This is a genomic window from Streptomyces sp. NPDC058373, assembly GCF_042723275.1.
Classification (GTDB): domain Bacteria; phylum Actinomycetota; class Actinomycetes; order Streptomycetales; family Streptomycetaceae; genus Streptomyces.
The window spans coordinates 111,830-166,282 of sequence record NZ_JBHXJE010000002.1; the positions used below are offsets into that span (position 1 = coordinate 111,830).

52 protein-coding genes and 7 pseudogenes (2 of these 59 only partly in view) are annotated in these 54,453 nt (G+C 74.3%); 23 read left to right on the plus strand and 36 right to left on the minus strand.

Translation table 11 applies throughout. The features are described from left to right. Window positions 1-12, plus strand: the final stretch of a protein-coding gene (locus ACFWMZ_RS01900) for an ATP-binding protein (protein ID WP_383199127.1). It extends 525 nt beyond the left edge of the window; the window shows 12 of its 537 coding nt (coding positions 526-537); the start codon falls outside the window, past its left edge; the stop codon is at window positions 10-12. Between the two features lie 77 nt (window positions 13-89). On the opposite strand, the gene ACFWMZ_RS01905 is transcribed toward ACFWMZ_RS01900, so the two are convergent. Beyond that, window positions 90-1,328, minus strand: a complete 1,239-nt coding sequence (locus ACFWMZ_RS01905) for an ROK family protein (RefSeq protein WP_383170877.1) — start codon at window positions 1,326-1,328, stop codon at window positions 90-92. Window positions 1,329-1,380: 52 nt separating this feature from the next. Further along, complete coding sequence (locus tag ACFWMZ_RS01910) at window positions 1,381-2,040, minus strand: alpha-ketoglutarate-dependent dioxygenase AlkB family protein (RefSeq protein WP_383170874.1); 660 nt, start codon at window positions 2,038-2,040, stop codon at window positions 1,381-1,383. Window positions 2,041-2,172: 132 nt separating this feature from the next. On the opposite strand from ACFWMZ_RS01910, the gene ACFWMZ_RS01915 reads away from it, so the two are divergent. Then, a complete protein-coding gene (locus tag ACFWMZ_RS01915) occupies window positions 2,173-3,417 on the plus strand; it encodes an MFS transporter (protein ID WP_383199129.1) in 1,245 nt (414 codons plus the stop codon). 664 nt (window positions 3,418-4,081) lie between these two features. Here the strand turns inward: ACFWMZ_RS01915 and ACFWMZ_RS01920 are convergent. Further along, window positions 4,082-5,305, minus strand: a complete 1,224-nt coding sequence (locus ACFWMZ_RS01920) for a geranylgeranyl reductase family protein (RefSeq protein WP_383199130.1) — start codon at window positions 5,303-5,305, stop codon at window positions 4,082-4,084. Window positions 5,306-5,465: 160 nt separating this feature from the next. On the opposite strand from ACFWMZ_RS01920, the gene ACFWMZ_RS01925 reads away from it, so the two are divergent. After that, a complete protein-coding gene (locus ACFWMZ_RS01925) occupies window positions 5,466-6,833 on the plus strand; it encodes a dipeptidase (RefSeq protein ID WP_383170866.1) in 1,368 nt (455 codons plus the stop codon). A 324-nt stretch (window positions 6,834-7,157) separates the two neighbouring features. On the opposite strand, the pseudogene ACFWMZ_RS01930 reads toward ACFWMZ_RS01925, so the two are convergent. From ACFWMZ_RS01930 to ACFWMZ_RS01940, 3 genes and pseudogenes are all read right to left on the minus strand, one after another. Beyond that, window positions 7,158-7,406, minus strand: a pseudogene (locus ACFWMZ_RS01930) (short-chain dehydrogenase); the annotation flags it as partial. A gap of 536 nt (window positions 7,407-7,942) precedes the next feature. Continuing rightward, complete coding sequence (locus tag ACFWMZ_RS01935; RefSeq protein WP_383170863.1) at window positions 7,943-8,965, minus strand: NUDIX domain-containing protein; 1,023 nt, start codon at window positions 8,963-8,965, stop codon at window positions 7,943-7,945. A gap of 202 nt (window positions 8,966-9,167) precedes the next feature. After that, entirely contained in the window at window positions 9,168-10,139 is a 972-nt protein-coding gene (locus tag ACFWMZ_RS01940) for an ROK family protein (RefSeq protein ID WP_383199241.1), read from the minus strand. A 258-nt stretch (window positions 10,140-10,397) separates the two neighbouring features. Between ACFWMZ_RS01940 and ACFWMZ_RS01945 the strand changes: the two genes are divergently transcribed. Next, window positions 10,398-11,438, plus strand: coding sequence for a LacI family DNA-binding transcriptional regulator (locus ACFWMZ_RS01945; protein ID WP_383199132.1), 1,041 nt, complete (start codon window positions 10,398-10,400; stop codon window positions 11,436-11,438). A gap of 105 nt (window positions 11,439-11,543) precedes the next feature. Here ACFWMZ_RS01945 and ACFWMZ_RS01950 read toward each other — a convergent pair. From ACFWMZ_RS01950 to ACFWMZ_RS01975, 6 genes and pseudogenes are all read right to left on the minus strand, one after another. Then, window positions 11,544-12,173: pseudogene (locus ACFWMZ_RS01950) on the minus strand (DUF664 domain-containing protein); the annotation flags it as partial. Continuing rightward, on the minus strand, window positions 12,059-13,360 hold the full coding sequence (locus ACFWMZ_RS01955) for a DUF6986 family protein (protein ID WP_383170859.1): 1,302 nt from the start codon (window positions 13,358-13,360) through the stop codon (window positions 12,059-12,061). The pseudogene ACFWMZ_RS01950 and the gene ACFWMZ_RS01955, both read right to left, overlap by 115 nt. A 209-nt stretch (window positions 13,361-13,569) precedes the next feature. Next, complete coding sequence (locus ACFWMZ_RS01960) at window positions 13,570-14,532, minus strand: electron transfer flavoprotein subunit alpha/FixB family protein (protein ID WP_383170856.1); 963 nt, start codon at window positions 14,530-14,532, stop codon at window positions 13,570-13,572. 93 nt (window positions 14,533-14,625) lie between these two features. Further along, window positions 14,626-15,411, minus strand: a complete 786-nt coding sequence (locus ACFWMZ_RS01965) for an electron transfer flavoprotein subunit beta/FixA family protein (RefSeq protein WP_383170854.1) — start codon at window positions 15,409-15,411, stop codon at window positions 14,626-14,628. A 201-nt stretch (window positions 15,412-15,612) separates the two neighbouring features. Continuing rightward, window positions 15,613-16,238: pseudogene (locus tag ACFWMZ_RS01970) on the minus strand (flavin reductase family protein). Between the two features lie 84 nt (window positions 16,239-16,322). After that, entirely contained in the window at window positions 16,323-16,685 is a 363-nt protein-coding gene (locus tag ACFWMZ_RS01975; protein WP_383170848.1) for a TlpA family protein disulfide reductase, read from the minus strand. A gap of 452 nt (window positions 16,686-17,137) precedes the next feature. Between ACFWMZ_RS01975 and ACFWMZ_RS01980 the strand changes: the two genes are divergently transcribed. Continuing rightward, on the plus strand, window positions 17,138-17,869 hold the full coding sequence (locus ACFWMZ_RS01980; RefSeq protein WP_383170845.1) for a lysophospholipid acyltransferase family protein: 732 nt from the start codon (window positions 17,138-17,140) through the stop codon (window positions 17,867-17,869). Between the two features lie 76 nt (window positions 17,870-17,945). Here ACFWMZ_RS01980 and ACFWMZ_RS01985 read toward each other — a convergent pair whose 3' ends face one another. The 4 genes from ACFWMZ_RS01985 to ACFWMZ_RS02000 all read right to left on the minus strand — a co-directional run bounded on the left by ACFWMZ_RS01985 (window position 17,946) and on the right by ACFWMZ_RS02000 (window position 21,629). Further along, window positions 17,946-18,191: a hypothetical protein gene (locus ACFWMZ_RS01985; protein ID WP_383199134.1), complete on the minus strand. Its 246-nt coding sequence runs from the start codon at window positions 18,189-18,191 to the stop codon at window positions 17,946-17,948. 149 nt (window positions 18,192-18,340) lie between these two features. Then, window positions 18,341-19,411 carry a threonine aldolase family protein gene (locus tag ACFWMZ_RS01990; protein ID WP_383171129.1) on the minus strand — a complete coding sequence of 357 codons (1,071 nt, stop codon included), beginning with the start codon at window positions 19,409-19,411 and terminating at the stop codon, window positions 18,341-18,343. Then, window positions 19,408-20,175 (minus strand): SDR family NAD(P)-dependent oxidoreductase, encoded by a 768-nt coding sequence (locus ACFWMZ_RS01995; RefSeq protein WP_383199136.1) that lies wholly within the window; start codon window positions 20,173-20,175, stop codon window positions 19,408-19,410. Before ACFWMZ_RS01995 ends, ACFWMZ_RS01990 begins: the two co-directional genes overlap by 4 nt. Before the next feature lie 5 nt (window positions 20,176-20,180). Next, the gene (locus ACFWMZ_RS02000) at window positions 20,181-21,629 is read right to left on the minus strand and encodes a DUF6421 family protein (RefSeq protein WP_383199138.1); all 1,449 of its coding nucleotides are present in this window, start codon (window positions 21,627-21,629) and stop codon (window positions 20,181-20,183) included. 384 nt (window positions 21,630-22,013) lie between these two features. Between ACFWMZ_RS02000 and ACFWMZ_RS02005 the strand changes: the two genes are divergently transcribed. Both ACFWMZ_RS02005 and ACFWMZ_RS02010 read left to right on the plus strand, forming a co-directional pair. Further along, a complete protein-coding gene (locus ACFWMZ_RS02005) occupies window positions 22,014-22,136 on the plus strand; it encodes a hypothetical protein (protein WP_383199139.1) in 123 nt (40 codons plus the stop codon). Window positions 22,137-22,277: 141 nt separating this feature from the next. After that, window positions 22,278-22,961: a glycerophosphodiester phosphodiesterase gene (locus ACFWMZ_RS02010; protein WP_383170832.1), complete on the plus strand. Its 684-nt coding sequence runs from the start codon at window positions 22,278-22,280 to the stop codon at window positions 22,959-22,961. 22 nt (window positions 22,962-22,983) lie between these two features. Here ACFWMZ_RS02010 and ACFWMZ_RS02015 read toward each other — a convergent pair whose 3' ends face one another. Continuing rightward, complete coding sequence (locus tag ACFWMZ_RS02015; protein ID WP_383170830.1) at window positions 22,984-23,535, minus strand: GNAT family N-acetyltransferase; 552 nt, start codon at window positions 23,533-23,535, stop codon at window positions 22,984-22,986. 143 nt (window positions 23,536-23,678) lie between these two features. Between ACFWMZ_RS02015 and ACFWMZ_RS02020 the strand changes: the two genes are divergently transcribed. Then, window positions 23,679-24,071, plus strand: coding sequence for a VOC family protein (locus tag ACFWMZ_RS02020; RefSeq protein ID WP_383199141.1), 393 nt, complete (start codon window positions 23,679-23,681; stop codon window positions 24,069-24,071). A gap of 25 nt (window positions 24,072-24,096) precedes the next feature. Here ACFWMZ_RS02020 and ACFWMZ_RS02025 read toward each other — a convergent pair whose 3' ends face one another. Then, window positions 24,097-24,633 carry a MarR family winged helix-turn-helix transcriptional regulator gene (locus ACFWMZ_RS02025; RefSeq protein ID WP_383170824.1) on the minus strand — a complete coding sequence of 179 codons (537 nt, stop codon included), beginning with the start codon at window positions 24,631-24,633 and terminating at the stop codon, window positions 24,097-24,099. After that, window positions 24,630-26,324, minus strand: coding sequence for an FUSC family protein (locus ACFWMZ_RS02030; protein WP_383170821.1), 1,695 nt, complete (start codon window positions 26,322-26,324; stop codon window positions 24,630-24,632). Before ACFWMZ_RS02030 ends, ACFWMZ_RS02025 begins: the two co-directional genes overlap by 4 nt. A 297-nt stretch (window positions 26,325-26,621) precedes the next feature. Between ACFWMZ_RS02030 and ACFWMZ_RS02035 the strand changes: the two genes are divergently transcribed. From ACFWMZ_RS02035 to ACFWMZ_RS02045, 3 genes are all read left to right on the plus strand, one after another. Next, a complete protein-coding gene (locus ACFWMZ_RS02035; protein WP_383170818.1) occupies window positions 26,622-27,185 on the plus strand; it encodes a DUF5134 domain-containing protein in 564 nt (187 codons plus the stop codon). Between the two features lie 127 nt (window positions 27,186-27,312). Further along, window positions 27,313-28,248 (plus strand): M56 family metallopeptidase, encoded by a 936-nt coding sequence (locus ACFWMZ_RS02040; RefSeq protein WP_383170815.1) that lies wholly within the window; start codon window positions 27,313-27,315, stop codon window positions 28,246-28,248. 151 nt (window positions 28,249-28,399) lie between these two features. After that, window positions 28,400-29,188 (plus strand): phosphatase PAP2 family protein, encoded by a 789-nt coding sequence (locus ACFWMZ_RS02045; RefSeq protein WP_383199243.1) that lies wholly within the window; start codon window positions 28,400-28,402, stop codon window positions 29,186-29,188. 125 nt (window positions 29,189-29,313) lie between these two features. On the opposite strand, the gene ACFWMZ_RS02050 is transcribed toward ACFWMZ_RS02045, so the two are convergent. The 5 genes and pseudogenes from ACFWMZ_RS02050 to ACFWMZ_RS02070 form a co-directional block, all read right to left on the minus strand. Continuing rightward, window positions 29,314-29,823, minus strand: coding sequence for a GNAT family N-acetyltransferase (locus tag ACFWMZ_RS02050; protein ID WP_383170813.1), 510 nt, complete (start codon window positions 29,821-29,823; stop codon window positions 29,314-29,316). 196 nt (window positions 29,824-30,019) lie between these two features. Beyond that, window positions 30,020-30,265 carry a DUF2630 family protein gene (locus ACFWMZ_RS02055; protein ID WP_383170810.1) on the minus strand — a complete coding sequence of 82 codons (246 nt, stop codon included), beginning with the start codon at window positions 30,263-30,265 and terminating at the stop codon, window positions 30,020-30,022. Window positions 30,266-30,507: 242 nt separating this feature from the next. Then, a pseudogene (locus ACFWMZ_RS02060) lies at window positions 30,508-30,687 on the minus strand (TipAS antibiotic-recognition domain-containing protein); the annotation flags it as partial. Continuing rightward, complete coding sequence (locus tag ACFWMZ_RS02065; protein ID WP_383199143.1) at window positions 30,606-30,881, minus strand: hypothetical protein; 276 nt, start codon at window positions 30,879-30,881, stop codon at window positions 30,606-30,608. The pseudogene ACFWMZ_RS02060 and the gene ACFWMZ_RS02065, both read right to left, overlap by 82 nt. Window positions 30,882-31,111: 230 nt before the next feature. Next, a complete protein-coding gene (locus tag ACFWMZ_RS02070) occupies window positions 31,112-32,554 on the minus strand; it encodes an LVIVD repeat-containing protein (protein WP_383199245.1) in 1,443 nt (480 codons plus the stop codon). A 242-nt stretch (window positions 32,555-32,796) separates the two neighbouring features. On the opposite strand from ACFWMZ_RS02070, the gene ACFWMZ_RS02075 reads away from it, so the two are divergent. Further along, window positions 32,797-33,465 (plus strand): DUF305 domain-containing protein, encoded by a 669-nt coding sequence (locus tag ACFWMZ_RS02075; RefSeq protein ID WP_383199145.1) that lies wholly within the window; start codon window positions 32,797-32,799, stop codon window positions 33,463-33,465. A 168-nt stretch (window positions 33,466-33,633) separates the two neighbouring features. Beyond that, complete coding sequence (locus ACFWMZ_RS02080; protein ID WP_383199147.1) at window positions 33,634-35,031, plus strand: nucleobase:cation symporter-2 family protein; 1,398 nt, start codon at window positions 33,634-33,636, stop codon at window positions 35,029-35,031. On the opposite strand, the gene ACFWMZ_RS02085 is transcribed toward ACFWMZ_RS02080, so the two are convergent. Further along, window positions 34,960-35,301, minus strand: coding sequence for an ArsR/SmtB family transcription factor (locus ACFWMZ_RS02085; protein WP_383170799.1), 342 nt, complete (start codon window positions 35,299-35,301; stop codon window positions 34,960-34,962). The two genes, ACFWMZ_RS02080 and ACFWMZ_RS02085, sit on opposite strands and share 72 nt — an antisense overlap. A 158-nt stretch (window positions 35,302-35,459) precedes the next feature. On the opposite strand from ACFWMZ_RS02085, the gene ACFWMZ_RS02090 reads away from it, so the two are divergent. Then, window positions 35,460-36,536, plus strand: coding sequence for an NADH:flavin oxidoreductase/NADH oxidase (locus tag ACFWMZ_RS02090; protein WP_383199149.1), 1,077 nt, complete (start codon window positions 35,460-35,462; stop codon window positions 36,534-36,536). A gap of 34 nt (window positions 36,537-36,570) precedes the next feature. Here ACFWMZ_RS02090 and ACFWMZ_RS02095 read toward each other — a convergent pair whose 3' ends face one another. Continuing rightward, window positions 36,571-37,899: a hypothetical protein gene (locus tag ACFWMZ_RS02095; protein ID WP_383199151.1), complete on the minus strand. Its 1,329-nt coding sequence runs from the start codon at window positions 37,897-37,899 to the stop codon at window positions 36,571-36,573. 282 nt (window positions 37,900-38,181) lie between these two features. Between ACFWMZ_RS02095 and ACFWMZ_RS02100 the strand changes: the two genes are divergently transcribed. Beyond that, window positions 38,182-39,267 (plus strand): WD40/YVTN/BNR-like repeat-containing protein, encoded by a 1,086-nt coding sequence (locus tag ACFWMZ_RS02100; RefSeq protein WP_383199153.1) that lies wholly within the window; start codon window positions 38,182-38,184, stop codon window positions 39,265-39,267. Between the two features lie 7 nt (window positions 39,268-39,274). Here ACFWMZ_RS02100 and ACFWMZ_RS02105 read toward each other — a convergent pair. Together ACFWMZ_RS02105 and ACFWMZ_RS02110 are read right to left on the minus strand one after the other, a co-directional pair. Continuing rightward, window positions 39,275-39,463: pseudogene (locus ACFWMZ_RS02105) on the minus strand (LuxR C-terminal-related transcriptional regulator); the annotation flags it as partial. A gap of 249 nt (window positions 39,464-39,712) precedes the next feature. Next, window positions 39,713-40,390, minus strand: coding sequence for a uracil-DNA glycosylase (locus ACFWMZ_RS02110; RefSeq protein ID WP_383170788.1), 678 nt, complete (start codon window positions 40,388-40,390; stop codon window positions 39,713-39,715). A 132-nt stretch (window positions 40,391-40,522) separates the two neighbouring features. On the opposite strand from ACFWMZ_RS02110, the gene ACFWMZ_RS02115 reads away from it, so the two are divergent. Then, complete coding sequence (locus ACFWMZ_RS02115) at window positions 40,523-41,566, plus strand: N-acetylglucosamine kinase (RefSeq protein ID WP_383170786.1); 1,044 nt, start codon at window positions 40,523-40,525, stop codon at window positions 41,564-41,566. Between the two features lie 228 nt (window positions 41,567-41,794). Next, window positions 41,795-42,718, plus strand: a complete 924-nt coding sequence (locus ACFWMZ_RS02120; protein WP_383170783.1) for a sirohydrochlorin chelatase — start codon at window positions 41,795-41,797, stop codon at window positions 42,716-42,718. A 64-nt stretch (window positions 42,719-42,782) separates the two neighbouring features. On the opposite strand, the gene ACFWMZ_RS02125 is transcribed toward ACFWMZ_RS02120, so the two are convergent. Next, the gene (locus ACFWMZ_RS02125; RefSeq protein ID WP_383199155.1) at window positions 42,783-43,817 is read right to left on the minus strand and encodes a lactonase family protein; all 1,035 of its coding nucleotides are present in this window, start codon (window positions 43,815-43,817) and stop codon (window positions 42,783-42,785) included. 390 nt (window positions 43,818-44,207) lie between these two features. Between ACFWMZ_RS02125 and ACFWMZ_RS02130 the strand changes: the two are divergent. Next, window positions 44,208-44,540, plus strand: a pseudogene (locus ACFWMZ_RS02130) (DUF1345 domain-containing protein); the annotation flags it as partial. Window positions 44,541-44,588: 48 nt separating this feature from the next. Here the strand turns inward: ACFWMZ_RS02130 and ACFWMZ_RS02135 are convergent. Continuing rightward, a complete protein-coding gene (locus tag ACFWMZ_RS02135; RefSeq protein WP_383171121.1) occupies window positions 44,589-46,079 on the minus strand; it encodes an FUSC family protein in 1,491 nt (496 codons plus the stop codon). A gap of 315 nt (window positions 46,080-46,394) precedes the next feature. Between ACFWMZ_RS02135 and ACFWMZ_RS02140 the strand changes: the two genes are divergently transcribed. Next, window positions 46,395-46,874, plus strand: a complete 480-nt coding sequence (locus tag ACFWMZ_RS02140) for an Lrp/AsnC family transcriptional regulator (RefSeq protein ID WP_383170778.1) — start codon at window positions 46,395-46,397, stop codon at window positions 46,872-46,874. A gap of 41 nt (window positions 46,875-46,915) precedes the next feature. Further along, the gene (locus ACFWMZ_RS02145) at window positions 46,916-47,614 is read left to right on the plus strand and encodes an HAD family hydrolase (protein WP_383170775.1); all 699 of its coding nucleotides are present in this window, start codon (window positions 46,916-46,918) and stop codon (window positions 47,612-47,614) included. A 54-nt stretch (window positions 47,615-47,668) separates the two neighbouring features. On the opposite strand, the gene ACFWMZ_RS02150 is transcribed toward ACFWMZ_RS02145, so the two are convergent. Beyond that, window positions 47,669-48,229, minus strand: a complete 561-nt coding sequence (locus ACFWMZ_RS02150) for a sugar O-acetyltransferase (protein WP_383171118.1) — start codon at window positions 48,227-48,229, stop codon at window positions 47,669-47,671. A 325-nt stretch (window positions 48,230-48,554) separates the two neighbouring features. On the opposite strand from ACFWMZ_RS02150, the gene msrA reads away from it, so the two are divergent. After that, window positions 48,555-49,070, plus strand: coding sequence for a peptide-methionine (S)-S-oxide reductase MsrA (gene msrA / locus ACFWMZ_RS02155; protein WP_383170772.1), 516 nt, complete (start codon window positions 48,555-48,557; stop codon window positions 49,068-49,070). A 112-nt stretch (window positions 49,071-49,182) separates the two neighbouring features. Here msrA and ACFWMZ_RS02160 read toward each other — a convergent pair whose 3' ends face one another. Genes ACFWMZ_RS02160 through ACFWMZ_RS02170 form a run of 3 tightly spaced genes read right to left on the minus strand, consistent with a single transcriptional unit; the run spans window position 49,183 to window position 51,435 of the window. Then, a complete protein-coding gene (locus ACFWMZ_RS02160; protein ID WP_383199157.1) occupies window positions 49,183-50,043 on the minus strand; it encodes a biotin-dependent carboxyltransferase family protein in 861 nt (286 codons plus the stop codon). Next, the gene (locus tag ACFWMZ_RS02165; protein WP_383170766.1) at window positions 50,040-50,654 is read right to left on the minus strand and encodes an allophanate hydrolase subunit 1; all 615 of its coding nucleotides are present in this window, start codon (window positions 50,652-50,654) and stop codon (window positions 50,040-50,042) included. Before ACFWMZ_RS02165 ends, ACFWMZ_RS02160 begins: the two co-directional genes overlap by 4 nt. A gap of 1 nt (window position 50,655) precedes the next feature. Beyond that, window positions 50,656-51,435 (minus strand): LamB/YcsF family protein, encoded by a 780-nt coding sequence (locus ACFWMZ_RS02170; RefSeq protein ID WP_383170764.1) that lies wholly within the window; start codon window positions 51,433-51,435, stop codon window positions 50,656-50,658. 174 nt (window positions 51,436-51,609) lie between these two features. On the opposite strand from ACFWMZ_RS02170, the pseudogene ACFWMZ_RS02175 reads away from it, so the two are divergent. Further along, window positions 51,610-51,864 (plus strand): annotated as a pseudogene (locus ACFWMZ_RS02175) (GntR family transcriptional regulator); the annotation flags it as partial. 435 nt (window positions 51,865-52,299) lie between these two features. Further along, window positions 52,300-52,767, plus strand: coding sequence for a hypothetical protein (locus tag ACFWMZ_RS02180; protein WP_383170761.1), 468 nt, complete (start codon window positions 52,300-52,302; stop codon window positions 52,765-52,767). Window positions 52,768-52,846: 79 nt separating this feature from the next. On the opposite strand, the gene ACFWMZ_RS02185 is transcribed toward ACFWMZ_RS02180, so the two are convergent. Further along, complete coding sequence (locus ACFWMZ_RS02185) at window positions 52,847-53,743, minus strand: sucrase ferredoxin (RefSeq protein WP_383170759.1); 897 nt, start codon at window positions 53,741-53,743, stop codon at window positions 52,847-52,849. Then, on the minus strand, window positions 53,736-54,453 hold the 3' portion of the coding sequence (locus ACFWMZ_RS02190; RefSeq protein ID WP_383170756.1) for a cupin domain-containing protein. It continues 506 nt past the right edge of the window; only the last 718 of its 1,224 coding nucleotides appear in the window; the start codon falls outside the window, past its right edge; its stop codon occupies window positions 53,736-53,738. The genes ACFWMZ_RS02185 and ACFWMZ_RS02190 overlap by 8 nt, the downstream gene beginning before the upstream one ends.

A 54,453-nucleotide genomic window follows, 5' to 3' on the forward strand; every position in this document is an offset into this window, starting at 1 on the left:
TTCGCCGGCTGACCTCGCGGTGAACGGACGGCCCCGCCGACCCCTTCCCCGAGGGGCCCGCGGGGCCGTTCCTCCGCGCGGACCGGGGCTCAGACAGCGGCCAGGGCAGCCAGCGGGTCGTCGAGCACCGGCTGCCAGGCCAGCTCGGCAGCGCCGACGAGGCTGTTGTGGTCGAGGGTGCAGGAGAGGATCGGCACGCTGCCGCTCCGCCCCCACAGGCTGCGGTCGGCGACGACGGCCCGCAGCCGCTCGGGGTCGGCCTCCAGCAGGGTGCGGTGCAGCCCGCCGAGGATCACCCGGTCCGGGTTGAGGATGTTGACCAGGCCCGCGAGGCCGAAGCCGAGGCGGTCGACCAGCACGGTGACGGCCTCGCGTACGGCGGGGTCGTCGGGGCGCGCCGCGATCAGGTCGCGCGCCTGCTGGAGCAGCGACCCTTCGGGGCCCGGGCGGTGCCCGGCCGCGGCGAGAAAGGCCAACGGGTCGGTCTCGACGTCGAGGCAGCCCCGGCCGCCGCAGTGGCAGGGGCGGCCGTCCGGGTCGACGGTGAGGTGGCCGACCTCCAGGGCGAGGCCGGAACTGCCGCTGTGCAGCCGACCGTCGAGCACCAGCGCGCCGCCCACGCCCCGGTGCCCGGTGGCGACGCAGAGCAGGTCGCGGGCGCCGCGCCCGGCGCCGTGTCGGTGCTCGGCGAGGGCGGCCAGGTTGACGTCGTTGGCGGCGAAGGCGGGACCCGCCACTCCGGCGTCGGCCACGCACCGGCGGAAGATCTCACGGACCGGGGCGCCGGGGGGCCAGGCCAGGTGGAGCGGGTTGAGGGCAGTGCCGTCCGGTTCGGCGACGGCCGAGGGCACGGCGAGCCCCGCGCCCACGCAGCGGCGCCCGGTGGCGGCGAGCAGTCCCGCTCCGGCGTCCACGACGGCGCCGATCACCTCGGCCGGGTCGGCGCCGACGGTCTCGCACCCGGGGGTGGTGGCGACGATCTGCCCGCCGAGGCCGACCAGCGCCGCCCGGAACCCGTCGGAGTGGACCTGCGCGGCGAGGACGACCGGCCCCTCCGGGTCGACCGACAGCCGGTGCGAGGGACGCCCCTGGGAGCCTTCGGCGGTGGGGCGGGCGTCCACGCGGATGAGGCCGAGGGTGGCGAGTTCGGCGGCGACGACGCCGGCGGTGGCGCGGGTGACGCCGAGTTCCGCGGTGAGGACGGCCCGGGTGGGGGCACGGCCGGTACGGACGAGTTCCAAGGCGGGGCCGAGCGCGCCGCGCCCTCTTTCGAGCCGGGTCCGTGGGGGTGTGCCGCCGACCGTGCGGGGCGCCGACTTGCCGTTCATGACGGCGAGTCTCCCACGTCCCGGCACGGCTCCCGCGCCCGCCGCCGGGGTTTCAGCCGGGCAGGCCGGTGACCCTCAGGGTGACGTTGAGCCGTCCCGTCGCGGGGCCGACGGAGGGCTCGGCGGTCCCCGGGTACACCTTGGGCACCCCGTGGTACGCGAACCGGGACGGCCCGCCGAACACCAGCAGGTCCCCCGTCTCCAGCCGGACGTCCTGCCACGGCCGGCCGCGCCCCTCGGTGTTCCCGAGCCGGAACAGGCAGGCGTCGCCGACGCTGAGCGAGACGACGGGCGCGTCGTCCCGCTCGTCCTTGTCCTGGTGCATGCCCATGGTGGCGCCCGGACCGTAGAAGTTGATCAGCGCCACGTCCGGCCGGTACGCCTCGCCCGCCGCCTCGTCCTGGTACGCGTCGGCGACGGCCCGCCGCCCCAGCTCCACCAGCCACCCGGGCAGCGGCGCGACCGGCGCACCGTTCACGTCACCGGCCGTACGCGTGTACCGGTACGGGGCCCAGTGCCAGCCCAGGCAGACGCTCCGCACCGACATCACGCCGCCGCGCGGCAGCTTCGTGTGCCGCATCGGCACGGGCCCCGCCGCCCACCCGCGGCACGCCTCGACCAGTTCCCGCTGCCGCTCCTCGGGCAGCCACTCCGGCACGTGCACCGCGCCCGGGGCGAGCGTGGTGCGGGGCCGGGGGATGAGCGCGGACATACCCAGAATGCTCGCACACCGGCACGCCCCCGCGCCGGGTCTCCCGCGCCCGTCCGGCGGGCCGCCGAGCCCTGGCGGACAACGCGGTCCGGCCGATTGTGCCGGAGCCCGCCGACCCCGTACGCTCACTTTGTGCCGCTCATAAACAAATCGGGGTCCTCAACCCCGCGCAGCGTCTCCTCCCCCGCTCCCCCCTCCCCTCTGTCGGTCCTCCGCCGGGCCCTCATGGTCTTCTTCGCCCTCGACGGCTTCGTCTTCGCCGGGTGGGTCGTCCGCATCCCCGCCATCAAGGAGCAGACCCAGGCCTCCGCCAGCGGCCTCGGACTGGCGCTGCTCGGCGTCTCCGCGGGCGCCGTGGTGACGATGACCCTGACCGGGCGGCTCTGCCGGCGCCACGGCAGCAGGCCCGTCACCGTCGCCGGGGCGCTGCTGCTCGCCGTCGGCGTGACGCTGCCGCCCCTCACCCACTCCGCGCTCGCCCTCGGCCTGGTCCTCCTCGTCTTCGGAGTCGCCTACGGCGGTATCAACGTGGCGATGAACAGCGCGGCCGTCGACGTGGTCGCGGCGCTCGGACGCCCCGTCATGCCCACCTTCCACGCCGCCTTCAGCCTCGGCGGGATGGTCGGCGCCGGACTCGGCGGAATAGTGGCCGGGTACCTGTCGCCCACCTGGCACCTGCTGCTGCTCGGCGTCGTCACCCTGCTGGTCACGGCCGCCGCCGCGCCCGTCCTGCTCCGGCACCCGATGCCGGCACCCGTGCGGGCCGAGCCCGCCGAGCCCGCCGAGGGCGCTGAGGGCGCTGAGGGCACCGCGTCGGCGCCGCTCGCCGGGCGGGCCCGCACGCTGGTCGCCGTCTTCGGGCTGATCGCCTTCTGCACCGCCTACGGCGAGGGGGCGCTCGCCGACTGGGGCGCCCTCCACCTCCAGCAGGACCTGGCCGCAAGGCCGGGCACGGCTGCCGCCGGGTACGCGGTGTTCGCTCTCGCCATGACCGTGGGGAGGCTCAGCGGGACCGCGCTGCTCGAACGGGTCGGGCGTACGGCGACGCTGGTCGGCGGGGGGATCGTCGCGGCGGCGGGCATGCTCGTCGGGGCTCTCGCCCCCTCGCTGTGGGCCGCGCTGGTCGGCTTCGCCGTGACCGGGCTGGGGCTCGCCAACCTCTTCCCCGTCGCCATCGAGCGGGCCGGGGCTCTCACCGGGCCCAGCGGGGTGGCCGCCGCCTCGACCCTGGGGTACGGGGGGATGCTGCTGGGGCCGCCGGCCATCGGGTTCATGGCCGACTGGATCTCGCTGCCCGCTGCCCTGGTCAGCGTGGCCCTCCTGGCCGGCTTGGCCGCCTTGGTCGGCTGGGGGGCGCGGGGGGCTGCCCGCGCCTGAGCCGACTTGGCTGAGCGCCGCTTTCCCGTACCGGTCACTGATGGCCTCAAGCGCCGGCCGGGCTGTCTTCTGGCTGCGCGCCGCTCGACCGTGCCGGTCACTGATGGCCTCAAACGCCGGCCGGGCTTGGTTTTCGCGGTCCGTCCGCCGGGTGGCGCGGGCGGGGCCGCACCGGGGCACCTCCTCGCAGACAGACGAGGCGAAAGCACGTCTTGAGTTCCGGCTACTCCCGTCGGTCTGCTGCCGGGGCACCCCGGCACGTCCCCACCCTCCCGCCTCATCGGCGACCAACCGCCGGTGGTGGGCGAGTCCGTCACCCAGCACCCTTTCGTCCCAAAGCCGCTGCCGGTGGCCACTCTCCCGACCGGCGGTCGCTGCCCCTCCCGACCACCGACCGCCCCTGTGGCGGATCGAATGATCGGGGACGGTCTCACCCACCACCCGTGGGTGGCCGCGTACGAAACCGTGGGGGTGGGGACGTACCACCGCACCCAAACCCAGCCTGGCCGGCGCTTGAGGCCATCTTGGACCGGCACAGTCGAGACGCGGCGCAGCCAAAAGACAGCCCGGCCGGCGCTTGAGGCCAATCGGTGACCGGCGCGGTCGAGACGCACCGCACCCAAACTCAGCCCGGCCGACGCTTGAGGCCAGCAAAAAGGCGCCCTCAGTCGCGCCCAGCGAGCACCCTCGCCGCCACAGGGTGATTCCGAATGAGCTCCCCCAGCGTCGTGGCCCCCCGCGTGATCTTGGCGAACGCGTTCCATGCCGGCCGCACCCCGGTGAGCGCCGCGTGCAGCACCCCGGGCCGTCGCGCGAAGAGCTGATGGAGCCGCCGCCCCACAGCCATCTCCACCCCGAGCCCCGCCTTGATGGCGAAGGCGTAGTTGAGAGCCTGCCGACGGGCGTCCACGGCGTCGTGCGCCTCGGCGATGCGCAACGCCCACTCCCCCGCGAGCCTCCCCGAGCGCAGCGCGTAGGAGATCCCTTCCCGGGTCCACGGCTCCAGGAGCCCGGCCGCGTCCCCGCAGACCACGACCCGTCCCCGCGACAGCGGCGAGTCGTCCGTACGGCAGCGCGTCAGGTGCCCCGAGGAGAGGGAGGGTTCGAACCCGGCCAGCCCGAGCCGGGCGATGAAGTCGGTGAGGTAGCGCTTGGTGGCGGCCCCCTCGCCGCGGGCGGAGATGACCCCGACGGTCAGGGTGTCGCCCTTGGGGAAGACCCAGCCGTAACTGCCGGGCATCGGTCCCCAGTCGATGAGTACCCGCCCCTGCCAGTCCTCGGCCACGGTCTCGGGCACCGGGATCTCCGCTTCCAGTCCGAGGTCGACCTGGTCCAGCTTGACCCCGACATGTGCGCCTATGCGGCTGGCACTGCCGTCCGCGCCGACCACGGCCCGCGCCAGCAGCGTCTCCTCCCCGCGCTCTCCGGAGAGCCCCGAGGTCTGGACGAAGACGGCGACCGTCCGTCGGTCCGGGACCGCCGGGCCGTGCTGCTCGACCCGGAGGACGGTCGCGCCGGTCCGCAGCTCGGCCCCCGCCTTCTGCGCGGCCTCGACCAGCCGCTGGTCGAACTCGGGGCGGTTGACGAGCCCGAAGAGCATCTGCCGGGAGCGGCGCGTACGGGCGAAGCGGCCGTCCAGGGAGAAGGTGACCGCGCGGACGCGGTCCTGCAGGGGGAGGTCGAAGCCGGGCGGAAGGTTGTCCCGCGAGGGGCCGATGATGCCGCCGCCGCAGGTCTTGTAGCGGGGCAGCTCCGCCTTCTCCAGCAGCAGGACGCGACGCCCCGCCACGGCCGCCGCGTAGGCCGCCGACGCTCCGGCGGGGCCTGCCCCGACCACGACGACGTCCCACACCTGCCGGTCGTCACCGGCTGAGTTCTCGCTGCTCACGATGGTCTACCGCTCCCGATCCAGCTTCCTGCCGCGCCTGTCCACGGGCATCCTACGACCGCCGCCGCCCCCCGACCTCTGTGGGAGGATCGGCCATGCATTCGAGGTGCGCCCATCCGCGCGCCACCCGTTCAACGTCGCACCCACCAGGAGCGTGCCCATGTCGTCCACTCCGATCGCCGAGACCGTCGCCGCGCTGATGCCGCGGGCGAAGGAGGAGCTCACCGAACTGGTGGCCTTCCGTTCGGTCGCGGACGAGGAGCAGTTCCCCCGGGCGGAGTGCGAGGCGGCGGCCGACTGGGTGGCCGCCGCACTGCGTTCCGAGGGGTTCGAGGACGTCGCTCTGCTCGACACGCCGGACGGCACCCGCTCGGTCTACGGCTACCTGCCCGGACCCGAGGGCGCGCGCACCGTCCTGCTCTACGCCCACTACGACGTGCAGCCGCCGCTGGACGAAGCCGCCTGGGTGACGCCGCCGTTCACCCTGACCGAGCGCGACGGGCGCTGGTACGGGCGTGGCGCCGCCGACTGCAAGGGCGGGTTCATCATGCATCTGCTGGCGCTGCGGGCCCTGAAGGCCGCCGGCGGCGTCCCGGTGCACATCAAGGTGGTCGCGGAGGGCTCCGAGGAGCAGGGCACCGGCGGTCTGGAACGGTACGCCGAGGCCCACCCCGACCTGCTGCGGGCCGACGCGGTCGTCATCGGCGACTCCGGCAACTTCCGGGTCGGCATGCCGACCGTCACCGCCACCCTGCGCGGCATGGCCATGGTGCGGCTGACCGTGGACACGCTGGCGGGGAACGTCCATTCGGGTCAGTTCGGCGGGGCCGCGCCGGACGCGCTGGCCGCGCTCATCCGCGTACTCGACTCGCTGCGGGCCGAGGACGGTTCCACCACGGTGGACGGGCTGTCGGGTGACGCGGTGTGGCCGGGCCTCCAGTACCCCGAGGAGGAGTTCCGCAAGGACGCGAAGGTGCTCGACGAGGTGCGGCTGACGGGCGATGGGACGATCGCCGACCGGATCTGGGCCCGTCCGTCGGTCACCGTCATCGGGATCGACTGCCCGCCGGTGGTGGGGGCTACGCCGTCGGTGCAGGCGAGTGCGCGGGCGCTGATCAGTCTGCGGGTTCCGCCGGGGGTGGACGCCGACGAGGCGGCGGAGCTGCTGACGGCGCATCTGGAGCGGCATGTGCCGTGGGGGGCGCGGGCCCGGGTCGAGCAGCTCGGGCAGGGGCAGCCCTTCCGGGCGGACACCGGGAGCCCCGCGTACCGGGCCATGGCTGAGGCCATGGCCGCGGCCTACCCCGGGGAGCAGATGCAGGAGGCCGGGCAGGGGGGCTCCATCCCGCTCTGCAACACCCTCGGGTCCCTCTACCCGGAGGCCGAGATCCTGCTCATCGGGCTGTCGGAGCCCGAGGCTCAGATTCATGCGCCGAACGAGTCGGTCGATCCTGCCGAGCTGGAGCGGCTGTCGGTGACCGAGGCGCTCTTCCTGCGGAATTACGCGCGGGGCGCTGGGGCTGTCTGACTTGGTGCTGGGTCTTGGTCGTGCCGGTCGGTGATCTGGCCTCAAGCGTCGGCCGGGCTCGGGGTTCGCGGTCCCTCCGGCGCGTGGGTGTGGTGGGGCCGCACCGGGGTACCTCCTCACAAACTGACAGCTCAAGGGTCAGTCGCATCAAGGCGGCCGAGGTCGTCAGTTTGCTGCGGGGGCACCCCGGCACGACCCCACCCCACGGTCTCGTACGCGACCACCCGCCGGTGGGTGGGGGGCCGTCCCCCATTGCTCGATCACCCGCAGTGACCACCGGCGGGGCATTGGTCAGCGCGCCGCCACCCGGTCGGCAGCCCGTCCGCCCTGTCTGGCATCGACGCGCTCGGCAAGCGCACGGACCTGCTCGGGCACCAAGTGGTCGGGCGGCACCGCGACGCCGGTCCCGCCCGCCGCCGTGACGAGTTCCGCGGTCTCCTCGACGGTTTCGGCCCTGTCGTACTCCGAGCGCTGTTCCCGGGTCGTACGCCCGGTCACGTAAACCGTCGCCCCCGCGACCAGCGCGAACTTCCCACGAAGACCCGGTACCGACGGGTCGGACATCAACCCCATGAAGTTCCTCCCTCCGCACGGCTCGGCCCACGCCCGTCATCGACGCCGACCACTGAGCCACGCTCGACGCAAAACCCGACACGTTGTGTCCTGTTCGACCACCGGCAGCCACTGCCCGACGAAACAGTGCCCGGCGACGGCCCCACCCACCACCGGCGGCTGGCCGCCGACGAGACGGGAGGGCGGGGACGGGCCGGGGTGCCCCCGCAGCAGACTGACGTGAGGAGCCAGAACTCACTACAGGCTCCAGCCTCGTCAGTCTGTGAGGAGGTACACCGGTGCGGCCCCGCCCACGCCACCCCGCGGACGAACCGCACCCACCTCAAGCCCGGCCGGCGTTTGAGGCCAATCAGTGACCGGCACGGCCAGAACGAACCGCACCCACCCCAAGCCCGGCCGGCGTGTGAGGCCAATCAGTGACCGCCACGGTCAAGCGGCGCCGAGCCAAAACTCAGCCCGGCCGGCGATTGAGGCCATCCGTGACCGCCACCCCAAGCAACCCGCAGCCAAAGGCGGCCCAGCCGAACCCCCACACCTCACCGCAGAGGCACGCCGCGCTCCAGGTAGAGCGGCCCCCCATCCCCCCGCGCCCCCACAGCCCACCGCAACCGCTCGAACCGCACGGGCGGCAACAGCCCCTCGGCCTCCTCCAGCGTGACGAACCGGCACCCGCGCAGCTCGGGCCCGGGCAGCAGCATCCCGGCGACCTCACGGCTGTGCAGCCGCCCCCCGTCGAAGAGCAACCGCAACCCCCCGAACCCGGGCGGCACAGGCGGCTCCCAGTCCATGACCAGCAGCCGCAGCGCCCCCTGCTGCAGAGACAGCCCCGTCTCCTCGGCCACCTCGCGCACCCCGGCCGCGGCAGGCGCCTCCCCGGGCTCGACGATCCCCCCGGGGAACTCCCAGCCGGGCTTGTAGGTGGGGTCGACGAGCAGGACGCGGTCGTGCTCGTCGAAGAGGAGGACCCCGGAGGCGACGGTCTCGGCCGTGGGCTCCGGGGTCTGCACGATGTCGCAGGCGCGCGCCCCGCCGTCGTGCAGCAGGTCGGCGATGCGGCGCGCGCTCTGCGGCGGCGTCAGTTCGCGGGTGTCGAGGACGTAGGCGTCCGCGGCGAGCCAGGCGGCGAGTACGGCGCCGTAGGCGGCGGGGTCGTGCGGGTGGCGGGCCGCGGTCCGCGTCCCGGTCGGCGTCGCGGCGGCCCGCGCCCGCAGGATCGTTTCCCCAGGGTCGACCAGTACGTGGCTCACCGCGATGCGGCGGGCCGCCAGCGACCCGAAGATCTCGTCCCGGTACTCCTGGCGCAGCAGGCTGCCGGGGACGATCACGTCGCCGCCGGTCTCTCCGTACAGCGCGGCGGCGGTGTCGACGACGAGCCGCCGCCACATCGGGAGCTCCTGGACGTCCGCCACCTCGGCGAGCCGCTTCGGCGGCAGCAGCCGGACGAGTTGTTCCCCGACGGTGTCGGGATCGAAGAGCACACTTCCCGGAAGCAGCTCCGTCAGTTCTTTCGCCACGGCGGTCTGGTCCGCCCCGAACGCACCGTTGACCCAGATGATCACGGTTCCCCCTCATCCGTAGACGCCAGTGGCTTGCCCGCCCCACAGTGCCACGGAAACCCACCGGGTTCAGAGAGGGCCGCCCGCCGCTGAATGCGCCGGTCGTGCGCCCCTGGGAGCGCCCGTGCGCCGGGGCTGCGCGGGTGGCGAGCACCCCTCGCGCCACCCTCACCCGCGCCCCGCACGCGTGACGGCGTACGCCCCGTCAGGCGGCTTCCCGGCCGCCGTCGGACGCCTGGCCCGGACCGCCCTCCCGGAGCACCGCGGCGGCCGCCCCGATGAGCCCGGCGTCCTGCCCCGTCCGGGCGGGCACCACCGTCAGGCCGCGGACGAAGGCGAGCGTGGCGTACTCGTCGAGCGCCTGGCGCAGCGGGTCGAAGAGGACCTCCCCGGCGGCCGCTACCCCGCCGCCGATCACGGCGATGCGGATCTCGGTCAGCGTGGCGGTGGCGGCTATCCCGGCGGCAAGCGCCCGGCCCGCCCTGGCGAACGAGGCCTGGGCCACCGGGTCGCCGGCGCGGGCGGCGGCGGCCACCGCGGCGGCCGAGGTGTCGCCGTCGGGCCGGGGGCGCCATCCGTCGGCCAGAGCGCGGGAGGCGATGTGGGGACCGCTGGCGATCCGCTCGACGCAGCCCCGGCCACCGCAGGGGCAGAGGTCTCCGTCGAAGTCGACGCTGATGTGGCCGATGTGGCCGGCGTTGCCGCTGGGGCCCGCGTAGAGGCGGCCGCCGAGCACGAGGCCGCCGCCGACGCCGGTGGAGACGACCATGCAGAGTGCGTCGTCGTAGCCGCGTGCCGCGCCCTGCCAGTGCTCGGCCGCCGCGACGGCGACGCCGTCACCGATCAGCCGTACCGGCCGCGCCCCCACCACTTCCCGGACCCGCTCGACCAGCGGGAAGTCGCGCCAGCCGGGGATGTTGACCGGGCTGACCGTGCCGGCGGCCGCGTCGACCGGGCCCGCGCTGCCGATGCCGAGCGCGCCGACCCGCTCCCAGGCGGGCTGCGCGGCGAGTTCCCCGAGCGCCGCGTGGACGGCGGCGACCACCCGCTCACCGTCCTCGTCCGCCGGGGTGGGCCGCTGTGACCGGAGGACGACGCGGCCCTCCCGGTCGACCAGGGCGGCGGCGATCTTGGTCCCGCCGATGTCGAGCGCGGCGGTCAGGTCGGTACGGGTCACGGTCGGAGCTCCTGTGAGGGCACCGGCCGTCGCGGGCGCCCCTGAGTACGTCTCTTGGTCCTGATCCATTGTCCCCCCGGTTTGACAACGTTGTCCACACTCTATGCTCGACGCCACGGCCCCGACAGGCCGGGCCAGACCGGCCGCCCGAACGGCCGGGCCGGGCGCAGGCCCCCGCCGCAGCCGGGGTCCGCGCCGCGGCGGCTGGCCACGCCAGGCACCGGACCCGCGTCCGGCCCGAGGACAGGACAGCGCACCGTGGCCCAGACCGCCCGCCGCCCCGCACCGCGTTACGGCAACCGCCCGACCATGAAGGACGTGGCCGCCCGGGCGGGGGTGGGGCTGAAGACCGTCTCCCGGGTGGTCAACAGTGAGCCCGGGGTGACGGCGGAGACCGAGCGGCGCGTCCGCGAGGCGATCGACGCGCTCGGCTTCCGGCGCAACGACAGCGCCCGGGTGCTCCGCAAGGGACGCACCGCCAGCGTGGGGCTGATCCTGGAGGATCTCGCCGACCCCTTCTACGGACCGCTCAGCCGCGCCGTGGAGGAGGTCGCCCGCGCTCACGGCGCCCTGCTCATCAACGGCTCCAGCGCCGAGGACCCCGAGCGGGAGCGGGAGTTGGCCCTCGCGCTCTGCGCACGGCGGGTGGACGGCCTGGTGGTCATCCCGGCGGGCGAGGACCACCGCTACCTGGAGCCGGAGATCGCCGCCGGGGTGGCCACGGTCTTCGTGGACCGCCCGGCCGGGGGCATCGACGCCGACGCGGTCCTCTCCGACAACGCGGGCGGTGCCCGGGAGGGCGTGGCGCACCTGCTCGCACACGGGCACCGCAGGATCGGCTTCATCGGCGACCTGCCGCACATCCACACCGCCGCCGAGCGGCTGCGCGGCTACCGGGAGGCGATGGCGCGGGCGGGGGCGCCGGTCGACGAGGACTGGGTGTCGATGGGCCCGACAGGGGCGGAGCGGGTGGCCCGCGAGGCCGCGCGGATGCTCTCCGGGCCCCAGCCGGTGACGGCCCTGTTCGCGGGGAACAACCGGGTCACCGTCACCGCGCTGCGGGTGCTGGCCGACCGGGAGCGGCCCGTCGCCCTGGTCGGCTTCGACGACATCGAGCTGGGCGACCTGCTGCGGCCCGGCGTGACCGTGGTGGCGCAGGACGCCGCCCTGATCGGCCGGACCGCCGCCGGCCTGCTCTTCGGCCGCCTGGAGGGCGAACCGGCGCGGGCCCGCCGGGTCGAGCTGCCCACCCGCCTGATCGTGCGCGGGTCGGGCGAGCTGCCGCCTTCCGCGCCGTAGAACTGCAGGGGCGGGCGAGGGCCGCGTTACTCCCCCCGTAGCCCGGTCCAGGCGTTCGCGCAGCAGGTCGGCGTGGCCGTTGTGGCGGGCGTGCTCCTCGATCATGTGGGTGAGGACGTACCGCAGGGAGTACGTCTCGCCGCGCCAGTGGGTGGTCTCGTCCAGGGAGGCCGCGGCGGCCACCAGGGCGCGGGAGCGGGCGCGGGCGGCGTGCCACGCCGCGAACGCCTCCTCGGGGTCGGCCCCGGTGGCGTCGAACTCCGCGAAGGTGCCGTCGGCCGTGCCGGGCCAGTGGGCCCGGACCCGCTCGCCGTTCCAGACGGCCTGGAACCAGCTCCGCTCGACCTCCGCGGCGTGCCGGACCAGTCCGAGCAGGGTGACCCGGAGGGCGGCACGGCCGGCGTGCGGAGCTGGTCCGGCGTCAGCACCTCGCACTTCAGGGCGAGGGCGGCCCGCTGGTGGTCGAGGATGCCGGTGAGGGTGGCCCGTTCGTCGGCGGTCCGCGGGGGCGGGGTACGTCGCTCGGAAGGCATGTGCGGGGCCCTCTCCGCGTCCATCCGCCTCGGGCGAGCGGATTTCGCCGGGCGGGCGGCGGTGCGGCCGCGCGCCCGGCGCTCCGGTCAGGCTCCCTGCGCGCCGCCCAGTTCGGCGCGGCGCGGGCGGGCGTAGGACTCCAGGTCGGCGCGGGTGAGGCCGCTCAGGCGGGCGACCTCGCCGTTGTCGAGGGCGCCGCACTCCAGGCCGCGCAGGAGGTGGCTGCTGAGCGCCTTGGCGGTGGCGGGCTCGTCCATCACGTCACCGCCGGTGCGGTTGGCGTAGGCGGCGAGGCGGGCCGCGGCCTGCTCGAAGCTCTCGCGGTAGAAGGCGAACACGGCCGCGTAGCGGGTGGGGATGTGGGCGGGGTGCATGTCCCAGCCCTGGTAGTAGGCGCGGGCCAGGGCACGGCGGGTCAGGCCGTAGTGGAGGCGCCAGGCGTCGTGGACCTTGGCGGTCGGGCCGACGGGCAGCACGTTGGTGGAGCCGTCGCTGACCCGGACCCCGGTGCCGGCGGCGGCGACCTGCATGACGGCCTTGGCGTGGTCGGCGGCGGGGTGGTCGCTGGCCTGGTGGGCGGCGGCGACGCCGAGGCAGGCGCTGTAGTCGAAGGTGCCGTAGTGCAGGCCGGTGGCGCGGCCCTCGGCGGCGTCGATCATGCGGGCGACGGTGGCGGTGCCGTCGGGGCCGAGGATGGACTGGCTGGTCTCGATCTGGATCTCGAAGCCGAGGCGTCCGGCGTCCAGGCCGTGGGTCTTCTCGAACGACTCCAGCAGGCGGGCCATGGCGGTGACCTGGGCGGCGTAGGTGACCTTGGGGAGGGTGAGGACGAGGCCCTCGGGGAGCGGTCCGGAGTCGAGGAGGGTGGTGAGGAAGAGGTCGAGGGTGCGGATGCCGCGGTCGCGGACGGCGGCCTCCATGCACTTCATCCGGATGCCCATGCAGGGGGCTGCGCTGCCGTCGGCGTAGGCCGCGGCGACGGTACGGGCGGCGCGGACGGCCGCCTCGTCCTCCTCGGCGTCGGGGCGGGGCCCGTAGCCGTCCTCGAAGTCGATCCGCAGGTCCTCGACCGGCTCACGGGTGAGCTTGGCGCGGACGCGGTCGTACACCGGCGCGGCCAGGTCGTCGGCGAGGCCGAGGACGGCGGCGAAGGAGACGGCGTCCGGGGCGTGCGCGTCGAGGGCGTCGAGGGCCTCGTCGCCCCAGTCGCGCAGGGTGGTGGGGCCGAAGGCGTCGGCGGGGACGTAGACGGTGTGGACGGGCTGGCGGGTGCCGGGGTCGCCCGGGTAGCGGCGCTCCAGTTCCGCGTCGACCGGGGCCAGCAGGGCTCCGATCTCCTCGGTGACGCCGCTGCCGAAACTCGTGGCCGCCTGCTCGTGCTGACCCATGCCCACACTCTCCTCATCTTCCGCTTGTCGGAATCAAAGATCCGCAGTGCGAAGTTATCCGGGCGACCTGTTCCGGTCAACACCGGTCGGCCGCGACGGTCGGCACGAGCACCGGGCCGCACGCCGCCGCGCTGAGGACGGTACGCCGGAGCCCCCGGCACCGGCCGGGTGGGCCGGGGGCGGGGGCTCAGGGCGTGATGCTCGGAGGATCAGCCCTTGCGGGTCTTGACTTCCTCGGTGAGCTGGGGGACGACCTCGAAGAGGTCGCCGACCACGCCGTAGTCGACCAGCTCGAAGATCGGGGCCTCTTCGTCCTTGTTGACGGCCACGATGGTCTTCGAGGTCTGCATACCGGCACGGTGCTGGATCGCGCCGGAGATGCCGTTGGCGATGTAGAGCTGCGGCGAGACCGACTTGCCGGTCTGGCCGACCTGGCTGGTGTGCGGGTACCAGCCGGCGTCGACGGCGGCACGCGAGGCACCGACGGCCGCGCCGAGCGAGTCGGCGAGGGCCTCGATGATCGCGAAGTTCTCCGCGCCGTTGACGCCACGGCCGCCGGAGACGACGATCGCGGCCTCGGTCAGCTCCGGACGCCCGGTCGACTCACGCGGGGTGCGCGAGACGACCTTGGTGCCGGTGGCCTTCTCCGAGAAGGAGACGGCCAGCTCCTCGACCGCGCCGGCGGCCGGAGCGGCCTCGACGGCGGCGGAGTTGGGCTTCACGGTGATGACCGGGGTGCCCTTGGAAACGCGGGACTTGGTGGTGAACGCGGCCGCGAAGACGGACTGCGTGGCCACCGGACCCTCGTCACCGGCCTCCAGGTCGACGGCGTCGGTGATGATGCCGGAACCGATCCGCAGCGCCAGACGCGCCGCGATCTCCTTGGCCTCGGCCGAGGACGGCACCAGCACGGCGACCGGCGAGACCGCCTCGTACGCGGCCTGCAGGGCGTCCACCTTCGGGACGACCAGGTAGTCGGCGAACTCGGGGGCGTCGGCGGTCAGGACCTTCACCGCGCCGTGCTCGGCGAGCGCGGAAGCGGTGTCGGCGGCGCCGGCACCCAGCGCGACGGCGACGGGCTCGCCGATGCGGCGGGCCAGCGTCAGCAGCTCCAGGGTGGGCTTGCGGACGGCACCGTCCACGTGGTCGACGTAGACGAGAACTTCAGCCATGGGACTTCAATCTCCTGCTTGCGAAGGGTGAGGGGGCGGTGGGGTGGCCGGTCCCGGCGCTGTCGCGCGCGCTGCGGCCGGTGAGGCCGAGCCTCAGACGAACTTCCGCTCCGCGAGGAAGGCCGCGAGCTGCTTGCCGCCCTCGCCCTCGTCCTTGACGATCGTGCCGGCCGTGCGGGCCGGGCGCTCCGTCGCGGAGTCGACCTTGGTCCAGGCGTTCTCCAGACCGACCTCGTCGGCCTCGATGTCGAGGTCCTCCAGGTCCAGGGACTCCACCGGCTTCTTCTTGGCCGCCATGATGCCCTTGAAGGAGGGGTAACGGGCCTCGCCGGACTGGTCGGTGACCGAGACGACGGCCGGGAGGGAGGCCTCCAGCTGCTCGGTGGCGGAGTCGCCGTCACGGCGGCCCTTGACGGCGCCGTCCTCGACCGAGACCTCGGACAGGAGGGTCACCTGCGGGACGCCCAGGCGCTCGGCCAGGACCGCCGGGAGGACACCCATGACGCCGTCGGTGGAGGCCATGCCGCAGATGACCAGGTCGTAGCCGGTCTTCTCGATCGCCTTCGCCAGCACCAGGGAGGTGCCCATGACGTCGGTGCCGTGCAGGTCGTCGTCCTCGACGTGGACGGCCTTGTCGGCACCCATGGACAGCGCCTTGCGCAGGGCGTCCTTCGCGTCGTCGGGGCCGACGGTCAGCACGGTGATCTCCGCGTCGTCCGCCTCGTCGGCGATCTGAAGCGCCTGCTCGACGGCGTACTCGTCCAGCTCCGACAGGAGACCGTCGACATCGTCACGGTCCAGGGTCAGGTCATCGGCGAAGTGCCGGTCGCCGGTGGCGTCGGGCACGTACTTCACACAGACAACGATCCTCAAGCTCACGCCGGCTCTCCTACTGCATCGTCATTTCTTGGCTGCGTACTGGAACGCAGCATAGGCGCCTGAAGAGGCGTATCCCGATGGGGGCGGACCGCGCTCCGACCGAAATATTACTCGCCAGTACACCCAGCTCCTGCCCGGTAAGCAAGCGCTTTGCACTGTGATCTGGCCTACCCATGCCTAGGTCGGCCAACCCGGAACGATTCAGTCCCGCAGGGCGTTGTAGCGCCCGTCGTGATGGACCAGCGGACGGCCCGGGCCGGCCGGGTCGCCGGCCACCACTTCGGCCACCACGACCCGATGGTCCCCCGCCGGGACACGCGCCACCACACGGCACACCAGCCACACGGGTACGGAATCCAGCAGGGGCACCCCTTCGGCCCCTCCCGCCACCGGGTCGGCGGCGCGAACCGGTCGGCTCCACTCCGGGCGAACGTGTCGGCCAGCTCCCGCTGGTGCTCGCCGAGCAGATGGACGCCGACGTGCTCCGCCTCGGCGATCACCGCCCAGCTGCTGGAGGCCGCGCCGACGCCGAAGGAGACCAGCGGCGGCTCGGCCGAGACGGAGGTCAGCGAGGTGGCGGTGAATCCGGCGAGGCGGCTGCCCCGCGCGGTGACCACCGCGACGCCGGCCGGGTGGCGCCGGAAGGCGGCGCGCAGGAGGTCGGGGGAGCCGGCGAGCGGCCCACCGGGCTCGGGGTGCGGCGGCGCGGCGCCGCCCGTCCCGCCGTGCGCGCTTCCCCGGACCGGTGCGGAAGGCGCCTGCCCCGGTCGGGGCTCCTGCCCGGTGGGCGAGGGCATGCGGGGGACGGTGCGGCGTTCGGCGGACATGGCGTCACCCTGACGAGAGGTGAGGTGGCACGTCAAGCGCGGCCGGATCTCCCGAGGGCGGACAGAGCGGTGTCCAGCCGCGGGTCACAGGGCCCGTGCGAGCCCCGCCAGCACGTCGGCCTTGCGCGGCTGGCCGGCGGCGCGGAGGGCGACGTGGCCCCCCGCGTCGAGGATCAGCACGGTCGGGGTGCGTTCGACGCCTGCCGCGCGGACCAGGTCGAGGCGGGCCTCGGCGTCGATCTCCACGTGGTTGACGCCCGGGACGAGGCCCGCGACCTCGTCGAGGACGCGCCGGGTCGCGCGGCAGGGCTGGCAGAAGGCGGTCGAGAACTGCACCAGGGTCGCCCGCTCCCCCAGTTCCGCCCCCAGCGACCCTGCGTCCAGCCGGGTCAGCGGCGTGGGTGCGGCGCCCTCGCTACCGGTACCGCCCTCCGGCCTGTCGGTCATGGCCGCCCCACCCGTCGGACTGGTCCGGCGTGTCCCACTCGTCGTACTCATCGCTTCCATCCTGCCCACCGGGTCCGCCGTCCGCGAAACCCGCCCCGCCCTGACGTGCCCGCGCCCAAGTTCCGCACGGCGCGCCCGGCATCCTCATCGGCCACCGCGCGCTCGCCACTTCGGCCGCTTCGGCCACCGCTTCGCCTCGCCTTTTCCCCACGGGGTGCCTCCTCGCCCAGAACCGGCGGCGGGCCCTTCCGATTCCCCTCCCGAAGCACACCGATTTTCCCGCCCCGGGGACGGAAGAACCAGGTCAGACGTGACGAAGCTCTCTCGGCGTACCGGAACCGGGACTGGTCTCCGGCCCGTTCTTGGGGCACGATCTGCGCAACGCCGAAAACCTACGGCTCCGTAACTTCCGCCGGGAGAGCCCTCCCCGGGCACAGAAGGGTCCCCCTTACATGGCAGAACTCGTCTATCGACCGGTCATCGGTGCCGCGCAAACGATGTTCAAGGCACTTGACCTGAAGATCGAGTGCCGGGGCTCCGAGCACATCCCGCGCGTCGGTGGAGCGGTGCTGGTGAGCAACCACATCAGCTACATGGACTTCATCTTCAACGGCCTGGCCGCGCTGCCGCAGAAGCGGCTGGTGCGCTTCATGGCCAAGGACTCGGTCTTCCGCCACAAGATCTCGGGTCCGCTGATGCGCGGCATGAAGCACATCCCGGTCGACCGCAAGCAGGGCGAGGCGGCCTACGCGCACGCGCTGAACTCGCTGCGTTCCGGCGAGATCATCGGCGTCTTCCCCGAGGCGACCATCTCCCAGTCGTTCACGCTGAAGTCCTTCAAGTCGGGCGCGGCCCGGCTCGCCCAGGAGGCGGGCGTGCCGCTGGTCCCGATGGCGCTGTGGGGCACCCAGCGGATATGGACCAAGGGCCACCCGCGCAACTTCCGGCGGAGCCACATCCCGGTCACCATCCGCGTGGGCGAGCCGCTGGAGGCGCCCGCCGACCAGTACGCCGGGGCGATCACCCGCCGACTGCGGGAGCGGATGCAAGAGTTGCTGGAGGCGGCGCAGCGCGCGTACCCGGTACGCCCCAAGGGGCCGGAGGACACCTGGTGGATGCCGGCCCACCTGGGCGGCACCGCGCCGACACCGGAAGCGGTACGCGAGTCGGAGCAGAAGGACTGACCTCGGCGTCGGCCTTCCTGGCGGACGGGCGCTTCCCCTGCGAGGGGGAGGCGCCCGTTCGCCGTTCCGGCCCGGATCAGCGGGCGTCCGCCAGGTCGGCCGTAAGCAGTCGGCCGAGCTCCTCCCGGTCGCGCGCCGCACGCAGAACGGCGAGCACCTGGGGGTGGGCGGTGGCGTGGACGCCGGGGAGGGCGGCCTCGCCGAGCGCGGGGCGTACCGGCCGCACCAGGTGTTCGGCGGTGAGCGAGAAGCGGGCGGCGCGGCCCGGCTCGCCGCCGCGTGGGTCCTGCCGGTGCCGGCCGGCGCCGCCGGGGAGGGCCACCGCGATCAGGCCGTGGACGACCGTCCGCGGCCGGCCGTCACTCCGGTGCAGCCGCTGGTGGCAGAGGCCGGACGGGACGGCGGCGGCGCGCAGAAGGGCTCAGAGGACGTGGGCCTTGGCGTGGCAGATCCCGATGGCGAGGGTGGGGCTCAGCGCCCCATCTCCTCCCGCAGGGCGGCGACGAAGGCGTCGACGTCTTCCTCGCGGGTGTCGAAGGAGCACATCCAGCGGACCTCGCCGGCCTGCTCGTCCCAGAAGTAGAACCGGAAGCGCTTCTGCAGGCGCTCGCTGACCTCGTGCGGGAGCCGGGCGAAGACGGCGTTGGCCTGCACGGGGTGGAGGATCTCCACACCGTCGACGGTCTCCACGGCCTCGGCGAGGCGGCGCGCCATGGCGTTGGCGTGGCGCGCGGTGCGCAGCCACAGATCCTTGGCGAGCATCGCCTCCAGCTGCACGGAGACGAACCGCATCTTCGAGGCGAGCTGCATGGACAGCTTCCTCAGGTGCTTCATGTGGCGGGCGGCGTCCGGGTCGAGGACGATCACCGCCTCACCGAAGAGCATGCCGTTCTTGGTGCCGCCGTACGACAGGACGTCGACGCCGACCGCGTTGGTGAAGGCCCGCATGGGGACGTCGAGGGAGGCAGCGGCGTTGGCTATCCGGGCGCCGTCGAGGTGGACCTTCATCCCGCGCTCGTGGGCGTGGTCGCAGATCGCGCGGATCTCCTCGGGCGTGTAGACGGTGCCCAGCTCGGTGTTCTGCGTGATCGAGACGACCTGCGGCATGGCGCGGTGCTCGTCGTCCCAGCCGTACGCCTCACGGTCGATCAGCTCGGGGGTGAGCTTGCCGTGCGGGGTGGGCACGGTGAGCAGCTTCAGCCCGCCGACCCGCTCGGGCGCTCCGCACTCGTCGACGTTGATGTGGGCGCTGTCGGCGCAGATCACCGCGCCCCAGCGGTCGGTCAGCGCCTGGAGGGCGACGACGTTGGCCCCGGTGCCGTTGAAGACGGGGAAGGCCTGGGCCGAGCCGCCGAAGTGGCTGCGGACGATCTGCTGGAGGTGCTCGGTGTAGTCGTCCTCCCCGTACGCCACCTGGTGCCCGCCGTTGGCCAGGGCGAGGGCCGCCATGACCTCGGGGTGGGCTCCGGCGTAGTTGTCGCTGGCGAACCCGCGGGTCTGCGGATCGTGGCGGCGCCGCGCGTCGGTGCGGGGCGGGTTCACGGCTTCTCGGTCAGCCACAGACGGTTTCCGTTCACTTCCCTGGTCGGGCGTCCCCACGTCTCGGTGATGGCCTGGGCCAGCTCGGTGACGTCGGTGAAGCCCGCGAACTTCGCGTTGGGCCGCTCGGCGCGCATCGCGTCGTTGACCAACGCCTTGACCACCAGGATCGCAGCCGCCGCGCGCGGGCCGTCGTCGCCCCCGGCCTTGCGGAAGGCGTCGCCGAGGGCGAGCGTCCACGCCTCGGCGGCGGCCTTGGCGGCGGCGTAGGCGGCGTTGCCCGCGGTGGGCTTGCTGGCTCCGGCGGCGCTGACGAGCAGGTAGCGGCCGTTGTCGCTGCGCTCCAGGGCGGGGCGGAAGGCCAGCGAGGTGCACTGGACGGTGCGGATGAGGAGCTTCTCCAGCAGATCCCAGTCCTGGAGTGCGGCGCCGGTGAGGTCGGCGCCGCCTCGCCAGCCACCGACGAGGTGGACCAGCCCGTCGACCCGGCCGAAGTCCTTCTGGACGCGGTCGGCCCAGTCCTGGGTGGCGTGCAGGTCGAGGAGGTCGATGGTCTCGCCGATGACGGTGGCGCCGCCGTGGGCGTAGCGGGCCGCGTCGACGGCCTCGGCGAGGCGCTCGACGTCGGCGTCGGCGCCGATCACCGTGGCGCCGGCCTCGGCGAGGCGCAGCAGGGTGGCGCGGCCCGCCGGTCCGGCCGCTCCGGCGACCGCGACGACGGCTCCTTCGAGGGACTGGGGGGTCGCGCTGTGCTGTGTGTCGTTCATGGCCGTCACCTTCCCGCCGGGGCGGGGGCGTCCGCACCGGCCTCACTGGCCGACCCGGCCGGTGCCGGGTCCTCGGCAGTGATCCCCTTCGTGGCGGCGATCACACCTTTGAGCTTCTTCTTGAGGGCCTCGTAGAACATGCTCAGGGGGAATTCGTCCGGCAGCACGTCGTCGACGAGCTTGCGCGGCGGGAGGCTGAGGTCGAGGGCGTCGGGGCCCTTCGCCCAGCGGGAGCCGGGGTGCGGCGCGAGGTAGGTGGAGACGAGGTCGTAGGCGGCGAACCAGTGGACGAGCTTGGGGCGGTCGATGCCGTCGCGGTAGAGCTTCTCGATCTCGCCGCAGAGCTGGTTGGTGACCTGCGGGGCGCGCTCCCAGTCGATGCTGAGCCGGTTGTCGGTCCAGCGGACGACATCGTGGCGGTGGAGGTAGGCGAAGAGGAGCTGGCCGCCGAGTCCGTCGTAGTTCCGGTTGCGCTCACCGGTGACCGGGAAGCGGAACATCCGGTCGAAGAGCACGGCGTACTGCACGTCGCGGCCCTGGGGGAAGCCGTCGGCCTCCAGCTTCGCGGCCTCCTTGAAGGCGGTGAGGTCGCAGCGGAGCTCCTCCAGGCCGTACATCCAGAACGGCTGGCGCTGCTTGATCATGAACGGGTCGAAGGGCAGGTCGCCGTGGCTGTGGGTCCGGTCGTGGACCATGTCCCACAGGACGAACGCCTGCTGGCTGCGGTCCTGGTCGGCGACGAGGGCGCGGATGTCGTCGGGGAGTTTCAGCCCCAGGATGTCGATGGCGGCCTCGGTGACCTTGCGGAAGCGGGCGGCCTCGCGGTCGCAGAAGATGCCGCCCCAGGTGAAGCGCTCGGGGGCCTCGCGGACGGCGACGGTCTCCGGGAAGAGCACGGCCGAGTTGGTGTCGTAGCCGGAGGTGAAGTCCTCGAAGGTGATGCCGCAGAACAGCGGGTTGTCGTAGCGGGTGCGTTCGAGGTCGGCGAGCCAGTCGGGCCAGACCATGCGCAGGACGACCGCCTCGAAGTTGCGGTCGGGGTTGCCGTTCTGCGTGTACATCGGGAAGACGACGAGGTGCTGCAGGCCGTCGGTGCGGCCGGCGGCGGGCTGGAAGGCGAGCAGCGCGTCGAGGAAGTCGGGGACGCCGAAGCCGTCGTCGGCCCAGCGGCGGAGGTCCGCGACGAGGGCACGGTGGTAGGCGGCGTCGTGCGGGAGGAGCGGGGCGAGGGACTCGACACCGGCGACCACGCGCTCGACCAGAGCGCGTACCGCCTCCGGGGCGGGGGCCTGGTCGGCGGTGAGGTCGACGGAGCCGTCGGCCTGCTGGAGGCTCCGCAGTTCCTCGACGGCCTCCTTGAGCAGCGGCCAGGCGGGGTCGTCCACGACGCGGGGAGCCCGGTCGACGGACGTCCGCCCCTCCCCCACGGCATCCTGCACAAGAATTCCCGTCATACCTCGTACCTCCCAGGAAGAACTTCACGTACAGCTCACCGTAAGCAGGCACCTCACGCCAGCACAAGCGATCTCAAAAGAAACTGCGGTCACACGCCCCGATCGCCGTAGTTTTTCCTGCCGCTGTGGGGTCGCTGGAAGATACGGACCTCCTTCTCCGCACTGAGCGGTCCTGCGCCGGCCGCACCGGCCGCACGGCCGCGGCGCCCGCGGGCCGCGCCCGCCGGGCGGTAGCTCCAGCGTGGCCCCGGTAGGCCCACGGCGCACGTCAAGCCGTCGGCACCAGGCGCCCACGTTTCCAGGAGGCGGCACCCTCGGGGTCCGGTGGAGCGGTAGGACGGGCCCGAGGTGCCGCCGCGCCGGCGGCCGGCAGAGGGGAGAGCGATGACGCTGCGGAGGGTGCTGCTCGCGGCGGTGCTGACCGGACTGCTGCTCGGGGTCGCGGGGCAGCGGCTCGCGGGCACGGCGCCCGGCACGTCGGGCACGGCCGCAGAGTCCGTGCAATGACCGGGCGTACGCGCCCGGCCGTACGGCGCCACCAGGCCCTTTCCGCGGTCGGCGGCCGGTCAGGAACTAGGCTGCGAGTCGACGCGGCGCGGGGCGTGTGGACGCCCGGCGCGGCACAGCCGTCGACGAAACGAGCGGATCTTGAACTTCCTCACCATCGGCCACCGGGGCGCCATGGGCCACGAGCCGGAGAACACCCTGCGGTCCTTCGTCCGGGCCGAGCGGGCGGGCGTCGACCTGATCGAACTCGACCTGCACCTGAGCAAGGACGGCGCCCTGGTCGTCATGCACGACGCGGAGGTGGACCGCACCACCGACGGCCGCGGCCCCATCGCCGAGAAGACCCTCGCCGAGCTGCGGGAGCTGGACGCGGGCAAGGGCGAGCGCGTTCCGGTCTTCGAGGAGGTGCTGGAGGCCGTCGACGCCCCGATCCAGGCGGAGATCAAGGACGTGGCGGCGGCCCGCGCGCTCGCCGAGGTCCTCGGGGAGCGACGGCTCACCGACCGGGTGGAGGTCATCTCCTTCCACGACGAGGCCCTCGCCGAGACCTCCCGGCTGCTGCCCGGTGTCCGCACCGCCCTGGTGGCCAGCCGCTACGGCCCCGACGTGGTGGACCGGGCCCTCGCCGTCGGCGCCACCGCCCTCGTCCTCAACCTGCGCCGCCTGACACTGGAGATCGCCCAGCGGGCCCACAAGGCCGACCTGCGGTTCTTCACCTGGACGGTCAACACCGAGGAGCAGCTGCGGCTCGCCCTCGCCTTCGGGGCGGACGGCGTGACGACCGACCTCCCGGAGATCGGGGAGGCCGCGGCCCGGCTGCGCTGACCGGGCCGGACCGGCCGCGGGGTCAGCCGATCGGCTTGACCAGCAGTTCGAAGGCGAGGTCGTCGCGCAGCGGCAGGCCGAAGCGCTCGTCGCCGTACGGGAACGGCGTGGTCTCGCCGGTACGCCGGTAGCCGCGCCGCTCGTACCAGGCGATGAGTTCCTCGCGGGCGGAGATCACCGTCATGTGCATGGCGCCCGCGCCCCAGCTCTCGGCCGCCACCCGCTCGGCCTCGGCGATGACCCGCCTGCCCACTCCCCCGCCCTGGAGGCCGGGGCGGACCGCGAACATGCCGAAGTAGGCGTGGTCGCCGCGGTGGGCGAGCTGGCAGCAGGCGATCAGTTCGCCGTCCCGCTCGGCCATCAGCAGACGGCTGCCCTCGGTCCGGATCACGTCGAGGACGTCCTGCGCGTCGGTCCGCTGCCCCTCGAGCAGGTCCGCCTCGGTGGTCCACCCGCCCCGGCTGGACTCCCCGCGGTACGCCGATTCCACCAGCGCCACCAACTGCTCCACGTCGGCCTCGGTGGCGTCGCGGTAGAGCAGCTCCCCGGCCGCGGGGGCGGGCACGGTGTCCATGGAACGGCCTTTCGTCAGCGGATGAGGGGCGCACGCCGCAGGCGGGCACGGCCGAGAGTAACGCGCCCCGAAGGCCGCCCGGCGGGCGGTCCGGGACGTGGAACGACCGGCCGCATCCGGTAGAGACGGCCTAGACTCGCCGCATGGTGCATGTGCTGAGCAGTCGGACCCTGTTGCGCCCCGCCGACCCGGAGCGGTCGCGGAGCTTCTACGGCGAGACGCTCGGGCTCGCCGTCCACCGCGAGTTCGGCACCGGGCCAGAGCGGGGCACGGTGTACTTCCTCGGCAACGGCTTCCTGGAGGTCTCCGGACGCGCCGAGGAACCCCTCTCCCCGGGTCTGCGCCTCTGGCTCCAGGTCGCCGATGTGGCCGCCGCCCACCAGGAGCTGGCGGAGCGTGGCGTGGAGATCCTGCGGGAGCCCCGCCAGGAGCCCTGGGGACTGGTCGAGATGTGGATCGCGGACCCGGACGGCACCCGGATCGTACTGGTGGAGATCCCCGCCGAGCACCCGCTGCGGTACCGGCCCGGGATCTGAATCCTTCCCGGCGCGTTCCGCGCGGTCAGCCCTTCAGCCCGCCGAGCCGTCCTTCGAGCTGGAGGAGGAGACCGGAGAGCAGGCCGGTGAGCTCCTCGTGGCCGTCCTCGTCCAGGCCGGCGAGGACGGCCTTCTCGTAGGCGAGCTGCTCCGGGAGGATCCCGTCGACGAGGTCGCGTCCGGTGTCGGTGAGGCGGACCCGGGCGACCCGCCGGTCGCGGGTGTCGGCGCGGCGGTCGACCAGGCCGCGTTCCTGGAGCTGCTTGATCCGCTTGGTCACGGCGGCGCCGGAGGAGAAGGTCTCACGGGCCAGTTCGCCCGGGGTCAGCTCGTCGCCGGTGCGGCGCAGCGCACCCAGCAGGTCGAACTCGGCCCGGCTCAGCCCCGCCCGGCGCAGCGGCGCGTCCTCGGCCTGCTGGAGGAGGGCGGCGCAGCGGTTGACCCGGCCGATGATCTCCATGGGGCCGGTGTCCAGGCCCGGGTGTACGGACTGCCACTGCCGGATCACCCCGGCGACCGTGTCGCCGTCCCGCCGACCCTGCGCTGCCGTGCCGGTGTTCATGTGCTCGCACCCTTCGGGACGGGGAGCCCCTGTCGTCGTACTGTCGCCGCGAGCGTACGGTGCGCGGCCTGTTCGGCGAGGAGGACCTCCTGCTGGGGCAGGGCGCGCTGCCACCATTCGCCGGAGGCGGCGTCGACCGCGTTCCGCAGCTCGACCAGGGCGCCCGCGAGGCGGCGTCGGCCGTTCTCCAGGGTGGCCGGGTCGGTGTCGTGGGCGGCCAGCCGGGCGTCGGCGTCGGCCTGGGCCCGGGCGGTCGCGGCGAGGGCGTGGCCGATGTGGCTGGTGGCCCGGCGGTTGGTGACGAGGACGGCGGCGAGGATGCCGACGGCGGCGCCGACCAGGGTGTCGACGATCCGGTCGACGGCGAGTTCCCCGGTGTTCTGGAAGTGTCCGAACTCGGTGATGAGCAGCGCCATCGGGGTGACGCAGACGGTGCCGAGCCAGTAGTTGCGGCCGATGAACGCCTCGGCGCCGAAGCTGAAGGCCAGGCAGCACAGGACGAGAGCGGCCTGGTTGAGGTGGCTCAGCGGGGCGATGGCGACGAAGAGGGCGACGCCGACGAGGTTGCCGAAGGTCCGCTGGACGCCCCGGGACCAGGTGAGCGTGATGTTGACCTGGAAGATCGAGGCCGCGGTGACGATCGCCCAGTACGGCCGGCCGACGCCGAGGGCGTAGGAGAGGTATCCGGCGAGCGCGCAGCCGACGGCGGTGCGCAGCACGATCGGCAGCAGCGGTGAGCCGGGGTTGAAGCTCTGGAGCAGGCGCCGGGAGGTGGAGCCCCGGTCGGCGCGTTCGACGGCGATCCCCGCGAGTTCGTCGGCGGTCCCGGCCACGTCGGCCGGGCGGGGCACCGGGCCCGCGCCGGTGGTGCGGGCCGCCCAGTCGCGGAGGAGGGCGGGGTCGCTCTCGGCCGGGCTGACGAGGGCGGCCTCGGCGTGGACGAGGAGGTGCTCCAGGTCGCGCCGTACGGGGGTGCGAGTCCCGGTGGCGAGGAGCGACTGCCAGGCCGCGTGGACGGCGCCGGCTGCCTGGCCTCGCGGTCCGGGGGCGCTCTCCGGCCCCTCTTCCCGCGCCTTCGCCACGTAGCCGGCGGTGGCGTGGAGCGCGCGGCTCACCGCTATCCGCTCGGGACCGTGCCGACGGACCAGCGCCGGGGCCATGCAGACGGCCCAGGCGAGCACGGCGGCACCGGCGGCGAGCGCGACCCGGCCGGGCACCTGGCCGAGGGTGGAGGACGCGAAGAGCGTGGCCGAGGAGATGAAGGTGAGGATCAGCGGGCCGGGCGGCCCGATCCGCACCGCGTCGCAGACCCCCTTCTGCGCGGCGGCCATCAGCGCGCCGACGGCGATCAGCACGTACGGCGAGTCGACGAGGGCGGCGGTGACCAGCGCGAGCGCCAGCCCCGCGACCATGCCGACGCAGACCCCGGCGAGGGTCCGGGCGCGGGCGGCGTAGGGCAGGTTGTGGCAGAAGAGCGCGCAGAGCGAGCCCGCCATGGTGAACATCGCGAGGTCGATCCGGCCGAGCAGGAGCAGCGTGATGTTGGGCAGTCCCGCCGCCACGACCACGCTGTACGCCCGCTTGTACCAGATGTCGGCGGGCGACCCCAGGGCCAGGAGCCCGGCGAGGGGGAGGCGGTGCACGCGTCGGGCGGGAAGGGTCGGGGGGGTGGCGGGGGGTGCGCTGCTCATACGAAAACCTTAACAGGTATTTCACCCGCGAAAGATTTCTCCGTACACCTACCCCTCGGAGGCCCCCGCTACGGCTCTGCCTCCCTTCCGGCGCCGGGGGTCGCGCGGACGTCACGGATTCGCCGGGACGGCCACGCCGGGCCCGGCATGCGGGACGGGCACGCCCGGCTCACGGGGCCGACCCGTGCGCCCCCCTTCGCACATCCGTGCGCCCGGGTGGGGAGACCGGGACGCGGGCATGACCCACGCGACACCGCCCGACGGGGGCGGCGGGCGCGATCGGGGGAGGTCTTCACCGTGCACGGACCCGTCTCAGCGGCGTGGCTGCTGGTGGCGCTCTGCCTGGCGAGCGGCGCTTACTGCCTGCTGCGCATGCGCGCGCCGGGCCCGGGCGGGCAAGGAGCGGCGGGCGAGGCGCTGATGGGGTTCGGGATGGCGCTGATGGCGGTCCCGGCCGCGTTCGTCACCCTCCCTCCCGCGGCCTGGTCGGCGGGCGCGGCCGCCTTCACCGCCACGGGCGTCCACGCGGCCCTGACGGCCCGGCGCAGCCCCCACCATCTGCACCACCTCGTCGGCTCGGCGGCGATGGTCTACATGTCGCTGGTGATGGCCGTCGCCCCGACGGCCCACCACGCCCACGCCGGCCCGGGCGGCCTGCCCGCCCTCACGGGGCTGCTCCTCGTCTACTTCGCCGGGTACGCCCTGATCGCCGGGGTGCGCCTCATACCGGCCCCCGCCACGTCGCCCGGAGGCCCCGGGCCGGCCACCGGCCGGCCGTGGTGGGGAGACCGTGCCGAGCTGGCTCTCGTCTGCCGCCTCACGATGGCAATAGCGATGGTGGCGATGCTGCTCGCCATGTGAGGCGCCGGACCGCTCGCCGAGGAGCGGGACGGCACATCCCGCACGGCTCCGCACACCAAACGTGTCATGCGTCACTTGGCGCGACGAGGCGGGGTGACGGGGCGGAACCCGCTTCTATGCTGTGGCCATGATGCTCCCCGTCGCGTTGCTGCTGCTGGGCGCCCTGACCGCCGTCCTCGCCCCGCGGCTCATCGCGCGGGCGAAGTGGCGCGAGAGGGAGCCCGTCGTCGCGCTCTGGGTGTGGCAGTGCGTCGTCGCCGGTGTACTGCTCTGCTGCATCCTCGCGATGGCGCTGACCGGCGCCGCCGCCTGGCACCTGGTCCGTGGGCACGTCTTCGCGCCTGCTCCGCACGCCGTGGTCGAGGCCTACGCGCTGGGTGCCTACGGGCCCTGGGCGCCCGCGACCGCCGTCGCCCTGGCGCTGGGCGGGGTGTGGACGGTGGCCATGCTGATCCGCGAGATCGCCCGGGCGCGCTCGCGTCGGCGGCAGCGCCGGGCCGAGCTGCTCGTCCGCTCGCCCCTGCTGCCGGGCGAGGAGCGCGACCAGGAGCGGCTGGTGGTGCTGGAAGGGGACCGGCCCGACGCCTGGTGGCTGCCCGGGCCCTCGCCCCAGCTCGTCATCACCACGGCGGCGCTGCGGCGGCTCAAGGGCCGCCAGCTCGACGCCATCGCCGCCCACGAGCAGGGGCACGCCAAGGCACGCCACGACTGGCTGCGGCACATCTCGGCCGCCCTGGCGCACGGGTTCCCGCAGGTGCCGTTCTTCGCGGCGTTCCGCGACGAGATGCACCGGCTGGTCGAGCTGGCCGCCGACGACATGGCCTCCCGCCGGTTCGGCCGCCTCACCACGGCCCTCGCCCTGGTGGAACTGAACGAGGACCGAGGCGTGTTCGGCCCGAGCCCGGCTCCCGAGGCGCACCTCCCCCAGCGGGTGCACCGGCTGCTGGCACCGCAGGCCCGACTCGCGCCGATCCACCGGCTGCGGCTGACCGCCGCGGCGGCGGTGGTGCCGGTGGTGCCGCTGGTGGTCACCTTCGGACCCGGCGTCCTCGCACTGGGCTGAGCCCGCCCCTGCCTCCCTCCACCTGCCGTTCGGCTCCGCCTGCCGCCTGCAGACACCCGGCGCGCGCGGGCCCAGGCGTGCGCCTGAACCGTCCCCGGGACGCGTGTGGCGGGCATGTCCCCCGACGGCCGGGTAGGTGAGCATCGTGACCATGATTCCCCGCTCCCCGCTCCGTGACCGCCCGCCCGGTACTTGGCCGCGCCCCAGTGCCCCGGCGTGGGCGGCCGCGACTCTGACCGGGCTCTCCGTCGTGCTCCTGACGCTGGTGGCCGCCGGCTGGGCTCCGCTGACGGGCTGGGACGCCTCGGTGGCGGCGCGGGCCCACGAGACGGCCCTCGCCCGGCCCGGGGCGACGCACGCGAACCGGATCCTCACCGACTGGGTGTGGGACCCGTGGACGATGCGGGCCGTCGCGGCGGGCGTCGTGCTGTGGCTCTGGGGGCGCGGGACCGTGCGGCTGGCGATGACGGTCGGCGGCGCCTGCCTGGCGGCCGCCCTGGCACAGCAGCTCCTGAAGGCCGCCGTCGGCAGGGACCGGCCGGTGTGGCCCGACCCGGTCGACTCGGCCCATTTCGCCGCGTTCCCCTCGGGGCACGCCATGACCGCCACGGTGACGTGCGGTCTGGTGGTCTGGCTGCTCCACGTGTTCAGGGTGAGGCGTCCCGTCCTGGTGGCCGCCTGGGCGGTGGCGGTGGTGTCCGTCGCCGGGGTCGGTGCCACGCGCGTGTGGCTGGGTGTGCACTGGCCGACCGACGTGGTGGGCGGCTGGCTGCTGGGCGGGCTCACGGTCGCCCTGGCCGCCCTGACGTACGACCGCGCGGGACGGTCGGCACGACGGGACCGCCCGGCGGGGGCAGCCGACCAGGTGGGCGGGGTGGGCGTGCAGCAGCGCGGCCGCCTCGCCGAGTGGGAGCCCGGCGAGCCGCGCGCCGGGTCGTAGCCACGGGACAGCCGTTCCCGCCGAACTGTCGCCTCGGCAGGCCCCTTCCGGAGCCGCTCTCCCGCCGTGCCCCCGGTGGGGTGCGTCCTGTTGGGGCCAACGCCGCTCCCCACCGAGGTCCGCCGTCAGATGCCGAACGGCGCCGGGTAGGCGATCACGCCGGACGGGACCGGGCGTGCCGGGTCGAGGGTGAGGGCCATCATCGCCTCGTCCGGTACGTCGAAGGGGGCGCGGATGCCCCGGCGCGACGCCGGGGTGAAGCCGAACTTCGGGTAGTACTCCGGGTGTCCGAGCACGAGGACCAGATTCTCACCCCGGGCCGTCGCCGCGGCGAGCCCGGCGCGGACGGCGGCTCCGCCCGCGCCCTGCCGCTGGAAGGCGGGGAGGACGGCGACGGGGGCGAGAGCGAGAGCCGGGGCGCCGTCCACGTGGCAGCGGGTGAGCAGGGCGTATCCGGCGAGCGTGCCCTCGGCCGTCTCGGCCACGACGGAGAGGCCGTCGATCCATGCCTCCGGGTCGGCGCGCAGGGCGTCGACGAGGTCGGCCTCCTCGGTGGTGGGGAAGGCGGCGGCGTTGACCTCCCGCACGGCGGCGGCGTCCGCGAGGGTCTCGGGGCGTGTGGTCCAGGTGGGCATGGTCGGTCCGTTCACTGTGCTGGGGGTCGGCTGCTGCGGCGCGGGCGGCGCGCGGGACGTCGTACGCGTCGCACCCGTCGCTCGCCGGGAGCGGCGGGGTGCTCTTCGTGGACCACCTGCCCGTCGAGGAGCGCCCCGAAGGGCTGCTCCCGGTCCTCGCGCTGGTGGGTGCCGGGCCGACCGGACGAACGGCCGGTCAGGACTCGTAGTCCTCGACCTCTCGGGTGGGGCGGGCCGTGGCCTCGTCGGGGTTCTCCCCGAACTCGGCCTTGGCCCGGCGCCGGCGGAGCAGGTCCCAGCACTGGTCGAGTTGGCGCTCCAGGGCGGCGAGCCGGGCCTGCTCGCCCGCGGCGTCGGTCTCCCCGGCGGCCAGCGACTCCCGCAGGCGCTTCTCGTCCTCGACCATGCCGGTGATGTGGCGCAGGATCTCCTGTTGGTCCATCTCGGCTGCCTCCTCGACCCCCTCGCCCACTGTAGGAAGGGCACCTGGGTCCGGCGATCGGAGCGCGTCCGGCCGGGCGGCGCTCCGTACGGGCCGCGGCGCCCCGGCCCTGTCCGGCGGAGGTCGCCTGCCGGGGCGCCGGTCGTCCCCGCCAACCGCCCGGGCTGCATCCGGGTCCGCGCGTACGCCTGCAGGGCGTCGCGGACGAAGGCGGCCCCCGCGGCGTCGCCGTACAGGCCGGTGAAGCGGGGATCGTCGACGTACATGTCCCCCATGCCTTCCACCATCGCGAGCGACCGCTCCCGGTCCCCCTCGGCCGTGGGGGTGCCCGGTATCCGGCTCAGCCACCGGACGTGCCGGGCGGCCAGTGCCTGAGCCTCCTCCGAAGCCGGGGGATCCCGGCCTGCGCCGCGGCGACCCATGCGGCGACGAGGTCTTCGGTCTCCTGCTTCCAGGCCCGCTGCTGGTCGAGGGTCTTGCCGTGCCACCAGTCGTTGCTCACGAGGCAGCGCTCCTCGTCCCGGTCGACGGGGAACCCGGACGCTTCGAGGTGCAGGGCCACCAGGTCGACCTCGCCGGGGAGGTGGCGGTACATGCCCCTGGTCGGCGCCAGCATGGAAGCCAGCAGCGCCCCGCGGTCCGCGGGCGGGGGCCAGCAGAATCCGCCGCGTGGCGGAGTACGTGTCAAGAACAGTGATCGACATGACCCCGACGCTAGAAGTTGACGCGGCGGCAGGGTCAAACCCTGTACGGGAAGCCCGGGAGCGCCCTCGTCCCCCGGCGCGGGCGTGAACCGCGCCGGGGGACGAGGACCGGTCAGGTGGTGCGTACCGGCCGGCGGCCGGACTAGTCGAAGTAGTCGGGCTGCGTCTGGACGTTGAGCTCGTCGAGCCGGACCTTCTTGGCCGGATCGGTGCGCCGGTCGTCCAGCTTGAGGACGTCGAAGCCCTTCGCCATGTCGTTGGAGTAGATGTAGCCGTTGTAGTAGTACGCCGACCAGGAGCCGCCGCCGATGAGGGTGTCCGCGCTCAGCGGGCCGCGCTCGAAGAAGGCGATCTCACGGGGCTTGGTGGACTCGGTGAAGTCCCAGACGGAGAGGCCGCCCTGATACCAGGCCTGGACCATGATGTCGCGGCCCTTGACCGGGATGATCGAGCCGTTGTGGGCGACGCAGTTCTCGGTGTCGGCCTGGTGGCGGTCGATCTTGAAGTAGCTGCGGAAGACGAGCTTGGGCTTCTTGTCCTTGCCCTTGCGGACCAGGTCGTAGATGCCGTCGGCGCCCCGCTTCGGGCCTATCTCCTCGTTGCAGGTGGCCGCGCCGCCGCCGCCGAGCTCGTCGGTGAAGACGACCTTGTCGGCCTTCTGGTTGAAGGTCGCGGAGTGCCAGAACGCGAAGTTCTCGTTGTCCTGCACCCGGTCGATGACCTTGGGCTTCTCCGGGTTCTTGATGTCGAGGAGGATGCCGTCGCCCATGCAGGCTCCGGCGGCCAGGTCCTTGTGCGGCAGCGCGGTGATGTCGTGGCAGCCGGTGGTCTTGGAGACACCCGGGTTGGCCGGCGCACCCGGGTTGCCGCCGCCGTCCGGGCCCTCACCGGGGAACAGCACGGGGAAGTCGACGACGGCGGCCTTCTGCGGTGCCTTGCGCGGCACCTTGATGATGGAGATGCCGTCGTGCGGGGGCTGGCAGTCGGGGAACGCGGCGCTCGGCGAGTACGAGGAGACGTACACGTAGACGTTCTTGCGGTCCGGGACCAGCGTGTGGGTGTGCGAACCGCAGGCGGTCTCGACGGCGGCGACGTAGCGCGGCTTGCGCTTGTCGCTGATGTCGAAGACCTTCATGCCCTCCCAGGACGACTTCTCGGTGGCCGGCTGGGACGTGCTCGCACAGGAGTCGTCGCTGCGCGAGGAGTCCGTGGAGAGGAAGAGCAGGTCACCGGAGACGGAGATGTCGTTCTGCGAGCCGGGGCAGAGGACCTGGGAGACGGTCTTGGGCTTCTTCGGGTTGCTGATGTCGAAGACGCGGAAGCCGTCGTAGTTCCCCGCGAAGGCGTACTTGCCCTGGAAGGCCAGATCCGAGTTGGTGCCTGTAAGGGCGTCCTTCGGGATGTTGGCGAGGTGCTTGATGTTGTCGGAGTGGACGATCTCGTCAGGTGCGGGGATGTCGCCGGCGGCGATGGCCGCCTCGGTGTCGGCGGCGTCGCTCTTGCTGACACGCTCCGAGACCTCGGGGGTGTCGCCGGGCCCCGGAACGGCCATGGCGGGCCCCGCGGTGAGCAGGGACGCGAGCATGCCGACCGCGGCGGCAGCCACGGTGAGGCGTCTGCGCCTCGCCCGGGGGGTGTTGAACAGGATCACTGCGTCCTCCCTAGTCGCCGTTCGCAGTCGAACGGTTCACGGACACCCGCAGTATCGCTTTCATCATGCACAGATCAACAGGTGGCAACATACTTGTCATCGAACTTTCCGGCCATGCACACATGACGCCGTGTTAGGACAGTCCCCATCTCTTCCTCGCACCTCAGGAGGCCGTTGTGCCGATACGCCGCCCCGCCGCCGCGCACCGCCGCTCCGTCCCGCTCGCCCTCGCGGCCGCCGCCGCGGCGGCTCTGCTGACCGGATGTACGGGCTCCCCGGGCCCCGCGCCGGAGGCCAAGGAGGCGCCGGGACCCTCGGTGATCGCGCCGGGCCGTCCCGGCGAGGAGGCGGAGACCCTGTCGGCCGATGAGGCGGAGCGCCGCAAGCCGGACGACAGCCCGAACTCGGCCGACTTCGCATACATCCAGATGATGGTCGAGCACCACGGGCAGGCCCTGGTGATGACCCGCCTGGCGCCGGAGCGGGCCCGCAGCGAGCGCGTCAAGGCGCTCGCCGAGCGGATCGACGCCGGCCAGAAGCCGGAGATCGGCGCCATGAAAGCGTGGCTGAAGAACAACGGCGGCCCCCGCGGCGACGGCAAGGGCCACGACCACGGCACGATGGCCGGAATGGCGACGCCGAAGCAGCTCGCGGAGTTGAAGAAGGCGGACGGCGAGGAGTTCGACCGGCTCTTCCTGAAGCTGATGACCGCCCACCACGAGGGGGCCGTCTCGATGGCCACCGACCTGCTGGGTTCCGGGAACAACGTCCTGGTCGAGGAGATGGCCAACGACGTGATCTCGACCCAGACCACCGAGATCAACCGCATGCGGGACATGTCCTGAACGGGTCCGTTCCCGAGGACCGCCCTCCTGCGGACGCGCCGGGCAGCGGCCGTTCGCGGGACCGGCGGGCGCGACATACAGCGGCAACAGCGGCGTAATCGACGGAACGCGCAAGGCACCTAGCGTCTCGGGCAGCTTCTTTCCCCGCCGCTCGCGCTTGGAGTGCCCATGGCAACCTCGGCAACCGTCCATCCCGTCGACGAGGTACCACCTGTCGCCCAGCTCGGCGCCTTCGGCCTCCAGCACGTGCTCGCGATGTACGCGGGCGCGGTGGCGGTCCCGCTGATCGTCGGCGGGGCGATGGGGCTGTCCGCCGCGGACCTCGCGTACCTGATCACGGCCGACCTGTTGATGTGCGGAGTAGCCACGCTCATCCAGTGCGTCGGCTTCTGGCGGTTCGGCATCCGGCTGCCGATCATGCAGGGGTGCACCTTCGCCGCGGTCTCCCCGATGGTGATGATCGGCACCGGCGGCGGAGGGCTGCCCGCGATCTACGGATCGGTGATCGTCTCCGGGGTGGCGATGATCCTGCTCGCCCCGGCCTTCGGGAAGCTGCTCCGGTTCTTCCCGCCGCTGGTGACCGGCACGGTGATCCTCATCATCGGCCTCTCCCTGATGCCGGTCGCGGGCGACTGGGTGGCCGGAGGCGCCGGCGCCGAGGACTTCGGCCGGCCCGCCTACATCGCGCTGGCCGCCTTCGTCCTGGTCGTGGTGGTGGCCACGCAGCGATTCGGTCCGCCGCTGCTGAGCCGGATCGCGGTACTGGTCGGCATCGCGGCCGGGGTGGCCGTGGCGGTGCCGCTCGGCTTCACGGACTTCAGCGGCGTCGGGCAGGCCGACTGGGTCGGCGTCAGCACCCCGTTCCACTTCGGCCTGCCGACCTTCGAGACGGGCGCGGTCGTCTCGATGCTGATCGTGGCGCTGGTCTGCATGACGGAGACCTCCGGCGACTTCATCGCGGTCGGGGAGATGACCGGGCGGAAGGTGGACCCGAGGGGGCTGGCGGACGGTCTGCGGGCCGACGGCCTCTCCACCGTCCTGGGCGGCGTCTTCAACACCTTCCCCTACACGGCCTTCGCCCAGAACGTCGGGCTGGTCGGGATGACCCGGGTCCGCAGCCGCTGGGTGGTGGCCGCAGCGGGCGGCATGCTCGTCCTGCTCGGCCTGCTGCCGAAGCTCGGCGCGGTGGTCGCGGCGATTCCGGCGCCGGTGCTCGGCGGCGCCGGGCTGGTGATGTTCGGCACCGTGGCCGCCAGCGGCCTGCGCACCCTGGCGCAGGTGGAGTTCCGGGACAACCACAACCTGACGGTGGTCGCGATCTCGGTGGCCGTGGGGCTGCTGCCGGTCGGGGTGCCCACGGTCTACGACCAGTTCCCCGACTGGTTCCAGACGGTCATGCACAGCGGCATCAGCGCCGGCTGCGTCACGGCGATCGTGCTCAACCTGCTCTTCAACCACCTGCCGGGGGGCCGGAACGGCGCCGCGCCCGAGGCGTCAGCTCCCGTGGGCCTGGCGGGCGGCCCCGGCGAGGACACTGTCGAGCAGGCCGGGGAAAAGCAGGTCTAGGTCGTCCCTGCGCAACGCGTTGAGCTTGGCGGTCCCCCGGTAGGTCTGGCGGAGGACGCCGCTCTCCCTGAGCACGCGGAAGTGGTGTGTGCTGGTCGACTTGGTGACCGGAAGCTGCAGCTCCGTACAGGACTGCTCGGTGTCACCGGCGTCCAGCGCGCACACCACCCGCAGCCGCATCGGGTCGGCCAGGGCGTGCAGGACCTCCTCCAGGCGAATGCGGTCGCGAGGAGGGTGGGCGAGGGTGCGGGGACTCTCGGCGGTGGTCATGTCGGTCGTCCTTCATGGCTGGCTCGGTGCTCGGCGATCCCCCGGTCCGGAGGGCACGGGCTCTGCATTGTACGAGGAGAGTCGTAGTTTGACATCCGACGTACTACGACGTCTATCGTACCGACATCGTTCGGTCCCGTGACGCGATGGAGTTCGCCATGCCTTCCCTGTTCGAACCGCTCACCCTGCGGTCACTGACCATCCCGAACCGCGTCTGGATGGCGCCCATGTGCCAGTACTCGGCCCCGGCGACCGGCCCCACCGCGGGCCGGCCCACCGACTGGCACCTCCAGCACTACGGCGCCCGGGCCGCGGGCGGCGCGGGGCTGATCCTGCTGGAGGCGACCGCCGTGGCGCCCGAGGGCCGGATCAGCCCGTGGGACCTCGGCCTGTGGAACGACGGGCAGACGGCGGCACTGCGTCGGATCACCTCGTTCCTCACCTCGCAGGGGACGGTTCCCGCGATCCAGCTCGCCCACGCGGGCCGGAAGGCGTCCTGCGACGCGCCCTGGCGCGGCGGCAAGGCCCTCTCCCCCTCCGACGGCGGCTGGCAGCCGGTCGGGCCCAGCCCGGTGCCCTTCGACGCCTCCAGCCCCGTCCCGCACGAGCTGACGGTGGACGAGATCCACGCCGTGACCGGACAGTTCGCCGAGGCCGCGCGCCGGGCGCTCGCCGCCGGCTTCGAGGTGGTCGAGATCCACGGCGCCCACGGCTACCTGATCGGCGAGTTCCTCTCGCCGCACAGCAACCACCGCACCGACGCGTACGGTGGGTCGTTCGAGAACCGGGCGCGGTTCGCCCTGGAGGTCGTCGACGCCGTACGGGCCGTGTGGCCCGAGGACAAGCCGCTCCTCTTCCGCATCTCCGCCACCGACTGGCTGGAGGAGGGCGGCTGGACCGCGGACGACACCGTCCGCCTCGCCCCGCTCCTCAAGGAGCGCGGCGTCGACCTGCTCGACGCCTCCACCGGCGGCAACGCGGCCGGGGTGACCATCCCGGTGGGCCCCGGCTACCAGGTGCCCTTCGCCGCCCGCGTCCGCAACGAGACCGGGCTGCCGTCCGCCGCCGTGGGTCTGCTCACCGACCCGGAGCAGGCCGCCAAGGTGCTGGCCAACGGGGAGGCGGACGCCGTCCTCCTCGGCCGCGAGCTGCTGCGCGACGCCCACTGGCCCCGCCGGGCAGCCCGCGAGCTCGGCGGGACGGTGCGGGTGCCGCAGCAGTACGGCCGCAGCTGACCCCGCCCGGCAGCCGTACGCGCGGGGGGCGCCGTCAGCGACTGGGTTCCGTCCTGCGGCAGGCGGCCTTGCGGAGCGGCGGGTGCCCGGCAGCGACCCGTACCGGAGGCCCGGGAACAGGGCGCGGCCCACGCCCCTGTCCGGGGCCGGGGCGCTCCCGGCCCGGCCGGCTCTCCGGCGCCGTCGGCTTTGGCCTGGGGGCGGGGCGGGGCGCCGGGGAGGCGGGCGCGGGGCACGCCGGCTCGCTGCCGCGGCCGACCAGGTCGGCCAGGAGCTGGGCCTTGAGGGCGCCCCGGACGTCGGAGGTGAGGCGGGCCGGATCCAGGTGGCCCGGCTCGCTCTCGTAGGCGCGGAGCTCCTCGCGGATACGGACGTACGCCTCCGGGTGGGCCTCGGCGAGGCGGAGCCGCGCGTACTCGCCGGCCTCCCGCCGGGCGGTGTTGACCGGGTCGGCCCGCTCGCGGCGGACGATCTCCGCCATCAGGGTGCGGACGGTCCGGTCGCAGTCCAGGCGGCGCTGCTGGACGGCGCAGAAGAACCGCCGGGCGTTGATGATCTGCATCGCCTCCTGGCGGGGCAGCTCGGCGAGATCGACGGGGAGCCGGCCGAGGGCGGTGGCGGAGGAGGCGCGGGCGGGCCCGACGGTCAGGTCGCAGAGCCGGTCGAGCTGAGCGTGCCAGCGGCGGAGGACCAGGGGGTGGCGGAGCAGGATGTTCCTGGCGTTCTGCTCGCGCACGTCGTCGGCGACGGCGGCCCGGAAGGAGTCGTCGGAGAGCTCCAGCAGGGCGGTCACCTCGGGGCCCGCCGTGACCTGGAGGCAGCCTTGGGCGACGGCCTGCTCGATCGAGTCGAAGACGTCCCTGGAGGCGGAGCCGCGCCGCAGCGGCGGGATGCCCAGCTCCGCGACACGGGCGGTGAAGAGGGCCGCGTACTCCTCGGGGAGCGCCTTGCTCAGCCAGCTCAGGGCGGTGGCGCGGGCGGTGAGCAGGCGGCCGCGCTCCAGCCGCTCCCGGTCCTGGCGGCGGTACTCGGCGGCGACGCAGCGGGCTTCGTGGAGGCGGACGCGGACCTGGCGGAGCTGGCCTTCGACGCGTCGCAGCCGCGGATCGCCGAGGAGGGTCATCCGCTCGGCGGAGACCTGGAGCTCCCCCTCGGCCCAGACCAGCGCGTCGGCCCAGTCCAGGTGCCACTCCAGGCCGTCCAGCAGCCGGCGGACGGGGGCGGGCAGGCGGCGGGTGGCGTCGGCCACGGCCGCGGTGACGAGATTGCCGAAGTCCTCCTCGAACCGCTTCACCAGCACGTCGGTGGGCAGCCGCGCCACATCGCGCAGCCGCAGCATCCGCTCCGAATCGGTCGACCTCATGACGGCCGCCCCCTCTCCGCACTCATACGACTACTCACCGTAGCCGATCAGATGAACAGCTCGGCTCCGACGCGGCGATTCGGCCAGAGGAGGGCTTGATCCAGACCTTGGCGCCGGCGGGACCGCGGCCGTCCGGAGGGCGCCCCCCGGCGCCGCGACCCGATGCCTACGCGCCGACCGGGTGGGGGAAACCGCTGGTCGACGGCGCCCTGCGGGGGATTGTCGGTGGGCGGGCGCAGACTGGGCCCTGTTCGGGACGACGAGGTCGCGGAGGTGCCGGGGATGTCCGAGGTTCTGCTGGCGGTAGGGACGCGCAAGGGGCTGTTTCTGGGGCGGCGGCGCGCCGCGTCCTGGGAGTTCGACGGCCCGCACTTCACCGGAGAGGCGGTGTACGCCGTGGGGCTGGACACCCGGGGGCCGGTGCCGCGGGTGCTGGTGGGGGCGGACAGCGCGCACTGGGGCCCGTCGGTCTTCCGCTCCGACGACCTGGGCGCGAGCTGGCAGGAACCGGCCTCCCCCACGGTGCGCTTCCCCAAGGGGACGGGAGCCTCCCTGGAGCGGCTCTGGCAGCTCCAGCCGGCCGGTCCTGAGGCACCGGGTGTGGTGTACGCGGGCGCGGAGCCCGCCGCGCTGTTCGTCTCCCGGGACGGCGGCGACGCCTTCGAGCTGGTCCGCCCGCTCTGGGAACACCCGACGCGGTCCCGCTGGGAGCCGGGCGGCGGTGGCGAGGGGCTGCACACCGTGGTGACGGACCCGCGGGACGCCGACGCGCTCACGGTCGCGGTCTCGGCCGCCGGGGTCTTCCGCAGCCGCGACGGCGGCGCGAGCTGGGCCCCGTCCAACGAGGGGGTGTCGGCGGTCTTCCTCCCCGACCAGCACCCGGAGTTCGGCCAGTGCGTGCACAAGATCGCCCGGGACGCGGCCGACCCGGACCGGCTCTACCTCCAGAACCACTGGGGCGTCTACCGCAGCGACGACGCGGGCGCCCACTGGTCGGACATCGGCGCGGGCCTCCCCTCGGACTTCGGCTTCACCGTGCTCGCCCACCCGTCCCGCGCCGACACCGCGTACGTCTTCCCGATCACCGCCGACAGCGACCGGGTCCCGGCGGAGCACCGGTGCCGGCTCTTCCGTACCACCGACGGCGGCGGCCACTGGGAGCCACTGGCCTCGGGCCTCCCCCAGGAGGACCACTACGGCACCGTGCTGCGCGACGCCCTGTGCACCGACGGCGCGGACCCGGCGGGCCTCTATTTCGGCAACCGCAACGGCGAGTTGTACGCGAGCGCGGACGACGGCGAGAGTTGGCGGCAGCTGGCGGCCCACCTGCCGGACGTGCTGTGCGTGCGGGCGGGGGTGGTGGGGTGAGGCGGGGTCAGGACTCCAGGTACCGCAGCACCGCGAGGACGCGCCGGCTGTAGCCGGTGGTCGGCGACAGCTCCAGCTTGTCGAGAACCGGCTGGAGGCTCTTCTCCACCGAACTCACCGACAGGTGGAGCCTGCGCGCGATGGCCGCGTTGGTGCGCCCCTCCGCCACCGCCTCCAGCACGTTGCTCTCCCGGGGCCCGGGGCTCCCATCGCCTCCACGAGGCCGGTGGCCCAGCCCGCGACACCGCCCGCGGGTTCCTGGGCGAGGGGGAGAGTGACGTGGTCCATCCGATGGCCCCCTGGCTCGGCGGAAGGCGGCACCCGACCGGTGCCGCACCGTACCGGGAACGCCAGGAAGCGCGGCGCGGCGGCGGTACGCGGTTCGCCGTCGGGCCGGATGGGGTGTTCCGTAATGTGCCGGGTCCGATGCGGACCCGCGCCCCGCCTACGGCAGCCGCCAGTCCACCGGTTCCGCTCCCTGCTGGGCGAGGAAGTCGTTGGTGCGGCTGAAGGGGCGGGAGCCGAAGAAGCCGCGGTCGGCGGAGCGGGGGGACGGGTGGACCGACTCGATGACCGGGTAGCGGCTGAGGAAGGGGCGCAGGCTGCGGGCGTCCTGGCCCCAGAGGATCGACACCAGCGGCTTGCCGCGCTCGGCCAGGGCGCGGATCGCCTGCTCGGTGACCTCTTCCCAGCCCTTGCCGCGGTGCGAGCCGGGCGAGCCCGGACGGGTCGTCAGGGCCCTGTTGAGCAGCAGGACGCCCTGGCCGGTCCACGGGGAGAGGTCGCCGTTGGACGGCTGCGGCAGGGCCAGGTCGCTCTGGAGCTCCTGGAAGATGTTGATCAGGCTGGGCGGGAGTCTGCGGACCTCCGGGGCCACCGCGAAGCTCAGTCCGATCGGCATGCCCGGGGTCGGGTAGGGGTCCTGCCCGACGATCAGGACGCGTACCTCGTCGAACGGCTGCTGGAAGGCGCGCAGGACGTGCGGGCCCGCGGGCAGGTAGGTGCGGCCCGCGCCGATCTCCGCGCGGAGGAACTCCCCCATCGCGGCGACGCGTCCGGCCACCGGTTCGAGGGCCTTCGCCCAGCCCGCTTCCACCAATTCATGCAAAGGTCGTGGTGCCACGGGGGGACTCTAGCGACAATCGGTCCGGCACCCCGCACCGAGCCGTCCCGCCAGGACGCGAGCGGCCCCGCGGGGCTACCCTTCGTGCCGTCGCAGTCGACCGACCGGTCCCAGGAGAGAGAAGGGGAACCGTTGCGCCCGGTGAACACCCCGCGTACACACAGCACTTGCGTCCGCGCCGGGACGGTGCTGGGCGTCGACTCGGGCGGCTCGGGCCTCCGCGCGGCGCTCGCCCCGGCGGGTGCGCCGCAGGACGCGGTGACCGTCACCGGCTCGCACCCGGTGCGGACCTCGGCGGGCGGCATCGACGCCGGTCACTTCATGGAGCTGCTGCTGCCGCTGGTACGGGAGTTGCGTGAGCGGGTGCCCGACGGCGACGAGCCGCCGGTGGCCGTCGCCGTCGGAGCGGCCGGGATGGCGACCCTCGGCGACGACCTGCGGGCCGGTCTGCCCGAGGCGCTGGCGGCGTACGGCGTGCGTGGACCGCTCGCGCTGGCCGCCGACGCCGTGACCGCGTACACCGGCGCCCTGGGGGTGCGGCCCGGGGCGGTGGTCGCGGTCGGCACCGGGATGATCGCGCTCGGCACGGATCTGCGGGGGTGGCGGCGGGCGGACGGCTGGGGGCATCTGCTGGGGGACAGCGGCGGCGGGGCGTGGCTCGGCCGGGCCGGTCTGGAGGCGGCCTTCCGGGCCTTCGACGGACGGGCGGGCGGCTCCAAGGCGCTGCTGGCCAGGGCGGAGGAGCGGTTCGGACCGCTGCCGGGGCTTCCGGCCCAGCTCTACCCGCGACCGGACCGGGCGGCGGTGCTGGCGTCGTTCGCGCCGGACGTGGCCCGCTGCGCGCGGAAGGGCGACGGGCGGGCGGCGGCGCTGCTGGTGGAGGCGGCAAGCCACATCGTGGACGCCGTCGAGGCGGTGCTCCCCGACCGGGAAGGCGGCGAGGTCGCGTTCACGGGCGGGCTCTTCCGGCTGGGCGAACCGCTGACGGTGCCGGTGGGCGAGGAACTGGCGCGCAGGCTGCCGGGGGCCCGGGTGGTGCCCGCCGCGGGTGATCCGCTGCACGGGGCCGTGGTGCTCGCCTCGGCCCTGGCGTCGGGGACGCCGGGGCTGCCCGCGGACGGGCGGCTGCTGTGGTGCTCCGTGGGGGCTCCCGGCGGAGATCCGGTGGACGTCTGAGGCGGGTCCGGTGGCGCCCCACCCCTCGGTGGCGTTCAGCTCACCCGGAGTTGTCACCCGGGAGCCGGACAACAGGGCCACGCGGTCGCAGAGTTCACCACATCGGTGCACACAGTCCCAAAAACGGCACCTGGGCCGGGAACTTGGATCGGATAAATGCGGACGGATACCGCACAGCCGCCCCCTCCCCGAACAGGGGCTGACCGGAAACCAGTAGCATGCGGCGCCATGAGCTCCCCCACTGGGCCCGCTTCCGGCCTGCCTGTACGAATGCCGCGACCCCGCCAGTCCGGTCGGCACCGCCGCCCGGAACCCGTGGTGGCTCCCGAGGGCGCGCCCGCCCTCGTTCTCGCCGTCCCCGGGGTCCCCGGCGCACCCACCCGCAGCCTCGCCGAGGAGGTCGTGAGCATCGCCCGCTCCGAGCTTCCCGGCCTGGATGCCCGCATCGGTTTCCTGGAGGGCGACGACGAGGAGTTCCCGGCCTTGCAGTCGGTGCTCGCGCACGCCGCGGAGGAGCGCGTCGCCCGCGTCCAGCAGGCCCGCGCCGCCGGTCTCGACGTCGCCGACCCGGACGGCCCCGCCGCCGTGGTCGTGCCGCTGCTGGCCGGTCCGGACAGCGCCCTGGTGCGCCGCATCCGGCAGGCCGTGATCGACAGCAGGGCGCCGGTCGAGCTGACCGACGTGCTGGGCCCGCACCCGCTGCTCGCCGAGGCGCTGCACGTGCGGCTCTCCGAGGCCGGGCTGGCCCGGGCGGACCGGGCGCGCCTGTTCACCGTGGCGACCGCGGCCGACGGCATCATCCTGGCCACGGTCGGCGGCGACGAGGCGGTGCAGGCGGCCGGGATCACCGGCATGCTGCTCGCCGCGCGGCTGGCGGTGCCGGTGATGGCGGCGGCACTCGACGAGGAGGGCGCCATCGCGGCCACCGCCGAGCAGCTCCGCTCCTCGGGCTCCGCGCAGCTCGCCCTTGCGCCGTACCTGATCGGTCCCGAGCTGGGCGAGGGGCTGCTCGACCTCGCGGCGAAGGAGGCGGAGTGCGCCTCCGCCGAGGCGCTGGGCGCGTACCCGGCGATCGGCAAGCTCGCGCTCGCGCAGTACACGACGGCGCTCGGCATCACCCCGCAGCCGGCCACGGGGGTCCCGGCTCACTGAGGCGGCCGGCTCATGGTTCGGGCCCGCTCCCCTGACGGGGGGCGGGCCCGAAGCCGTTTCCGGGTCAGCCGAAGAGGACGCAGGAGGCGGCCGGGGCGGGGACGGAGCCCGCGAGGCTCGGGGCGCCGGAGTCGGGGTCGACGGTGAACCAGGCGACGTCGCCGGAGCGTTCGTTGGCGGCGTAGAGCAGGCCCCGCGGGGAGAGGACCAGGTCACGGGGCCAGTGGCCGCCGCAGGGGACGGTGGTGAGCAGCCGCGCCGAGTCGCCGGCCGCGTCGAGGGCGAGGACGGAGATGACGTCCTCGCCGCGGGTGGCGGTCCACAGGAAGCGGCCGTCGGGCGAGACGACCACTTCGGAGGGGTAGGCATCGGCGGCGGGCGCGCCGGGGAGGACGCCCGTCTCGCCGAGGGGGCGCAGGTCCCCGCTGTCGGCGTCCCAGCGGCAGAGGGTCACGGTGGGCGCCAGTTCGTTGAGGACGTAGAGGTGGCCGCCGTCGGGGTGGAAGGCCAGGTGGCGGGGGCCGGAGCCCGGGCGCAGCGCGATCTCGCGGTGCAGGGTCAGCATGCCGTCGCGCAGCGCGTGCACGCGGACGGAGTCGGTGCCGAGGTCGACCGCGACCAGCCAGCGGCCGCCGGGGTCGGGGACGACCTGGTGGACATGGGGTCCCTGCTGGCGCTGCGGGTGGGGGCCGCAGCCGTGGTGGTTGAGGACGTGGGCGGCGGCCGCGGGGGTGCCGTCGGCGCGCAGCGGCAGGACGGAGACGCTGCCCGAGCCGTAGTTGGCGGTGTAGACGCGGCCGCCGTGCGCGCTGAGATGGGTGGGGCCCTCGGCCGCGACCGGGGCGGGCGGCGCGAGGAGCCGGGCCGTGTCGCCCGTCGGGTCGAAGGCGGCGACGGCGCCGTCGGCCGTCTCGCTGACCGCGTAGAGGAGGTCGCCGCCGGGGCCGAACGCCAGGTACGAGGGGTCGGGCACCTCGGCGGTGGCGCCGAGGACGGTGAGGCCGCCGTCGGCGTCGACGGCGGCGGTGACGAGGCCGGCGCCGCCCGCCGCCGTGAACGATCCGATGTACGCCCGGCCGGTCTGCGTTCCGCCACCCACTGGTTTGTCCCCTCTCAGCAGTTGGCGCGCCGGGTTGGCGCGCGCCCGCGACGTTAGCAGGTCTAGACCACGGCGCCAGGGGGACGCCACGGTCTCGGTCCGGTTCTCGCCCCTCTTGGCCGGGGAGCGGCACTGATGGCCTCAAGCGCCGGCCGGGCCGGGGGTCAGCCGGGGACCTGTCGCTGATGACCTCAGTCGCCGCACGGGCCGGGTCGCCCGGGGCTCGGTCGCCGATGACCTCACGCGCCGGCTGACCGGGTCGCCTGAGGGTCGGTCGCCGATGACCTCACACGCCGGGCAGGACGGGATTCGACCGGGGCCGGTCACTGGCGGCCTCGCGGCCGGACTGGCTGAGGTCCGACCGGGAGCCGGTCGCTCACGGCCTCAGAGACCGGCCGGAGCCACGCCGCGGCGGCGACCGCGCTCGGCGGTGTCTTCATGGCCTGGGCGGCGGTACACCTGATGTACGCCACCCGGTACGGCTACCTGTACTACCGGGGCCCTCAGGGCGGCATCGACTTCAACTCGCAGAACCCGCCGGCGTACCGCGACTTCCTGTACTTCAGCTACAACCTCGGCATGACCTACCAGGTCTCCGACACCAACGTCTCGAACACCACGATCCGCTCCGTGGTGCTGCGGCACTGCCTGCTGTCGTACCTCTTCGGGACCGGCATCCTGGCCACCGCCATCAACCTGGTCATCGGCATCGTCGGCAGGTGACCCGCACTCCTCCCGTCCGGTGCGCCGGATGCGCGGGCCGCCCGGCCGTCACCCCGCGGCGAGGACGGGGCGGCGGGTGCCCCGGAGGGGCTCGGCCAGTTCCGCGAGCGCCCGCTCCAGGCCGTGCAGGTGGGCGAGGGCCGGCTCGTCGCCGAGGGGGCGAGGGGACCTGACGGGCCCGGACCGGGTGGTCCCGTCCACGGTGAGGGCCTGGACGGCGGCCTCCACCCGGACGCAGGCCACGGTGAGCCGGTCGGTGCGCGAGCTCTCCGGGTCGGCGGCGACGGAGGCGAGGCCGCGCACCTCGCGGGCGCAGGCGTCGAGCAGCGCGAGCACCCGGCGGGCCCGGGCCTTGCGGTGGCCGAGCGGGCTCAGCGGGTGGACGAGGGGGGCGACCGAGACGCGTACACGCTCCAGGAGTGCCTCCAGTTCGGCGACGCGCCGGGCGGGGTCGGCGGCCGGGGAGCCCGCGAGCCGGTCGGCCGCCTCGACGGCGCAGAGGTGGACGCAGTGCAGCGCCCGCCGGATCCAGGCGTCGGTCGTGGCGTGGGTGGTCACGGGCAGGACGAGGAGCACCGCCAGTGCCGCGCCGACGGCCCCGGCCAGGGTCTCCACGAGCCGCAGCGCCAGCAGGTCTGAGTCGACGGTGCCGAGCATGCCGTAGAGGACGCCGACCAGCACGGTGACGAAGAAGATCATCCAACTGTAGGAGACGGCGGCCACGTAGAAGATCCCGGCGACGCAGAGGGCCACCAGGACGGCGGCCGCCGCCGGGTCGCCGTGGAGCGGGATGGCGATGCCGAGTCCGGCGACGACGCCCGCGGCCGTGCCGAGGACCCGCCGGAAGCCGCGGACCAGCGTCTCGCCGCGCGAGGCGGTGTTGACGAAGATCCACCACACGGTGCCGACCGCCCAGTACCAGCGCTCGTGGGAGAGCGCCTGGCCGGCGGCGAGCGCGAAGGCGCAGGCGGCGGTGGCCTGCGCGGCCTGGCGCGTCGTCGGGCGGCCGGTGCCGCGGCCGCCGAGCGGGGCGGGGGCGGGCCGGGGCGCGGGCAGGCGCCGCTCGTAGCACCAGAGGCCGAAGCGGACCGCCGAGGAGGTGAGCAGGGCCAGGGCGATCGCGGCGTAGAGCTGCGGGAGCCGGTCCGGGACCGCGTGCAGGAACTGGGCCAGGAAGAAGCTCATGAAGGCGAAGATGCCCAGGGCGTTGCCGCGCGGGCCCCACCTGCGGGCGTAGACGCCGAGGCCGACCACGGCGAGGAAGGCGGCGTCGCGGATCAGCGGCCGGTCGTGGAGCAGGACGGCCAGCGCCAGTACCGGAAAGCCCACGGCGGGCAGCAGCGCCGTGGTGAGGGCCTGGCCGCGCACGGTCGGGTCGGCGACGGTGAAGAGGGCGAGGAGCGCGGCGAGCCCTCCGGCGACGGCCATGGTCAGCGAGGCTCCGGCCGTCCCGGAGGCGGTGGCCGCCAGTCCGATGCCGAGCACCGCCCGCCCCGCGCTGCGCAGCCTCAGCAGCCCCGGGTCGGGGGCGGCGAACATCCTGGCCGCCACCCGCCCGAGCGGACCCGGCACGCCGAGTCCCCTGCCGCTCCCCCGGCCTGCGCCGTTCTCCCTCTGCTCCACCGTGTGCGTCCACCCCTGTCCGTGGCGCCGCGCCCGAAGCGCCGGTCCGCCCTGGCACCGAAAAGGCGCCGCTGGTCCGGTCCGGCACCCTCGCCGTCCCGGCACGCTGCGGCGCCAGTAGTGCACCCAGAGAAGCATCCCGGCGGGCAGTGGCTCAACCGGAGTCGCGAGGACTGGGCCATTGGTACAGTCCGTACGCGCAGAGCCGTACCACGAGGAGGCCAACGGACCATGGCGGTCGACGAGCTGGACACCCGCATCCTGACGCTCCTGCTGGAGCAGCCCCGGACCAGCGTGCGGGAGTACGCGCGCCTGCTCGGCGTGGCCCGGGGCACCCTCCAGGCCCGGCTGGACCGGATGGAGCGGGACGGGGTGATCACCGGTACCGGCCCTTCGCTCTCCCCGGCGGCGCTCGGCCACCCGGTGCTCGCCTTCGTTCACATCGAGGTGACGCAGGGCCATCTCGACGACGTCGGGGATGCCCTGGCGGCGGTTCCGGAGATCATCGAGGCGTTCTCGATCACCGGTGGCGGGGACCTGCTCACCCGGGTCGCCGCCCGGGACAACGGCCATCTGGAGGACGTGATCCAGCAGCTCATCAACCTTCCCGGGGTGGTGCGGACCCGGACCGAGGTGGCACTGCGGGAGCGGGTGGCGCACCGGGTGCTGCCGCTGGTCGCCTCGGTGGGGCGCGGCGCGGGGCGCGGGTAGCGGCGAGGGGCGCCCGGACCTGTTTCTGCCATGCTGGGGCCATGGTGAACGAGACCGAGGCCGCGACCCCGGCGGTCGTCTTCGACCTGGACGGCACACTGGTCGACAGCGAGCCGAACTACTTCGAGGCGAGCCGGGCCCTGCTGGAGACGCACGGGGTGCCCGGCTTCACCTGGGCCGACCACGAGCGGTACATCGGCGTCAGCACCCGCGAGACGCTCGCCGACTGGCGGCAGGTGTACGGGCTCAGCGCCTCCCTGGACTCCCTAATGGAGGAGTTGGACGACCGCTATCTGGCGCTGGCGCGGGCCCACACGCCCGTCTTCGAGCAGATGTCGCTCCTCGCGGAGCTGCTGCACGAGGCGGGAGTGCCGATGGCGGTGGCCTCCGGTTCGTCCGGGGCCGCGATCACCGCCGTCCTCACCGGCACGGGCCTCGACGACCTGCTCGGCCCCGCCGTCTCCGCCGAAGAGGTCCCCCGCGGAAAGCCCGCCCCCGACATCTTCCTGGAGGCCGCACGCCGGCTGGGCGCGGCCCCCGTGGACTGCGTCGTGATCGAGGACGCCGAACCGGGGGTGGCGGCGGCCCTCGCGGCCCGCATGCGGTGCGTGGCCGTCCCCTCGGTCCCGGCCGCCGCCGACGACCCGGTCCTCTCCTCGGCGGGGCTGCTCTTCCCCGAGGGCCAGCCCTCGTTCCGCGCCGCGGAGACGTTCGACTGGATCATGCGGGTCCCCGCCTGATCGCCGACCGGGCCGGAAAGGGCCCGGCCGGCGCTTGAGGACGCCCCGGAGGGTTCAGGGAGCGGGCGGCGCTTCGGCGAAGGGGATCTCCCGCACGATCCGCGCGGGGTTCCCGACGGCCACCACGTTGGGCGGCAGGTCCTTGATGACGACGGCCCCGGCTCCTACCACGGTGTTCTCCCCGATGGTCACCCCGGGACAGACGATGACGCCTCCGCCGAGCCATACGTTGTCCCCGATGGTGATCGGCTCCGCCGCCTCCCACTTGGCCCGGCGCGCGACCGGGTCGATCGGATGCGTCGGCGTCAGCAGCTGGACGTGCGGCCCGAACTGCACGTCCTCCCCGATGGTGATCGGCGCGACGTCGAGGAAGACCGCCCCGAAGTTGACGAAGGTGCCGCGCCCGATGGTGATGTGGGTGCCGTAGTCGACCCGCAGCGGCGGCCGTACGTCCACGTCCTCGCCGACGCTGCCGAGCAGCTCGACGAGGAGGGTCCGGCGGGCCTCGGGGTCGTCGGACGGCGAGGCGTTGAACCGTTCGCTGATCCTCGCCGAGCGGGCGGCGTCGGCCTGGATCTCGGGGTCGTCGGCTCGGTACAGCTCACCGGCGAGCATGCGTTCTTTCTGACTGGCCACTACGGTCCCTTCGCTGTGACAGTGACAGGCCCACTCTGCCCTCTGCCGGGTGCCCGGGGGCACTGCCGAGGGGCGACCGGGCGTGCCGGTCCACCGGGACGGGCGCGGGCTCCCTCCCCGCGCCACGCGAACCGGCGCCCGAAGCGGGTGCCCGGGGCTCCGGCACCGCCCGGCCGGACCTGCCCGGACGAGTGCCCTCGTTCCGGGAATGGCCGCACCACCTGGATCGTTGTCCCAGCAGAGAGGCCCTGGGCGCCAGGAAGGCGGCCGGGCGCATGTCGATGCCAGTCGGGAGCAACAGCGTATGGATACCGGAACGCAGAAGGCCGTACTCGCCGGAGGCTGCTTCTGGGGCATGCAGGACCTCGTCAGGAAGCAGCCGGGGGTCGTGTCGACACGGGTCGGCTACTCCGGCGGGGAGACGCCGAACGCCACGTACCGCGATCACGGCGACCACGCCGAGGCGATCGAGATCGTCTACGACCCGGCGCGCACCAGCTACCGCGACCTGCTGGAGTTCTTCTTCCAGGTGCACGATCCGACCACCCGCGACCGGCAGGGCAACGACGTCGGCCGCAGCTACCGCTCGGCGATCTACTACGCCGACGAGGAGCAGCTGCGTACGGCGCGCGACACCATCGCCGACGTGGAGGCGAGCGGACTGTGGCCGGGGCCGGTGGTGACCGAGGTCGAGCCGCTGGGCGACTTCTGGCAGGCCGAGCCGGAGCACCAGGACTACCTGGAGCGCTACCCGAACGGCTACACCTGCCACTTCCCCCGGCCGAACTGGAAGCTGCCGCGCCGTGCGGAGACCGTCTGACCCCGCACTTGCCTGATCTGAGAGGGCCGGGGCCCCGGAAGGGGTCCCGGCCCTCCGGTCCAGGGCGGCGCGGGGTGGCGTCGGAGGGCGGCCGGCCGCCGCGGTCCAGGCCTCACCGCGCCAGGCGGAACCTCAGCCTCTGCCCCGGTCTGACCTGGGCGGCGAGATCCATGTCGGCGCGGAGGACGACGGCGATCACCGGGTAGCCGCCGGTCACCGGATGGTCGGCCAGGAACAGCACGGGCCGGCCGCCGGGGGGCACCTGGAGGGCGCCGGGGACCACGCCCTCGCTGGGCAGCTCCCCGCCGACGGCGCGTTCCAGACCCGGCCCGTCGAGGCGCATCCCCACCCGGTCGCTGGCCGACCCCGCCACCCAGGGCTCCGACAGCAGGCTCCGCACCGCGCCCGGGGTGAACCAGTCGTCGCGCGGCCCCAGCACGACGCGCAGCCCCACCTCCCCGCCGGAGGGGACGCGCACCGGCGCCAGATCGACGCGCGGGAAGCCGGCGGGCACGGACCCGGCCGGAAGTACGTCACCGACGGCGAGCGGGCCCGGCCCCAGGGCGGCGAGCACGTCGCGGGAGCGCGACCCCAGCACCTCCGGCACGGCGATCCCGCCGCGCACCGCGAGGTAACTCCGCAGCCCCACCGGGGGCGTTCCCAGCTCCAGCCGGTCGCCCTCGGGAAGGTGGATCACCGAGTGCGGGGCGCCGTGGGTGAGAGGTGCCGGGGCGCCGGTCACCGCGACGGTCACCGGCCGCAGCGCCCGGACGGCCAGGCCGCCGAGGGTCGCCTCGACCGCGGCCGCGCCCTCAGGGTTGCCGACGAGCCGGTTGGCCAGGCGCAGGGCCGTGCGGTCCGCCGCGCCCGAGGCGCCCACGCCCATGGAGGCGAGCCCGGGCCTTCCCAGGTCCTGCACGGTGGCCAGGGGTCCGGTGGCCAGGACCTCCAGCGCGTCCCAGGTCCGTGTCACGCTCCTCCCACCTCCTCGAAGCGCACCCGCACGCCGGGCCGCAGCAGGGCCGGGGGCGTGCGGTCCTCGCGCCACATCTCCCGCTCCGTCCGGCCGATGAGCTGCCAGCCACCCGGCGAGGGGCGCGGGTAGACGCCGCTGAACTCACCGGCCAGGCCCACCGCCCCGGCCGGGACGCGGGTGCGCGACTCGGCGCGCCTGGGCACGGTCAACTCCGGTGGCCCGCCGGTCAGATAGCCGAAGCCGGGCGCGAACCCGCCGAAGGCGACCGTCCAGACGGCGCCGGTGTGCAGCCTCACGACCTCCCTGACCGACAGCCCGGTCACCTCCGCGACCTGCGGCAGGTCCGCTCCGTCGTAGGCCACCGGGATCCGGACGACCTCGCCCGCCCGGCTCCGCGCATCGCCCGACTCGGCGCCGCGTACGGCCTGTTCGACGCGGGCCGGGTCCGCTCCGGGGGCCAGCCGCAGCAGTACCGTACGGGCCGCCGGGACGAGGTCGTCGACGCCTGGCGGCGGTCGGTCCGCCAGCGCGCGGTAGAGCGCCATCGCCTCGTCGAGCGAGCCGGCCTCGACCAGGACCCCTTGGTCGGCGCAGGGCAGGAACCGCACCTCAGCGACCCTCTTCCGTGAAGGCGCGCAGCGCGATCCCCTCGGCCGCCAGCCGCTCCCGGACGGCCAGCGCGACGTCCACCGCGCCCGGGGTGTCGCCGTGCACGCAGAGCGAGTCGGCGTGGACGGTGAGCGGTGTGCCGTCGGCGGCGGCGACGGGTTCGCCGCGCGCCATCCGGACGCACCGGTCGGCGATCTCCCGCGCGTCGTGCAGCACCGCGCCCCGCTCCCGGCGCGGGACCAGCGTCCCGAGCGGGGTGTACGCGCGGTCGGCGAACGCCTCGCGGTAGACGCGGAGTCCGGCCTTCTCGGCCAGCGTCAGCCAGCGCGATCCGGGCAGGCCGAGCACGGCGCACTCCGGGTCCCAGGCGCGTACCGCCGCGACGACGGCGGCGGCCTGTTCCTCGTGGTGGACGATCGCGTTGTAGAGCGCTCCGTGCGGCTTGACGTACCGCACCCGGGTGCCGGAGGCGCGGGCCAGTCCGTCGAGGGCGCCGATCTGGTAGAGCACGTCGTCGGCGAGTTCGCCGGGCGGCACGTCGATGAAGCGCCGCCCGAATCCGGCGAGGTCGCGGTAGCCGACCTGGGCACCCACCGCGACGCGTCCGGAGGCCGCCTGGCGGCAGGCCCGGCGGATGACGGTGGGGTCGCCCGCGTGGAAGCCGCAGGCCACGTTGGCGCTGGTCACCACGGTCAGCAGGGCGTCGTCGTCGCCGAGTTCCCAGCGTCCGAAGCCCTCGGCGAGGTCGGCGTTGAGGTCGATGCGGATGAGGATCACCACTTCCGGTCCGAGGCGACGAGCGGGGCGGCGGGGGCGGCGGCTTCTGGCAGCCCGCGCGGGGGCCCAGTCCACCACAGGTCGGCGCCGCCGCCCCTCGGCACCGCCGCCGGGGCGTGCTGCCGCCGCGCGCTCCGGTGACCCGCCGTGTTCACCTGGGCGTGCCGCCATCGGCGGGTGCACCACCCGAATGATCAGGCGCCCGGCGCCCCCGTGCGCGACGGCATCGAGGAGCAAGGCCGCGTCCCCAAGTACTACGCGGTCAAGGCACGGCTCTCCGCCCTCGTCGACACCCTGGACGAAGGCGAGGTGATGCCCACCCAGCGGGAGTTGGCGCTGCGCGACCTCCTCCTGGAGGGGCGGCTGCGCCGGCAGGGCCGGGGCACCGTCGGCGCTGGGCCCAAGCTGGAGCAGCCGCTGTCGCCGGCCGCCGGCGGGTCCTGCGCGAGGGCGGCCTGGTCCGGCAGGAGTCGGCCGGCCGCGAGTACACCCCCGCGCTGCGCCGGGACGGCCTGGAGCAGCGCTCCTCGGGCTCCTGGACGCCGTCCTGCGGGTCGCGCGCGTACCCGCTCCGCGGTGGGCGGGTGGCGTCGTCCTCGCACGTGAGCCGCCCTGGGGCCGGCGGGCTCCGGGGCGGCCGACGGGCGCGGCCTCAGGCCGTCCGGGGCGCGAGCCCGCCGGACGGTCGCCCGGGCGCCACGGCGGGCGGACGGACTGTCCGTGGCCGAAGAAGTCGGCCGGGTCCCACTTCGACCTGGCTCCGGCCCGGACTCCGACCTCCGCCGCGCGTGCGCGAGTCTTCGCGCGTCCCAGTCGCCGCACAGCGCCAGGTTTCGGAGATACCGGCGACCGGGAACCGACTGGTGCATGATGCGAAACCTGGTCCGAGGCGCCGTCGCCGGCGCTGCCGGTACGACCGTGCTGAACGCCGTCACCTATGCCGACATGGCCTGGCGGGGAAGGGGTTCCAGCGGGGCGCCGGCCCAGGTCGTGGAACGGCTCGCCGAGGACGCGGGAGAGCCGGTCCCCGGCTCGGGCGACACCCGGGACAACCGCCTCACCGGCCTCGGCGCCCTCTCCGGCATCGCCGTCGGCTGCGGCACGGGCGTGGCCGTGGCCCTGCTGCGGGGCGCGGGCGTCCGGATGCCGTGGTGGCTGGGCGGCGTGGTCACCGCCGCCCTCGCGATGGCCGCCACGGACCTGCCCCTGGCCGCCACCCGGGTGAGCGACCCGCGGACCTGGTCCGCCACGGACTGGGCCTCGGACGCCGTGCCGCACCTCGCCTACGGACTCGTGACGTACGCCGTGGCGGCCTCCGGGGAGGGCCGGACGTAGCCTCGCGGCGCGGAAGCCCGGGCCTCGCGCCCGCGGGGCTTCACCGAGCCGTCGCCGGCCCCTCGGCCGGCCCCGCCCTTCAGCCCCAGCGCAGCGAAGTGACCTCGTGGACGACGGCCGAGCTCCTCGCCACGCCCCGGCAGGTGAGCTGGCGCGGGGGTGTGCGCGAGGAGCGCACCTCGACGTCGACGGCCGCCGGGTGGGGCGGGCGGCCGAGGAGGCGGACGCGCCAGTGGTCGCCGAGGCGGACCGTCTCGGCCACCGTGTAGTCGTGGCGGCCGGCCGGGCCGAAGTGCCGGAGCACGGCGGCCAGGGCCACCTGCTGGGGCGGGACGAGGTCCGTGTAGCCGCGCAGGTGCCCGGCGTGGACGCGGCCGGCCAGGTGCTCCTCGACAACGTATACGGACGAGGCGGCGTCGAGGCCGCCGTAGTAGACGCCGTCGGGCAGGACGACCACGTTGGCGGCGAACCGGTCGCCGCCGACGTGCGTGGACTCCCACACCAGCTCCGGCCGGCGCTCGCTCAGGGCACGCCCCACGGGCCGGCCGCGCACGGCACAGCAGGTGTCGTGGAGGCCGTGGGCGCAGACGAGGACGACGGGCGGAAGGCCCAGCTCCCCGGGGGCACCCAGCGCCCCGACGATTCCCGCCAGTTCCTCGTCCCGGCTCCAGGTGCCCCACTGCTGGCGGTGGGCGCCGGAGGCCGCGTACCGCAGGACGGCCCAGCGCCGCGGGCCGCCGAGGGTGCGGCGGCCGTGGCGTCTGATGAGGAGTATGCGGGCCTTCACCGCCTGGGCGGCGGAGTGGACGAGGGCCTTGGTGCCCGGATCCAGGTCGAGTCCGTCGAAGCCGTTGGGGGGCCAGCCGCCCCGGTACTCGATGAGGACCCAGACCAGGCCGTACGGCGCGGTGCCCGCGATCGGGTCACCGCGGCGCCGGGCGGCGTCGGCGCAGAAGAAGCGGGGCGGTTCAGTCACCGCGGCGGGCTCGCTCGTCGTCGGGGACCAGGACGCCCGCGCGCAGCAGTCTCGCGGCCAGGGGGACGCCCAGTTCACCGGCGGGCCGGGCCGCGCCGTCGAGCAGACGGGCCACGTGGGGCAGTTCGTCCTCCGGGAAGTCGAGCCAGCCGACCCGCGTGGTCAGGCGCGCCCCCTCCAGCCGTGGTGCGAGCGCCGCGCGGAGCCGGACCGGCGTCTCGGGGCCGAGGGCGCCGACGGCGGCGAGCTGGGCCAGCGGCCCGAGCGGTGCCGGGCGCGCCTGCCCGCGCCGGGCGCGGTGGAAGAGCGGCGCGGCGTCGGCCCGCTCGACGGCGGCGGCGAGGCGTTCGCGGACCAGACCGGCCTCGTCGCCCGGCCCGTCCACCCCCAGCGGCAGCGTGCCGCGCATCCCGGGGTCCTCGCGCAGCTCCGCCAGCGCCGCCTGCGCGAGCTGTTCGGCCAGCGCGTACCGCGTCCAGGGGTGGATTCCCAGCGTCAGGTGGACGGAGACCTCGCCCTGCGCCCGGGCGGCGTGGAGCCAGCCGCGCGGCAGGTAGAGGACGTCGCCGGGGGCGAGCACGGTGTCGAGGTACGGCTCTCCCCCGGCGGCCTCGGCGACGGCGGAGCGGCGGTCGGTCCAGGGCTGGTCGCGGAGCGGGTCGGGGTGGACGGGGCGGTGGACGACCCAGCGTTTGGTGCCCTCGATCTGG

What these genes read in the sequence shown, in the direction of transcription:
- ACFWMZ_RS01905 (WP_383170877.1), bottom strand. Translation starts at nt 1,328, where the DNA reads ATGAACGGCAAGTCGGCGCCCCGCACGGTCGGCGGCACACCCCCACGG.
- ACFWMZ_RS01910 (WP_383170874.1), bottom strand. Translation starts at nt 2,040, where the DNA reads ATGTCCGCGCTCATCCCCCGGCCCCGCACCACGCTCGCCCCGGGCGCG.
- ACFWMZ_RS01925 (WP_383170866.1), top strand. Translation starts at nt 5,466, where the DNA reads ATGTCGTCCACTCCGATCGCCGAGACCGTCGCCGCGCTGATGCCGCGG.
- ACFWMZ_RS01955 (WP_383170859.1), bottom strand. Translation starts at nt 13,360, where the DNA reads ATGGGTCAGCACGAGCAGGCGGCCACGAGTTTCGGCAGCGGCGTCACC.
- ACFWMZ_RS01960 (WP_383170856.1), bottom strand. Translation starts at nt 14,532, where the DNA reads ATGGCTGAAGTTCTCGTCTACGTCGACCACGTGGACGGTGCCGTCCGC.
- ACFWMZ_RS01975 (WP_383170848.1), bottom strand. Translation starts at nt 16,685, where the DNA reads ATGACCGACAGGCCGGAGGGCGGTACCGGTAGCGAGGGCGCCGCACCC.
- ACFWMZ_RS01980 (WP_383170845.1), top strand. Translation starts at nt 17,138, where the DNA reads ATGGCAGAACTCGTCTATCGACCGGTCATCGGTGCCGCGCAAACGATG.
- ACFWMZ_RS01995 (WP_383199136.1), bottom strand. Translation starts at nt 20,175, where the DNA reads ATGAACGACACACAGCACAGCGCGACCCCCCAGTCCCTCGAAGGAGCC.
- ACFWMZ_RS02000 (WP_383199138.1), bottom strand. Translation starts at nt 21,629, where the DNA reads ATGACGGGAATTCTTGTGCAGGATGCCGTGGGGGAGGGGCGGACGTCC.
- ACFWMZ_RS02005 (WP_383199139.1), top strand. Translation starts at nt 22,014, where the DNA reads ATGACGCTGCGGAGGGTGCTGCTCGCGGCGGTGCTGACCGGACTGCTG.
- ACFWMZ_RS02015 (WP_383170830.1), bottom strand. Translation starts at nt 23,535, where the DNA reads ATGGACACCGTGCCCGCCCCCGCGGCCGGGGAGCTGCTCTACCGCGAC.
- ACFWMZ_RS02020 (WP_383199141.1), top strand. Translation starts at nt 23,679, where the DNA reads ATGGTGCATGTGCTGAGCAGTCGGACCCTGTTGCGCCCCGCCGACCCG.
- ACFWMZ_RS02025 (WP_383170824.1), bottom strand. Translation starts at nt 24,633, where the DNA reads ATGAACACCGGCACGGCAGCGCAGGGTCGGCGGGACGGCGACACGGTC.
- ACFWMZ_RS02030 (WP_383170821.1), bottom strand. Translation starts at nt 26,324, where the DNA reads ATGAGCAGCGCACCCCCCGCCACCCCCCCGACCCTTCCCGCCCGACGC.
- ACFWMZ_RS02040 (WP_383170815.1), top strand. Translation starts at nt 27,313, where the DNA reads ATGATGCTCCCCGTCGCGTTGCTGCTGCTGGGCGCCCTGACCGCCGTC.
- ACFWMZ_RS02045 (WP_383199243.1), top strand. Translation starts at nt 28,400, where the DNA reads ATGATTCCCCGCTCCCCGCTCCGTGACCGCCCGCCCGGTACTTGGCCG.
- ACFWMZ_RS02050 (WP_383170813.1), bottom strand. Translation starts at nt 29,823, where the DNA reads ATGCCCACCTGGACCACACGCCCCGAGACCCTCGCGGACGCCGCCGCC.
- ACFWMZ_RS02055 (WP_383170810.1), bottom strand. Translation starts at nt 30,265, where the DNA reads ATGGACCAACAGGAGATCCTGCGCCACATCACCGGCATGGTCGAGGAC.
- ACFWMZ_RS02065 (WP_383199143.1), bottom strand. Translation starts at nt 30,881, where the DNA reads ATGCTGGCGCCGACCAGGGGCATGTACCGCCACCTCCCCGGCGAGGTC.
- ACFWMZ_RS02070 (WP_383199245.1), bottom strand. Translation starts at nt 32,554, where the DNA reads ATGCTCGCGTCCCTGCTCACCGCGGGGCCCGCCATGGCCGTTCCGGGG.
- ACFWMZ_RS02080 (WP_383199147.1), top strand. Translation starts at nt 33,634, where the DNA reads ATGGCAACCTCGGCAACCGTCCATCCCGTCGACGAGGTACCACCTGTC.
- ACFWMZ_RS02085 (WP_383170799.1), bottom strand. Translation starts at nt 35,301, where the DNA reads ATGACCACCGCCGAGAGTCCCCGCACCCTCGCCCACCCTCCTCGCGAC.
- ACFWMZ_RS02090 (WP_383199149.1), top strand. Translation starts at nt 35,460, where the DNA reads ATGCCTTCCCTGTTCGAACCGCTCACCCTGCGGTCACTGACCATCCCG.
- ACFWMZ_RS02095 (WP_383199151.1), bottom strand. Translation starts at nt 37,899, where the DNA reads ATGAGGTCGACCGATTCGGAGCGGATGCTGCGGCTGCGCGATGTGGCG.
- ACFWMZ_RS02100 (WP_383199153.1), top strand. Translation starts at nt 38,182, where the DNA reads ATGTCCGAGGTTCTGCTGGCGGTAGGGACGCGCAAGGGGCTGTTTCTG.
- ACFWMZ_RS02120 (WP_383170783.1), top strand. Translation starts at nt 41,795, where the DNA reads ATGAGCTCCCCCACTGGGCCCGCTTCCGGCCTGCCTGTACGAATGCCG.
- ACFWMZ_RS02135 (WP_383171121.1), bottom strand. Translation starts at nt 46,079, where the DNA reads ATGTTCGCCGCCCCCGACCCGGGGCTGCTGAGGCTGCGCAGCGCGGGG.
- ACFWMZ_RS02140 (WP_383170778.1), top strand. Translation starts at nt 46,395, where the DNA reads ATGGCGGTCGACGAGCTGGACACCCGCATCCTGACGCTCCTGCTGGAG.
- ACFWMZ_RS02145 (WP_383170775.1), top strand. Translation starts at nt 46,916, where the DNA reads ATGGTGAACGAGACCGAGGCCGCGACCCCGGCGGTCGTCTTCGACCTG.
- ACFWMZ_RS02150 (WP_383171118.1), bottom strand. Translation starts at nt 48,229, where the DNA reads ATGCTCGCCGGTGAGCTGTACCGAGCCGACGACCCCGAGATCCAGGCC.
- msrA (WP_383170772.1), top strand. Translation starts at nt 48,555, where the DNA reads ATGGATACCGGAACGCAGAAGGCCGTACTCGCCGGAGGCTGCTTCTGG.
- ACFWMZ_RS02180 (WP_383170761.1), top strand. Translation starts at nt 52,300, where the DNA reads ATGATGCGAAACCTGGTCCGAGGCGCCGTCGCCGGCGCTGCCGGTACG.